This is a genomic window from Dactylosporangium aurantiacum (genome assembly GCF_000716715.1).
In the GTDB taxonomy this organism is placed as follows: domain Bacteria; phylum Actinomycetota; class Actinomycetes; order Mycobacteriales; family Micromonosporaceae; genus Dactylosporangium; species Dactylosporangium aurantiacum.
The window spans coordinates 1-57,671 of record NZ_JNYJ01000035.1 but is presented as its reverse complement, the minus strand read 5'-3'; the positions used below and the strand labels follow the sequence as shown (position 1 = coordinate 57,671).

Below are 57,671 nucleotides of genomic sequence, written 5' to 3'. Positions count from 1 at the left end.
GACGCACGCCTCGTCGCAGCCGTTGTCCTCGCAGTCCGTTTCCACCGCCACGCAGGGCGGCGGCGGACCGGGACCGGACAATCCCCCGGTGGCCGCCTCGGTCGGGCTGACCGTGAACGTGCCGATCGAGTCACCCGCCCTCCGCGACGAGGTCGTCCGGGCGTTGGGCGCCGACACGCGGCCGGTGCTCCGCATCATCGTGACCGGCTACGACGACCCGAAAACCCTCGGCGGCCTCGGCAAGGCGAAGACGGTCGGCAAGCTGCTGCAGGACCACATGATCGGCGACAAGCGCATCCCCCAGCTGTCCGGTACGACCACCGTCGACACGACGGCAGAGCCCGCCGGCGAGAAGACGCCGGCGGGCACCGTGCGGATCGAGTTCTTCTTCGGCTGAGCCGCGTCAGGACGGCGGCTGCTGCTGGAAGGCGGCGCCGCCCCCGGACCGGTAGCCGGTCGGCTCCGGTCCGGGGAACGTGTCGTAGCCGTCCTGGTCGGTCCGCGGCCGGGTCGGCCGCCAGCGGGGCGCGCGCTGGCGGATGAACCGTTCCGGGTCGTCGGCCACCTGCTGGGTCTGCTCCGACTCCCAGTGGTCGATGACCCGGTGGTAGACGGCCTTCTCGACCGCGACCATCCGGTCCACGACCTCCCGGACCGCCTCCTCCTCGCGGCTGGCGCGGATGTCGAACTCCGTGCGGGCCAGGTTGCGCCGGTACGTGAGCTCCGCCTCGGCGGCCTCCACGTCGGTCGACTCCGACTCGGACAGGATCTTGTCGTACGCGCTGGGCGGGCCGAGCGTCATCAGGAACTTGACGAGGACCGGCAGCACCTCGATCAGGGTGATGAAGGCCAGCAGGGTCAGGTACGCGCCGCGCAGCGTCGGGTTGCTCGACGTCAGCTCGCTGAGCGCGCCGATACGGGCCAGCAGCCCCTCGTCGTTGCGTTCGTCGGCGGCGAAGGCGTCCTCGTCCTGCTGCTTCTGCTGCTTGAGCCGGTTGAGCTCGCCCTGCTTGGTGGCCAGGTCACCCTTCGCGCTGGACTGCGTGTTCTCCGTCGCGGCCTGCTGCTTGGCCTGGTTGGCCTTCTTGGCGTCGTCGAGCCGGCCCTGCACGTCGTCGCGGCGCCGCTTGATCTCGTTCGCCTCGGCCTGCTTCTTCTGGAAGATCGGGCCGGGGCCGCGGCTGCCGGAGCCGCCGCTGCCGTCGAGCTCCTTGTTCGCCTCGGCCTGCGCCGCCTCGTAGCGGGTGTTGAGGTCCTTGAGCTCCGCCTCCAGCGACGCGATCTGCGGATCGCTGACGACGCTCGTCGAGGTGCCGTTCGCGACCGCCTGCAGCTGCTTGACCTCCTCCTCCAGCTGCGGGATGCGCTTGAAGCGCTCGTCGTTGGCGAGGGCCGCCTGGTGCTCGGTCAGTTTGCGCTGGTGGATCGTCTCCAGCTCCGAGTTGATCTCGCGCTGGAAGATCCAGAGGACGAGCGGCGTGGAGATGACCGTGCCGATGACGAGCGCCATGAGCACCCGGGGCAGCGCGCCGATGAAGTTCTGCCACCACCGCTCCCGCCGCGGGGTGGCGCTCACCAGCCACCGGTCCAGATTCATGATCGCCAGTCCCCAGAACAGGCCGACCGCGATCGCGATCGCCAGCGGCGCCCGCGCCGCCGTCACCAACGCGAATGTCGAGGAAATGGCGGCCAGCAGCGAGGTGGTCAGCACCACGCCGCCGAGCCCGATGAATTTCCTGACCTCGCCCGGGCACCTCGCGAGGACGTCGACATCGGCACCGGAAAGCCATACGAAGAAGTTTCGCGGACGGCGTTTCCCGAGACCGGACAGCAGCCCGGTATCCGAATCGGACGCACTCATTCGTGATTCCTCCATTCACGCCGGTTGAGGTGGAGCTGCCGCTGGACGTGATGCATCCTCAGGTCCGCGCGGCGCGCGCCGAGCCCGGGCATCCGGGCGGCGCCCACGAACGGGATCCTGTTCGCCGGCCGCCACCGCGGGCGCAGCAGCGGCATCCGCGGCCCGTGCGGCCGCACCGGCCACGGCCCGGACGCGAACAGCTCGTGCAACGACATCCGGAACGACGCCAGCCCGGAAACGACGGTGCGCCGAATCCCCGGCTCACGGACATGATCGAACAACACACGCAGCGACATCGGTCGAATTGGGCGCAGGAGTGTCCGCCTGGAGAACGCCGACCGGAAGGTCCGCGGCCTTCTCCGCAGATGAAAGAGCGTCATTGACTCCCGACGGTACGGCGCCGCCGAAATGCGCTCCAGTCGTCTTTCCAGTGAATCTCCCCGACCGTCCCGGCACCGGATCGGCGAAATGGCCTATTGCGCGCCTCGAACGGAGTACCCGCTGTTCGCCGGACCCGGCGACTTGGACGCTGCGCCAGGCAATCAGGCACTCATCGACGACGGGCGCTCGGCCACCCGCACGACCGTCGTACGCCCTGGCAAGGCTGCCGTACCCTGACCGGCGACCACCACCTAGGGGAGCATCATCTTGCGCGCATTGCACCGCATCGCGGTTCCGTTCGTCGCTGCGGCGGCCCTGCTCGCCGGCTGCGGGGACTCGTCTCCGTCGGCCGACGCGACCGGGACACCGGCGACCACGGCGGCACCGGCCGCGTCGGCGTCGGCCAAGCCGGCGGCCGGGTCCGCCGAGTTCGAGGCGGCGATCGCCGACCTCGCCACGAAGCCGTATGCGTTCCTGACCAAGGCCAAGAGCGGCCCGCAGGTCAAGGGGTCGGTCGACCCCACGGCCGGCAACATGGCTCAGGTCGCCGACGTCCCGGCCATCAAGCTCAAGGCCAGCGTCACGGTCGTCGGCACGGACTACTACGTCAAGCTCGACGGCGTCCAGATCCCGGGCGCGACGAACAAGTGGATCCACTTCGACCCGAGCAAGCTGCAGTCACTCAACAAGCTGCTCATCAACACCGCGCAGGACCCGACCGGCCTGACGCTCATCGCGAAGGCCATCGTGACCGCCAAGAAGGACGGCACGAAGATCACCGGCACGTTCGACGCGACGAAGGTCGGCGACGGCGTCGGTGGCATCGGCGCCGACTCGGTCGCCGCGCTCGCCGAGAAGGCCAAAGCCATACCGTTCACCGCCACCCTCGACGCCGAGGGCAAGCTGACCGCGCTGTCCTTCACGGTGCCGGAGCACGGTGACGACAAGGCCGACACCATGACGACGACCTACTCGGCCGTCGGCACCGCGGTAAAGATCGCTAAGCCGACCCCGGTCGTCGAGGCCAACGAGCAGATCTACGCCGGACTCAACGGCTGACCCGCCGCAGCGATGGTGGCCGCCGGAGCGCGATGCGCGGCGGCTACCTTCGCCGTCGAGCCATCGGGGTAGCAGGGCAGAATCGACCGGGTGTTGAGCGCGACGATGGTCACGGACCAGGACGACGAGCGGATCGGGGACTACCGGGCGCTCACCGACGTGGAGCTGCGCACCCGGTGGGAGCCGCCCAACGGCCTGTTCATCGCCGAGGGCGAGCTGGTCATCCGGCGGGCGCTGCGGGCCGGCTACCGCCCGCGGTCCGTGCTGATCGACGCCAAGCGGGTGGCGCAGCTGGACGACCTGGACCTGCGGGGTGTCCCGGTCTACGCCGGCGACCAGGCGACGCTCGAGGCGATCACCGGGTTCCACGTGCACCGCGGGGTGCTCGCCAGCTTCCACCGCCGACCCGACCTGGCGGCGCCGGACGTGCTGCGCACGGCGCGGCGGGTCGCGATCCTGGAGGACGTCAACAACCACACCAACGTGGGGGCGATCTTCCGGGGCGCCGCCGCGCTGGGCATGGATGCCGTGCTGCTGTCGCCGTCGTGCGCGGATCCGCTGTACCGGCGCAGCGTGCGGGTCAGCATGGGTGAGGTGTTCGCGATCCCGTACGCGCGCCTCGAACCGTGGCCGGACGGGCTGGCCGCGGTCCGCGACGCGGGGCTGACGCTGCTGGCGATGACCCCGGCGCCGGACGCGGTGCCGATCCAGCGGCTGACCGCGGCGCAGCGCGAGCGCACGGCGTTGCTGCTCGGCGCCGAGGGCCCCGGCCTGTCGGCCAAGGCCCTCGACGCCAGTGACGTGCGGGTCGTGATCCCCATGCACAACGGCGTGGACTCGCTCAACGTCGCCGCGGCGGCGGCCGTCGCGTTCTGGGAGCTGTGCCGCTGACCGCGACGCCCTGACCGCGCGCCCCCCGACCGCGGTCCGGACCGTGCGGCCCCCTAGCGCTCCAGCTCGCGGGTCGGCTGGTCGTCCAGGGCGGCGATGTCCTCGGCCGTGATCGCGCCGGCGGTGGCCTGCGGGCGGCCGGAGACCTGGGCGGCGGCCGCGGCGGCCTCGGCGTTGGCGGCGGCGGCCGCGTTCTCGGCGGACCGGCGGGCCTCCACGACGTCCGCGGACTCCTCCTGGCCGGCGTTGCGCTCGACGAGGTCGGTGCGGGCCGCGTCGGACAGCTGCGCCATGCCGCCGAGCGCGCCGCCGATGCCCTCCAGGGCCTTGGTCAGCTCGACCGGCAGGATCCACAGCTTGTTGGACTGGCCGGCGGCGATCTGCGGCAGCGACTGCAGGTACTGGTACGCCATGACCTTCGAGTCCGGGTTCGCCGCGTGGATCGAGTCGACGACGGTGCGGATCGCCTTCGCCTGGCCCTCGGCGGTGAGGATGCGCGACTGCCGCTCGCCCTCGGCGCGCAGGACCGCGGCCTGCTTCTCGCCCTCGGCGGTGAGGATCTGCGACTGCTTGAGACCCTCGGCGTGCAGGATCGCGGCGCGGCGGTCGCGCTCGGCGCGCATCTGCTTCTCCATCGAGTCGCGGATGCTCGGCGGCGGCTCGATCGCCTTCAGCTCGACCCGGGTGACCTTGATGCCCCAGCGGCCCGTCGTCTCGTCCAGCACACCGGACAGGTGGCGGTTGATCTCGTCGCGGCTGGTGAGCGCCTTCTCCAGGTCCAGCGAGCCGATGACGTTGCGCAGCGTGGTGACCGTGAGCTGCTCTATACCCTGCAGGTAGCTGTAGATCTCGTACGTGGCGCGCACCGAGTCGACGACCTTGAAGTACAGGACGGTGTCGATCGACACGACTAGGTTGTCGGAGGTGATGACCGGCTGCGGCGGGAAGCTGACGACCACCTCGCGCTTGTCGACCTTGTTGCGCACCGAGTCGATGAACGGCACCAGGATGTTGAGGCCGGGGGTCAGGGTGCGGCTGTACTTGCCGAGCCGCTCCACGACGTACTCGACCTGCTGGGGCACGACCTTGACCATCTTGACGACGGTCACGACGGCGAGGAGCGCTGCGACGATGACGACGATCGCCAGGAATGTACTCGGATCCACTTGGCTCAGTCCTTCCACACCATTGCGGTAGCACCCTTGATCTCGATCACCCGGACCCGCTCCCCCACCTCGAACGTCTGCGTGACGTCGTAGGGGCGGGCCCGCCACAACTCGCCGTCGATCTTGATCTGCCCGCTGTCATGGTCGACGGCCTCGATGACGAGCGCGGTGGAGCCCTCCAGAGCCTCGACACCCATCCTGGTGTCGCGCTCGTCGCGGCGCATGTACCGCTGCAACGTGGGCCGCACGGCGAGGAAGGACAGCGCCGACACGGCCGCGAACACCGCCGCCTGCACCGGCACCCCCGCGCCCAGGGCCGCCGCGCCGGCCGCGGCGAACGCGCCGAGGCTGAACATCAGCAGGATGAACGTGGTCGTGAAGATTTCCGCCACGACCAGCACGGCGCCGATGATCAGCCAGACGATCAGCCACAGGTCCACGCTTCGATCGTGTCACGCCGATGCACGCGGCGCCCGTGTCCGATCACTCGTCTTGCCGAATCCTTGCCGCCGCGCGGTGCCGCTCACCCGGGCGCACAGTTGGGGGTGACAGGACCCCGTCACCCCCTTTGGAGGTCAGCCGTGCCGCTGCTGCCCGAGACCGTCTCGCGCGTCGACGACCTCGTCGCGCGCGCCCATGCCGGCGGGCGGGTGCCGGTCCTCGTCGCCGGCGTCGTGCGCGACGGCGCCCTGGCGCACGTCGCGGCCGCGGGCCTGGAAGGGCCGGCCGCGGGGCTGCAGTTCCGCATCGGGTCGATCACGAAGACCATGACCGCGGCGCTCGTGCTCGCCCTGCGCGACGAGGGCAAGCTCGCCCTGGACGACCTGCTCTACCGCCATCTTCCCGGTACCCCCGTCGGCGCGGTCACCCTGCGGCAGCTGCTCGGCCACGCCGGCGGGGTGCAGCGCGAGCCCGACGGCGACTGGTGGGAGCGGGCCGCGGGGGTGGACGTCGACACGTTCCTGGCGACGCTGACCGCCGACAAGGTCGCGTACCCGCCGCTGCACGGGTACCACTACTCGAACCTCGCGTACGGGCTGCTGGGCGCCATGGTGGCCCGCCTCGGCGGCGAGGACTGGCCGTCGATGCTCGCCAAGCGGCTCCTCGGCCCGCTGCGGCTGGACAGGACCACGTACGGGCCGGTCGAGCCGTTCGCGCGGGGCTTCGTCGTACACCCGTGGCTGGACGAGCTGCGAGAGGAGCCGCGGCACGACGCCGGCGCGATGGCGCCGGCCGGGCAGTTGTGGTCGACGGTGCAGGACATGGCCCGGTGGGCCGCCTTCCTGGCCGAGCCGGACCCGGCGGTCCTCGCGCCGGCGACCGTCGCCGAGATGTGCGCGCCGGTGGTCATCAGCGACCTGGACGGCTGGAGCGCCGGGCACGGCCTGGGCCTGCAGCTGTGGCGGCGCGGCGAGCGGGTCTTCGTCGGGCACAGCGGCTCGATGCCCGGCTACCTGGCGATCCTCGCCGTGCACCGGCCGTCGCGCACCGGCGTGGTGGCGTTCGGCAACGCGTACACCATGCACTACGGACCTTCGGCGGCCGGCGGGATGAGCGGCTTCGGCCTCGACCTGCTGGACGCCGTGCTGGACCGGGAGCCGGCACGGGTCGCGCCGTGGCACCCGCGTTCCTCGCCTCCGGCGGACATCGCGCCGCTCACCGGCCGGTGGTGGTGGATGGGGCGGGAGCACGAGGTCGGCTGGGCCGGCGGGGAGCTGGTCGTGACGCCCCTCGCTCCGGCGCGCACGCCGTGGCGGTTCGTGCCGGACGGGCCGGCCGCGGACGTGTGGCGGGGCCGGTCCGGGGACAACGACGGGGAGCTGCTGCGGGTGGTGCGCGACGGCGACGGGACGGTGGTGGCGCTGGACATCGCGACGTTCCTGCTCACCCGCGACCCGTGGCCGGCCGGCTGGCCCGCCCGCTAGAGCTCCTCGTCGGGTTCGGTGACGAAGTCGATGAGGCGCTCCATGGCGTTGATCAGCGGGGTCTCGACGTCCTTGTAGCTGGTCACGGAGGCGAGGATGCGCCGCCACAGGTCGGCGGGCTCGGCCACGCCGAGGGCGGCGCACACGCCCTCCTTCCAGGGCTGTCCGGGTGGCACGGTGGGCCACGCCCGGATGCCGACCGCGGCGGGCTTCACGGCCTGCCAGACGTCGACGTAGGGGTGCCCGGTGATGAGGACGTACGGTGACCTGATATTCCCGACAATTCGGCTTTCTTTGGAGTTTGGTACGAGGTGATCGACGAGCACACCGAGACGCGCGACGGGGCCCGGGTGAAACGCGGCGACGGCCGCGCTCAGCTCGTCGATGCCGTCCAGGGGCTCGACCACGACGCCCTCGACCCGCAGGTCGTCACCCCAGATCCGCTCGACGAGCGCGGCGTCGTGGATGCCCTCGACCCAGATCCGGCTGCGCCGCGCGACCCGCGCCGTGGCCCCCGCCACCGCGATCGACCCTGACGCGGTGACCTCGCGCCGCGGCCTGACCGTCGCCACGGGCCGCACCAGCGTCACCGGCTCGCCGTCGAGCAGGAACGCCGCCGGCTCCAGCGGGAAGTTGCGCCGCCGGCCGTGCCGGTCCTCCAGCACCACCGCGCCGAGCTCGAACCCGACGACGGCCCCGCAGAACCCCGAGTCGGCATCCTCCACGACCAGGTCCAGCTCGGCGTCCACCGTCGGGACCGTGCGCCGCCGCCGCCAGTCGTTGTTCGCGAGCACGTCCATGGACGGCAAGCGTATCGGCTCAAGCCTCCGTCGCCTGCGAGACATACCGGCACGTCAGCACGTACCCTTGCTCCCATGTCCCCCGCAGCACGCGCGGCGACCCTGCAGGCGCGCCGCTCGGCGCGTTTCGTGGCATGGGTCCGGGCGTGGCGCGCCGGCCTCGTGCCGTGCGACGACGCCGCCGCCGAGATCTCCGGCGACGAGGAGCACATGGTCTCCGACGTCCCCGGCACCTGGACCGACGTGTCCCTAACGGACGCGATCGCCGCGCTGTCCAAGCTCCACCCGGACGAGGTCCGCCTGGTGCTCCCCGTCCCGGGTGACCCTCGCGGCCTGCCGGGCCCGGGCCCCTTCAGCGGCGCGGCCCTGCTCGCCGGCGAGGGCGTCATCGCGGGTGGGCTCGGTTTCGTGCCGGAGGTCCGCCTGCACACCTCGGGCTCGGGCGACGAGTTCGAGACGGTCCGCTGGCAGGTGTTCGTGCTGCCCACGTCCGTCCCGCCGGCCGCGGGCCCGTCGACCGCCGAGGCGGAGGCGGAGCTGTCCGCCGAGCTGGCCACGGCGACCCGCACCCTCGCGAAGCTCGACATCGCCCAGTGGCGCCCCGAGCTGGCCGGCGCCATCGAGGCCCTGCGCAAACCCGACGGCGCCACCGACCTTCCCCCGGGCTACGACCCACGCGCCCGCCGCCTGTACGCCCGCGCCGCCGTCCTCGACCGCGTCCTCGCTCTGGCCGAACACGCCGCCCCGGGCGGCGCCATCAACGGCTACGAGGTCCAGCAGCGCGACGCCGCCCTGCGCCCCCTGACGACCGCCTGCCGCCGCGCGCTGGTGGCCGCCTGCAACGCCCCGCTGCTGTAATACTCCGCGCCGCAGGCGGCGCGGGGCGGGGGTTCCCACCCGCGGCCCCCATGCTCGCTCGCGCTCGCACTGCCGTGCGCTGCGCGCGGCAGCCTCACGCGCGTGCGCGCCGCACACCGTGGCCGGCCACCGTCGCGGTGATCGGCCGTTGGGCCGCAGCCGACGCCAGAGCCGCGCGGGACGCGGCGGTGTATTCCTGTCGCCGGGAACAGCGATCATCCGCGTTGCCGGCATCGGCCGGGCGATCCGGGTGCGGCTGCCGGTTGACCTTGGAGAGTTCGGCACGCCAGGGGCGGGGTCAAAGTCTCCAAGGTCAACGAAGGGGCGCACGGCGGCCGGCCGACGGCGGGTCAGACCTCGTCGATGAGGTGGGCGACCGACGGGATGATGCGGGACGGGCGGTACGGGTAGCGCTCCACGTCCGTCACCGTCGAGATGCCGCTGAGCACCAGGATGGTCTCCAGGCCGGCTTCGAGGCCGCACAGGACGTCGGTGTCCATCCGGTCGCCGATCATCGCGGTCGTCTCGGAGTGGGCGTCGATGCTGTTGAGCGCCGAGCGCATCATCATCGGGTTGGGTTTGCCGATGAAGTACGGCTCGATGCCGGTGGCCTTGGAGATGAGGGCGGCCACGGCGCCGCAGGCGGGCAGGGCGCCCTCGTTGGACGGGCCGGTGGCGTCGGGGTTGGTGCAGATGAAGCGGGCGCCGTCGTTGATGAGGCGGATCGCCTGCGTTATCGCCTCGAAGCTGTAGGTGCGCGTCTCGCCCAGCACGACGTAGTCGGGCTCGGTGTCGGTGAGGATGTAGCCGACCTCGTGCATGGCGGTGGTCAGGCCGGCCTCACCGATGACGTACGCGGTGCCGCCGGGACGCTGGGTGTCCAGGAACTGGGCGGTGGCCAGGGCCGAGGTCCAGATCGCGGACTCGGGCACGTCGAAGCCGATGCGGCGCAGGCGGGCCTGCAGGTCACGGGCGGTATAGATGGAGTTGTTGGTCAGGATCAGGAACGGCTTGCCGGACGAGCGCAGCCGGTTGACGAACTCCGGTGCGCCGGGCACGGGCTCGCCCTCGTGCACGAGGACCCCGTCCATGTCGGTGAGCCAGGACTCGATGGGCTTGCGTTCTCTCACGCGTACATGCTCCCTCAGATACGTTTCGGGCCTATACGCGTTTCGGTGACACGCAGCAGTCGGCCGGACAGAAATCCCAGGTGGGGACGGTTCCGAGCGCGTGACGAACGTTACTGTGAGCTAGCACGCGCTCGTCGACGAGCTGACGGATCATAGTCACGAAGCGGGGGTCGGTGCCCGGCGTGGCCGCCCGGGCGAAGACCAGCCCGAGCTTCGCGGCGGTGTCCCGGGCCTCGTTGTCGAGGTCCCAGATCACCTCCAGGTGGTCGGAGATGAAGCCGATCGGGCTGACCACGACCTCCCGTACACCTGCCGCAGACAGCGCCTCGAGGTGGTCGTTGACGTCAGGCTCCAGCCACGGCACCTGCGGCGGGCCGGAGCGGCTCTGCCAGACGAGGTCCCAGTCGAGCTCCGGGGCGGCCGCGGCGGCGACCAGGGCGGCGGTCTCCAGCAGCTGGGCGCGGTACCGGCCGACCCCGCCGGGGCCGGAGGCGTCGTTCATCGCGGTCGGGATGGAGTGGGCGGTGAACACGAGCCTGGCGCTGAGCCGGGAGGGCAGCGTCTCCAGCGCGGCGCGCACCGCGGCGGCGTGCGACTCCACGTACAGCGGATGGTCGTGGAAATGGCGGATCTTGTCGATGACCGGGGCGTCGGGTCCGACGGCCTCCCGCGCGCGGGCGATGTCGTCCTGGTACTGCCGGCACGAGGAGTTCGACCCGAACGGGCTGGTCACGAAGGCGAGCGCGTGCCGGACCCCGTCGTCGCGCATCTGGCGCACCGCGTCCTCCAGGAACGGGTGCCAGTTGCGGTTGCCCCAGTAGATCGGCAGGTCGAGGTGCGGGCGCAGGGCCTCCAGCAAGGCACGGTTCTGCGCGTTGATCGGCGACACGCCGCCGAAGTGCCGGTAGTGCCCGGCGACCGCCTCCAGCCGCTCGGCGGGGATGCCTCGGCCCCGCGTCACGTTCTCCAGGAAGGGCAGGACGTCCTCCTGCCCTTCCGGACCGCCGAACGAGACCAGCAGGAACGCGTCATAAGCCACGCGTCCCATTGTTACAACATGGTCAGGACGAACCGACCGCGTGGTACCCACCGTCGACGTGCACGATCTCGCCGGTCGTGGCCGGGAACCAGTCCGACAGCAGCGCGCAGCATGCCTTCGCCGCCGCGACCTGGTCGTTGAGGTCCCACCCCAGCGGCGCGGTCTTCGCCCAGGAGTCCTCGAAGACGGCGAACCCGGGGATGGATTTCGCGGCCATGGTACGCAGCGGGCCGGCGGCCACCAGGTTCACCCGGATGCCGCGCGGGCCGAGGTCCCGGGCGAGGTAGCGGGAGGCGGACTCCAGGCCGGCCTTCGCCACGCCCATCCAGTCGTAGACCGGCCACGCCTTCGTGGCGTCGAAGTCGAGGCCGACGATCGAGCCGCCGGTGCCCATCAGCGGCAGGCACGCCACCGCGAGGGACTTGTACGAGAACGTCGACACGTGCAGCGCCGTCGCGACGTCCTCCCACGGCGCCTCCAGGAACCCGCCGCCGAGGCAGCTGGCCGGGGCGAACCCGATCGAGTGCAGCACCCCGTCGAGGCCGTCGACGTGCTCGCGCACCTTGTCGGCGAGGCCCGCCAGGTGCTCCGGGTTGGTGACGTCGAGCTCGATGACCGGCGCCTCCTTCGGCAGCCGCTTCGCGATCCGCTCGACGAGCGAGAGCCGGCCGAACCCGGTCAGCACGACGGTCGCGCCCTGCTCCTGGGCGAGCTTGGCGACGGAGAAGGCGATCGACTGGTCGGTGATGATCCCGGTGATCAGCAGCCGCTTGCCTTCGAGCAGTCCGCTCATGGTTCTCCTCAGTGTCCTAACCGCTGGCGTTGTCAGTGACCGCAGTGCCTCAGAGGCCGCAGTGCCTCAGTGACCGCAGTGCCTCAGTGGCCCATGCCGAGGCCGCCGTCGACGGGGATGACGGCGCCCGTGATGTACCCGGCGGCGTCGCTGGCGAGCCAGGTCACCGCGCCGGCGACCTCCTCGGGCTTCGCCATCCGGCCGAGCGGGATGGCCTTCTTGTACTCCGCCTGGGTGGCCTCGGGCAGCACGGCGGTCATGTCGGTCTCGATGAACCCGGGCGCCACCACGTTCGCGGTGATGTTGCGGCTGCCGAGCTCCCGCGTGATCGACCGGGCCATGCCGACCAGACCCGCCTTGCTCGCGGCGTAGTTGACCTGGCCGGGGCCGCCGTACAGGCCGACGACGGACGAGATGAAGATGATCCGCCCCCACCTGGCCCGCAGCATCTTGCTCGCGGCCCGCTTCGCGCACCGGAACGAGCCGGTCAGGTTCGTGTCCAGGACCCGGGTGAACTGGTCCTCGCTCATCCGCAGCAGCAGCGTGTCGTCGGTGATGCCGGCGTTGGCGACGAGCACCTCGACCGGGCCCAGCTCGGCCTCCACCGTCGTGAACGCGGCGTCGACCGCGGCGCTGTCGGTGATGTCACACTGCACACCGAACAGCCCGTCCGGCGCGCCGGAACCCCGGTGCGTCACCGCGACTCTGTCGCCCTGCCCGGCGAAGGCCTGGGCGATTGCCAGCCCGATCCCTCGGTTACCGCCGGTGACCAGCACGGTCCTCGCCACGTTGCCGCCCTTCTGCGATCTGCGATTAGCTGTGTGGAGATTAGGTGTTACTGACGGGTACCCGCCAACTCGCCAGTCGGCTGATGTGTGCCCTGTGGCGTGGCGGTACCATGGCGGCGTCTGCGCGTGCTTATCGCTGACCGCCCGGTGCGGCTGCTGCTCTCTGGAGGTGATCGCTGTGCGAAGTAGCGATCCTTCCAGTCGTGACCGGGTGTAGTCCTTCCCCGATCACGGCTCCGCGTGTCTGTTCTCTGTTCTTCTCGAGACACACCGTTGGGAGCACGTCATGAGCCGCTTCATCGCGCCCATTGGATTCTTCCTGGCCGCCATGTGGGTCGCCGCCCTGTACTACATGGTCGGCGCGCACTGAGCTGAGCCGAGCTGGCTGCGCGCCGCAGGCGGCGCGCGGCGGGGGTTCCCACCCGCGACCCCCCATGCTCGCTGCGCTCGCCCGTTGCACTCCGGCCCGACTGGCGAGATCGGGCGCTGCGCTTCCTAGCTGCGTCGTGGTCGGCTCCCGTCAGGGGCTGGACGGGGCGGAGCCGTCGTGGTCGCCCTCTGCCCCGGCGTGGTGCCACACCGGGGCTTGTACTGCAGGCTAATCCTTCGCGGGGGTGCCGACCGCGGTTCCGGGCGGGAACCCACCCTGGCCTCGCCCGCTTACGGCAGGCGGCTGCCCCACAGCAGGCTCAGGCCGCCGGCGAGCAGGGCCAGCAGGAAGCCGGCGCCGAGGTACCACTGGGTGATCTCGCGCGGCTTGGTCTTGTAGCCGATGGAGCTGCCCATGTCGGTGTAGACCCGCTTGAGCTCTTCCTTGCTGGCGGCCTCGTAGAAGTAGCCCTTGGTGGTCTCGGCGACCTTCTGCAGCGAGGCGCGGTCGACGGGGACGCGCTGCGGGGTGTTGCCGATGCGGACCACGCCCTCGTCGGTGCCGAACGCGATGGTGGAGACGGGCACGTTCGCGGCGGTGGCGGCGGCGGAGGCGTCCTCCAGTGAGCGGCCGGCGGTGCGGAAGCCGTCGGACAGCAGCACGATGCGGGCCGGCGGCGGGCCGGCGGCACCGTCGGCGGGGACGGTGCGGATCGCGTCGAGGCTGGTGAAGACGGCCTCGCCGGTGGCGGTCGACTCCTGCAGGGTGAGGCCGTCGATCGCCTGGAGCACGGCGTTGCGCTCCTTCGTCGGGGAGACCAGGACGCTGGCGGACTTGGCGAAGGAGACCAGGCCGACGTTGAACGACGCCGGCAGCTGCCTGACGAAGTCCGTCGCCGCCGACTTGGCCGCGTCGATGCGGGTCGGCTGCACGTCGGTGGCCTGCATCGACAGGGAGACGTCGATGGCGAGCATGATGGTGGCCCGCTCGAGGGGCTCCTTCGTGTCGACCGAGGGGCGGGCCATGCCGAAGCTGAGCACGAGCAGGCTCAGCAGGAAGGCGGCGGCGCTGACGTGCCGGCGCACGCCGATGCCCTTGGGCACCAGGCTGCTGAGCAGGTCCACGTTGGTGAACTTGACGGCGAACGCCCGGCGGTGCAGCTGGCGCCAGACGTACACGGCGATGACGGCGAAGACGGGCAGCAGCGACAGCAGCCACCACGGTGAAAGCAAACGGATCATCGGGTCGTCCCTCTCGTCCGGGCGTGCCGCTGGGCGGCGACGAACCGGACGATGTCGAGCAGCCAGTCGGAGTCGGTGCGCAGCCTCAGATGCGCGGCGTTGGCACCGCGCAGTGCCGAGGCTATCTCGGCGCGCTGCGCGGCGGCGGCATGCGCGTAGCGGTGCCGCAGCTTCGGGTCGGCGGTCTGCACCTCGTGCATCCGGCCGGTCTCGGGGTCCACGAGGGCGATCACGCCGACGTTGGGCAGCTCCAGCTCGCGCGGGTCGACGACCTCCACGGCCAGCAGGTCGTGGCGGACGCCGAGCTTGCGCAGCGGGCGGGCCCACTGGGTGACGGGGGTCATGAAGTCGGAGATGACCACCGCCATGCCGCGGCGGCGCGGCGGCCGGTTGAGCATGTCGATGAGCGCGCCGAGGTCCGCGCGGCCCGGCTGGGCCGGCGTCGAGGCGATCGTGCGCAGCAGGCCCTGCGCGTCCTTGCGGCCCGGGCGGGCCGGCAGCCGCTGCAGGTCGCCGGCGGTGCCGACGACCGCGCCGATGCGGTTGCCGCCGCGCACGGTCAGGTGCGACACGGCCGCAGCCGCGGCGATCGCCAGGTCGCGTTTGAGGTACCGGGCGGTGCCGAAGTCGAGGCTCGCGGACAGGTCGACGGCGAGCCAGGTCTCCAGCTCCCGGTCGGCGACGGTCTGCCGGACGTGCGGCAGCGTGGTGCGGGCCGTGACGGGCCAGTCCATGCGCCGCACGTCGTCGCCGGGGCGGTACTCCCGCGACTCCCCGGCCTCGGTGCCCGGGCCCGGCAGCAGGCCCAGGTAGTCACCCTGCAGCAGGCCGTCGAGCTTGCGGGTGACGAGCAGCTGCATGCGGTTGAGCACGACCTCGGCGCGGGCGTCGTCCGTGGCCATGGATCAGCGGCCCGGCCACGTGGTGATCGTGGTCGGCGGTGGGCCGACGGTCCCGGGTCCTTGCGCGACGGCCTGCTGGCGCGGCGCGACGGTCGGCGGCGGCACCGCGGCGAGGACCCGCTTGACGATGTCGTCGGCCGGGATGTCGTCGGCGAGCGCGTCGTAGGACAGCACCAGCCGGTGGCGCAGGATGTCGGGCGCGATGTCCTGCACGTCCTGCGGCAGCGCGTAGTCGCGGCCGCGCAGCAGCGCCAGGGCCCGCGACGCGCGCACGATGCCGAGCGAGGCGCGGGGGCTGGCACCGTACTGGATGAGCTGCGCGACGTCGGCGAGCCCGTGCTCGGCCGGGGCGCGGGTCGCCACCACCAGCCGCACGGCGTAGTCGACGAGCGCGTTGTGCACGAACACGTCGTCGGCCTTGTCCTGCAACGCCATCAGCTCGGTCGGGGTCAGCACGGCCACCGGCTCCGGGGTCTTCACGCTGACCCGGTAGACGATCTCGCGCTCCTCGCTGTCGGTGGGGTACCCCACCTGGATCTTCATCAGGAAGCGGTCGCGCTGCGCCTCGGGCAGCGGGTAGACACCCTCCTGCTCGATCGGGTTCTGCGTGGCCATGACCAGGAACGGCCGGGGCACGTCGTAGGTCTCGCCGCCGACGGACACCTGCTGCTCGGCCATGACCTCCAGCAGCGCCGACTGCACCTTCGCGGGCGCGCGGTTGATCTCGTCGGCGAGCAGGAAGTTGACGAACACCGGGCCGAGCTCGACGTCGAACTTCTCGCTGGACTGCCGGTAGATGCGGGTGCCGACGATGTCGGCGGGCACCAGGTCGGGGGTGAACTGGATGCGCGAGAACGTGCCGCCCACCACCCGGGCGAGGGTCTCCACGGCGAGCGTCTTCGCCACGCCGGGCACGCCCTCCAGCAGCACGTGGCCGCGGGCCAGCAGCGAGACGAACATCCGCTCGATCATCCGGTCCTGGCCGACGATGACCCGCTTGACCTCGAACAGTGCGCGCTCCAGCACGGTCGCGTCCTGTGCGGGTGTCGAGACCTGCCCACCTGGTGGCGAGACGGGGTTGCTCGGCTGGGTCACCGGTCCTCCACTCATGCTGGCTATGAGAGCACTCCAAGACTCGCACGCCGGACCAACCCAACGCGATCCGACGTCACTGGGAAGCTTCTGGGAGTCCTAGTCGCGACCGATTTTTACCGTTTCTTCGGATAAACGGCTAGTGATTCTTCGGGATTTTCGTTTCGGACACCTCGGGTGACTGGACATCACCCGTACCCGCGTGGGTACGATTCACCCCGTCGCCGGGCGGCTTCCCCCGTGGCCGCCCGGCGCTCACCCTTCTTCCCACCGCTGGCACACTGGCCGCGTGGATCCCCTCATCTGCTCCGCCAAGGGCTGCCGTGCCCCGGCGACGTGGCAGCTGCGCTGGAACAATCCGAAGCTGCACACCCCCGACCGGCGCAAGATCTGGCTCGCCTGCGACACCCACCGCACCACGCTGGGCGACTTCCTGACCGCGCGCGGTTTCCTCCGCGACGTCACCCCCGTGGATGCGGCTACGCTCGAAGAGTGATGGGTCCGGAGCGCAGTGAGGTGACACCGTGACCGCGCCGCCGGAAACCGTCGTATGGCGGTCGATCTCGCCAAGGTATTTCTGGCTGCGGCTTGCCGTCCTCGCGGCCTGGACGCTCGCGTTCGCGGTCGCGGCGGTCGTCGCGGCCGTTCTGGTCAGCGGATGGTTTCTCCTGCTCGTGTTCGCGGCGTTGGTACTTGGGGCGCTGCGCGCGGTGTTCGTCCGCCGCTCGGTGCGCGCCTGGGGCTACGCCGAGCGGGCCGAGGACCTGCTGGTCCGGCACGGGCTGCTGGTCCGGCGGCTGTCGATCGTGCCGTATGCGCGGATGCAGTTCGTCGACGTCACCGCCGGCCCCCTGGAACGCGCCGCCGGCCTCGCCACGGTCACCCTGCACACGGCGGCGGCCGCCAGCGACGCCTCCGTCCCGGGGCTCGAGGCCGCCGAGGCGACCCGGCTGCGGGACCGCCTCGCCGCCCTCGGCGAGATCCGCGAAGAGGGCCTGTGAGGCAGCGACTCCACCCGCTGACCCCACTGCTGAAGGGGGCCAAGCTGGTGGCGTTCGCCGCCGTGGCAGTCTCCTGGCAGGGCCTGCGCGACCTCGGTCCGCTGCACTGGCTCGCCGCGATGGGCGCGATCCTCGTCGCCGCCGTCCTCGTCTCCGCCGTCGTCTGGCTCGTCACCGGCTACGAGGTCGTCGGCCGCGAGCTGCGGGTGCACGAGGGACTGATCTCCCGGCGGACCAGAACGATCCCACTGGAACGCGTCCAGGCCATCGACGTGGTGCGGCCCCTCCTCGCCCGCGTCTTCGGCCTGGCCGAGCTGCGCCTGGAAGTGATCGGCGCGAACAAGACCGAGGCGCCGCTGGCCTACCTGACCGTCGCCGGCGCGGCCAACCTGCGCTCCCGCCTCATCGGCCTGTCCACCGGCGTGCCGCACGCCCCCGCCGCCGACACCGACGTCGCCGGGGTCTTCACCGTGGTCAACCGGCGGCTGCTGCAGGCGCAGCTGCTCACCCCGCAGGCCCTCGCGGTGCCCGTCGGCCTCGCGTTCGTCTCCTGGCAGGCGTCCCTCGACCCGACCTGGACGCTGATCGGCGCGGCCAGCACGATCACCGCGTTCCTCGGCGTGTTCCAGGTCCCCGTCCGCCGCGTCCTGGACGAGTGGGACTTCACCATCGGCACCGACGCCGCCGCCCTGCGCGTGCGCCAGGGCCTGCTCAACAAGCGCAGCCAGACCGTCCCGCCGCGCCGCGTCCAGGGCCTCAAGGTGACCTGGCCGCTGCTGTGGCGCTCCCCCGGCTGGGCCCGCGCCCGCATCGACGTCGCCGGGTACGCGGGCAACGGCGAGGAGCAGCTGCGCGCCGGCACCCTCGTGCCGGTCGCCGCCTCCGCCGAGACCCTCGCGGTCGCCGCCGGCATCCTCGGCACGGCCGTGCACGGCGCCGTCACCGCCCCACCCCTGGACGCCGGCGCCCTGCCGGTGGCCGGACCACCCCGCCGCGCCCGCTGGCTCGCCCCGCTGGCGTGGTCCCGGATCGGCCTCGCGGTCACCGACACGGTCGTCGCCGTCCGGGAGGGCGTCCTGACCCGCGAACTGGTCGCGGTGCCCCTGGTCCGCGTGCAGAGCGTCCGGGTCACCCAGGGCCCGCTGCAGCGCGCGCTGGACCTCGCCACCGTCCACGTCGACACCGCCGGCCGCCTGCACGCCGTCGGCCGGCACCGGGCCACCGCCGACGCGTACGCCCTCGCCGACCTCGTCGCCGCCCGCTCCCGCACCGCCCGCCGCGCCGCCGCCGGTCCCAGGGTCTCGCTGCGCAAGCCCGACCCCCACTGACCAGCCACCACCCCCGCCCGCCAAGCCGCGGTACGACGCGCACCGCGCCGACCAGGCAGGCACCCGGCGATGGTCGGCGGTCAGGCGTTCGACGCCTGTGGTGCGGCGCACGCCGTGCCGGTGAGGCGGGCACGTGGCGACCGCCGGACAACCGCGGCGGTCAGCAGTTGCCCGGCGGGCCGGACGGCCACGGCGACCGGCCCAGCACCGCCGACCACCAGCACGCGGGGTCACCGAACCCACAGCACCCCGCGGCACGGTCAGCGCACGACACCCGCGGCCACCACCGCGGCGCGGTCAGGTGGCGGCGGCGGCCAGGCGGGGCAGGACCTCGCCGATCGGGTCGCGGACGATCAGGTCGGCGACGGCGTCGTACGGGGTCTGTGCGGCGTTCACGATGACGACCATCGCGCCGGCCTTGCGGGCCACGTCGACCAGACCGGCCGCCGGGTGCACGGTCAGCGAGGTGCCGACGGCCAGGAACACGTCGCAGCCCATGGCGGCGGAGGCGGCGGCCTCCAGGGTCGGCAGGTCCATCGCCTGGCCGAAGGAGATCGTCGCCGACTTCAGCAGGCCGCCGCAGCGCAGGCAGGCCGGGTCGGGGTCGCCGGCGCTGACCCGGGCCAGGGTGTCGGGCATGGGGCGGCGCTCGGCGCAGCCGAGGCACTCGGTCTGCGACAGGGTGCCGTGCAGCTCGATGACCTTCGCCGGGTCGGCGCCGGCCCGCTGGTGCAGCCCGTCGATGTTCTGGGTGATGACGGCGGTGAGCTTGCCGGCGCGTTCCAGGTCGACGAGGGCGTGGTGGGCGGGGTTCGGCTCGGCGGTCCAGGCCGGGTTGTGCAGCCGCTCCTGCCAGGCGCGCCGGCGGACCTGCGGGTCGGCGACGTAGTGCTCGATGGACGACAGCTTCATCGCCTCGGGGTCGCGGGTCCAGACGCCGTCAGGGCCGCGGAAGTCAGGGATGCCGGAGTCGGTGGAGACGCCGGCGCCGGTGAGGGCGACGACCCCGCCGGCGTCGACCCAGGCCGCAAGGTCACGCACCCGCCCGACTGTAGCGGCGGCGTTTTCGCCCCGAAACTCATTAGGGTGGTGGGTATGGGCATCTCTGTGGACGCGGCACCCTGGGTGGGCGCGCTCGCCCGGGTCGAGCTCACCGTCACCGACGCCGACACCGCGCAGTCGCTGGGCTCCGGTGACGTGCCGGTGCTCGGCACGCCGAAGCTGCTGGCGCTGGCCGAGGCGGCGACCGTCGGCGCCCTGGTCCGGCGCCTGCCGCCGGGGCTGACGACGGTCGGCACGCGGGTCGAGCTGGAGCACAGGGCGGCGAGCCCGATCGGTGCCCGGGTCATCGTCGAGGCGCGGCTGGCGAAGGCCGACGGCCGGAAGCTGGTGTTCGAGATCGTCGCCCGGGACGGCCGCCAGGTCGTCGCGGAGGGCCGGGTCGAGCGGATGATGGTCGACCGCCACCGCTTCCTCGAGAAGGCCCAGGAGGACCGCCCCTGAGCGCGCGCGGCAGGCCCAGGCCGCCCGCAGCGCACCGACGTGCGTGCTGCGGGCCGCAGGGCCCGCAGCACACCCGCCGCTAGGCGGGGATCGCCGACACGTCCCGGTCGAAGTTGCGGTGCGCGGCCAGCGCGGCGAGCAGCCCCGGGATCGGGTTCGCGTCGAGGATCAGCGCGGGGTCCGGCACGTCCACCGGCACGTACGCCCGGTGCAGCACGTCGATGCCGGAGCCGGCCGCCGCGACCGCCTTGCCGTGCTTGTACGCCTCCGCCACGAAGCGCACGGCCCGGCCGTCGGCGGCGAGGGAGAGCGCCCCGTCGGGGACGACGACCGCGTCGTACAGCACCGACGCGACCGTGCCGATCGCCCGGGTGACCTCCATGGGCAGCCCGTCGTCGGCGGCGACCGTGCCGTCGACCGGGCCGAGCAGCTCGACGGTGACGCCCCGCGCGGTGAGGTCGTCGAAGAGCGCGGCGACGGGGCGGGCGGTCACGCCGTCGCCCAGCAGGACCGCGACCTTGCGGGTGGTGACGGGGCTGCGCGCGGTGCCGGCCTGGCTGAGCGCGGCCGAGGCACGGCCGTGGTTGGCCACGGACGGCACCGGCTCCTCGACGCCGATCCCGGCGGCAACCGCCACCGCGAGGTCGTGGTCGACGCGGTTGAGGTGCTCGATCATCCGTACCCGGACCGCCATCGTGGCGACCTTGCCCAGCTCGAAGCGGAAGGCGTCGATGACGTGCGCCCGCTCCCACGCCGACATGCTGTTCCAGAACAGCGTTGCCTGGCCGTAGTGGTCGGCGAAGGTCTCGCTGCGCTTGCGTTCCTTCGGCCCGTCCACCAGCTCCGGGTAGTGCGCCGGGCCGGCGACGGCCGGGCTGCCGCCGAGCGAGTTGGGCAGGTAGTTGGCCCGGCCGGTGGGGACCCGCTGCTGATGCCGGCCGTCCTGCTGGTGGTTGCGGACCGGCACGTGCGGCCGGTTCACGGGCAGCTGCGGGTAGTTCGGCCCGCCGAGGCGGTTGAGCTGCGTGTCGGGGTACGAGAACAGCCGCGCCTGCAGCAGCGGGTCGTCGGTGACGTCGATGCCCGGCACGACGTTGCCCACGTTGAAGGCGACCTGCTCGGTCTCGGCGAAGTAGTTGTCCGGGTTGCGGTTCAGCGTGAGCCGCCCGACCGGGGTGACCGGCACGATCTCCTCCGGGACCAGCTTGGTGGCGTCGAGCAGGTCCAGGTCGTCGAACGCGAACGCCTGCTCCTCGGGGATCAGCTGCACGCCGAGCTCCCACGAGGGGTGCGCGCCGGCCTCGATCGCCTCCCACAGGTCGCGGCGGTGGAAGTCGGGGTCCTGGCCGGCGATGCGCTGCGCCTCGTCGAAGCACAGGGAGTGGGTGCCGAGCGCCGGCGTCCAGTGGAACTTCACGAAGGTGCCGCGGCCGTGGCCGTTGACCAGGCGGAAGGTGTGCACGCCGAAGCCCTGCATCATCCGGTACGAGCGCGGCAGGGCCCGGTCGGACATCAGCCACATGACGTGGTGCATGGTCTCCGGTTGCAGCGTGACGAAGTCCCAGAACGTGTCGTGCGCGGTCGTGGCCTGCGGCATCTCGTGGTGCGGCTCGGGCTTGAGGGCGTGCACCAGGTCGGGGAACTTGATGCCGTCCTGGATGAAGAAGACCGGCATGTTGTTGCCGACCAGGTCGAAGTTGCCCTGCCGGGTGTAGAACTTCGTGGCGAAGCCGCGCACGTCGCGGGGCGTGTCGCAGGAGCCGCGCGAGCCCTGCGCGGTGGAGAACCGCACGAACACGGGTGTCTCGGCGTCCGGGTCGGTGAGGAAGTCCGCGGTCGTGTACTCGTCCAGCGGCTCGTGGACCTTGAACACGCCGTGCGCGCCGGCGCCGCGCGCGTACACGACCCGCTCCGGGATGCGTTCGTGGTCGAAGCGCATGAGCTTCTCCCGGAGGTGGAAGTCCTCCAGGAGGCTGGGGCCGCGGGCCCCGGCGCGCAGCGAGTTGTCGGTGTCGTCGACGCGGATGCCCTGGTCGGTCGTCAGCGCCTCGGTGAACGCCCGCTGGTCCGATGTGGCGGTCATACCCCCGGGCTACCGCGGTTCGCGGCTTTTACACGTGTTGCGCCGCATCTTCGCCGGTACGCAGCCGCCCCGCGACCTCCAGCAACGCTGCCGCCAGCTCGGCGCCGCCCACGCCGCGGCCGGGCGCGACGAGGTGCTGCACGACCACCCCGGTGAGCAGCGCCTGGTAGAGGGCGCCGGTGCCGGGGCTGCCGCCGAAGAGCGCGGCCAGGCCCTCCTGCGCCTGCGCGAGCGAGTGCTGCCACCGCTCGTGCAGCTCGGGCAGCACGGCGAGCTGGGCGACCACCTCGAACTGCAGCTTCCACAGGGCCGGCTGCGCCTCGACGGAGGCGATGATCCGCGTCCAGATCGCCGTGAACCGGGCGGCCGGGTCGAGCGCCGCGTCGCCCTCGTCGCGCAGCGCCGCCTCCAGCGCGGCCCCCCACGCCTCCAGTGCCCGGTCGAGCGCGGCGTTGAGCAGCGCGTCGGTGGTGCCGAAGTGGTAGCCGATCGCAGCCAGGCTGACCCCGGCGGTCGAGGCCACGTCCCGCGCGGTGGTGCGCGCGTAGCCCTTGTCCAGCAGGCACTGCAGCGCGCCGTCCAGCAGCTTCTCCTTGTTGCCCATGCGGTGATCGTACCGTCTGACACAAACGTCTTGCACATCTGTCTAACACGGTTGTACAGTTCTCGGCATGACCACCGCGCTGATCGTTCTCGCCGCCGCCCTCGCCGTCCTCGCCGCCCCGCTGACCGTCCGGACCGTCCTCAAGCGCCGCGCCGCCGCGCGGGCCCGCATCACCTCCCCCAACGGCATCGTCGAGGGCCGCTACGTGCGCATCGGCGGCGTCGAGCAGTGGCTGCAGATCCGGGGCGAGGACCGGGCCAACCCGGTGCTGCTGGTCGTGCACGGCGGCCCGGGCTCGCCGTACTCGGTGTTCACCGCCGTGCAGCGCGAGTGGGAGCGGCACTTCACCGTCGTGCACTGGGACCGCCGCGGCTGCGGCCGCACCCTGCGCCGCAACGGCATGCCGGCGCCGCGGGACCTCACGTTCGAGCGGATGGTCGCCGACGGCATCGAGGTCGCCGAGCACGTCCGCGCACACCTCGGCAAGGACCGGGTGATCCTGATGGCGGGCTCGATGGGCACCATCGTCGGCCTGCCGATGGCGCGCCGGCGCCCCGACCTGTTCAGCGCGTACGTCGGCACCGACTTCTACGTCGACATGGTCGCCAACGAGCGGCAGGGCCGGGCGGACACCCTGGCCCGCCTGCGCGCCGCCGGCAACACCCGCGGCGTCGCGGCCCTGCAGGCCCTGGACCCGGACCCGCGCACCTGGGACGTGAAGGCGTGGGGCCGGCGCATGCAGTGGTCGATGGGCACCGACCCGGCCAACCCGAACGGCGGCCTGAAGACCCTGTTCTCGCTGCTGCTGACGAAGCCGGACTACTCGCTGCGGGACGTGGTCGCCTGGCTGAAGGGCTTCGCGGCGGTGCGGGACGCGATGTTCGCCGAGTTCATGCGCTTCGACGCCCGCGAGGGCGGCACCCGGCTGGAGATCCCGTTCCACCTGTTCCAGGGCGCGCAGGACGTCGTCACCCTGACCGGCCCCGCGGTGGAGTACTTCGCCGAGGTCGACGCCCCGGCGAAGTCCCTGGTCCTCATCGAGGGCGCGTCACACTTCGCCGCGTTCACCCATCCCGCCGAGTTCCTGGCGGCGCTGCGCACCGTGCCCGCCGCCGCCTAACCGTCCGACATGGGGCCGACGGCGGTCACGCGGATCGCGGCGAAGCCCGTCGCGTCCGACTCGGCCAGGTCGACCTCGGCGGTGATGCCCCAGTCACGGTCGCCCGCGGGGTCGTCGAAGATCTGGCGCACGAACCACCGGTCCGGCTTCTGCTCGATGACGAGCAGGGCCGGACCTCTGGCGTCGGGGCCGACGCCGAGCGAGTCGTACTCGTCGAAGTAGTCCTCGATCGCGTCCTGCCAGTCGTCGGCGGTGAACCCGTGCTCGCCGTCCAGCTCGCCGAGCTCGTCGAAGCGGCGCAGCGCGGCCAGCTCCACCCGGCGGAACAGGGCGTTGCGGACCAGTACCCGGAAGGCGCGCAGGTTGCGGGTGACGGCCGGCGGCCGGTCGTCGAGCACCGCCGCCTCGCCCTCCTCGCCGGGGTTGCGCAGCCGCTCCCACTCGTCGATGAGGCTCGAGTCGACCTGCCGGACCAGCTCGCCGAGCCACTCGATGATGTCGGTGAGCTCCTCGGTCCGGGCGTCCTCCGGCACCGTCTGGCGCAGCGCCTTGAACGCGTCGGCCAGGTAGCGCAGCACGAGCCCTTCGGAGCGGGACAGGCTGTAGAAGCCGACGTACTCGACGAACGTCATCGCCCGCTCGTACATGTCGCGGACCACGGACTTCGGGCTCACCTGGTAGTCGGCGACCCACGGGTGGCCTTGCTTGTAGAGGTGGTACGCGTTGTCGAGCAGCTCGGCGAGCGGCTTCGGGTGGGTGACGCTGTCCAGCAGCTCCAGGCGCTGCTCGTACTCGATGCCCTCGGCCTTCATCGCGGCGACGGCCTCACCGCGGGCCTTGAACTGCTGCGCCGACAGGATCTGCCGCGGGTCGTCCAGGGTCGACTCGATGACCGACAGCACGTCCAGGGCGTACGCGGGCGCGTCCCGGTCGAGCAGCTCGATCGCGGCGAGCGCGAACGGCGACAGCGGCTGGTTGAGCGCGAAGTCCATCTGCAGGTCGACGGTGAGCCGGACCCGCCGGCCCTCCTCGTCGGGCTCCGGCAGCTGCTCGACGACCCCGCCGGCCAGCAGCGCCCGGTAGATGGCGATGGCGCGGCGGATCAGCCGGCGCTGCGAGTGCACGTCCTCGTGGTTCTGCGTCAGCAGGTGCCGCATCGCGGCGAACGCGTCGCCGGGGCGGCTGATCACGTTGAGCAGCATCGCGTGCGAGACCTGGAAGCTGGAGCGCAACGGCTCGGGCTCCGCGTCGACGAGCCGGTCGAAGGTCGGGCGCCCCCAGCCGATCGAACCCTCCGGCGGCTTCTTGCGCACGACCTTGCGGCGCTTCTTCGGGTCGTCGCCGGCCTTCGCGAGGGCCCGCTCGTTGTCGATGACGTGGTCGGGCGCCTGCACCACGACGGTGCCGATGGTGTCGAAGCCGGCCCGGCCCGCCCGCCCGGCGATCTGGTGGAACTCCCGGGCGTACAGCAGGCGGGTCTTCTGCCCGTCGTACTTCGACAGGGCGGTGAACAGCACGGTGCGGATCGGCACGTTGATGCCGACGCCGAGGGTGTCGGTGCCGCAGATGACCTTGAGCAGCCCGGCCTGGGCGAGGGTCTCCACGAGGCGGCGGTACTTGGGCAGCATGCCCGCGTGGTGCACGCCGATGCCGTGCCGGACGAGCCGGGACAGGGTCTTGCCGAACCCGGCGGTGAACCGGAACCGGCCGATCGCCTCGGCGATCATGTCCTTCTCCGCGCGGGTCGACACGTTGATGCTCATCAGCGCCTGCGCCCGCTCCAGCGCCGCCGCCTGCGTGAAGTGCACGATGTAGACCGGCGCCTGCTTCGTGCTCAGCAGCTCCTCGATCGTCTCGTGCAGCGGGTCCATCGAGTAGTGGAACATCAGCGGCACGGGCCGCTCGGCGTTCTTCACCACGGCCGTCGGCCGCCCCGTGCGCGCCGTCAGGTCGTCGACGAACCGGGTGACGTCGCCGAGCGTCGCGGACATCAGCACGAACTGCGCCTGCGGCAGCTCGATCAGCGGCACCTGCCACGCCCAGCCGCGGTCGGGCTCGGCGTAGAAGTGGAACTCGTCCATGACGACGACGCCCACGTCGGCCGTGGCGCCGTCGCGCAGCGCGATGTTGGCGAGGATCTCCGCCGTGCAGCAGATGATGGGCGCGTCGGCGTTGACGGACGCGTCGCCGGTGAGCATGCCCACGTTCTCGGCGCCGAACATCGCCACGAGCGCGAAGAACTTCTCCGACACCAGCGCCTTGATCGGCGCCGTGTAGAACGTCGTGCGATCCGTGGCCAGGGCGGCGAAGTGCGCCCCGGCGGCGACGAGGCTCTTGCCGGAGCCCGTCGGGGTGCTCAGGATCAGGTTCGCCCCGGAGACGATCTCCATCAGCGACTCTTCCTGGTGCGGGTACAGCTCCAGGCCCTGTTCCTTGGCCCAGGCGGCGAACGCGTCGAAGACGGCGTCGGGGTCCCCGCCCCGCGGGACCCGGGCGGCCAGGCCCGCGGTCACGACTTCACGAACATCAGGTCGGCGGGCGTGCGCCCGGCTGCCAGGGCCCGCTGCTCGAACTTCGTCACCGGCCGCGACTGCGGCCGCGGCGCGTAGCCGTCGTACCGGTTGCGCAGCGTCGGCTCCGCGGTCAGCGTCTGCAGCATCCACTCGGCGTAGCCGAGGTCGTCGGTCGCGCAGTGCAGCAGCCCGCCGGCCCGCAGCTTCGCGCTGAGCAGCGCGGCGTTGGCCGGTTGGATGAGCCGCCGCTTGTGGTGCCGCGCCTTCGGCCACGGGTCGGGGAAGAACACGTGCACCGCGGCCAGCGACGCGTCCGGGATGTGCTCGCGGCACAGGTCGAGGGCGTCCACGCTGACCACGCGCAGGTTCGTCAGGCCGCGCCGCTCGATGTTGGCCAGCAGGTTCGCCACCCCGGGGGTGTGGATCTCGACCGCGAGGTAGCGCCGCCCGGGGTCCGCGGCGGCCATCTCGAGGGTCGCCTCCCCCATCCCGGACCCGATCTCCAGCACGTCCACCGGATCCCCCGGCTCGAACCCGTGCCGCGGCGCCAGCCGCTCCAGCGCGTCGAAGTGCCGGCCACTGAGCCGCCCCCGGCGCGGATGATATGTCCGGATGGGCTTGCGGATGCGCTCGATGGTCGTCACGGGGTCAACAGCCTACCCGTCCCGGCCGGGACGCCCACCGCGGCGCCGTATTGTTGGCATATGTCCTATCCACCGCCGTACTATCTCGGCCCAGCCGGCGAGGTGTCCGCGACGTACCGCCCCGCGGCCACCGCACCGGACCTCACCTACGCCAACGGCAACACCGTGCACTACCTCGCCACCGGCGAGTCGACCCATGGGCTGTTCGGCCTGTACCGGTGGGAGATGAGCGCCGCGCGCAGCGGCCCCGCCCCGCACTACCACCGCTCGATCTCCGAGTCGTTCTACATCCTGTCCGGCTCGGTGCGCATCTACGACGGCAAGCGCTGGATCGACACCGCCCCCGGCGACTTCGTCCACGTCCCGGAGGGCGGCATCCACGCCTTCGCCAACGAGTCCGGCGAGCCCGCCTCCATGCTGCTGCACTTCTCCCCGGGCGCGCCCCGCGAGGCGTACTTCGAGGGCCTGCCGAACCTGTCCACCCTCACCCCCCTGGAACGCGACGAGTTCATGCTCACCCACGACACCTTCTGGCTCGACGACTAGCCCGACGACCGGCCGGCGCCACCGCCGGGACGAGGACAGGCGGGGCAACCACCCCGGCCCCGCCAAGTCCAGCCCCGCCGGGAAAGCGCGACCACAACGACTCCGCCAAGTCCAGCCCGCCGGGAAATCGCGACCACCACGGCTCCGCCCTGTCCAGCCCCGCTAGGAGAGGGCGACCACCACGGCTCCGCCCCGTCCAACCCCCCACGAAAGCCCAACCACGACGAAGCCAGGAAGCGCAGCGCCCAATCTCCCCAGTCGGTGCAGGTCGGAAAGTGCGACCGCAGGGAGCATGGGGGCCGCGGGTGGGAACCCCCGCCGCCGCGCCGGAGGCGCGGCAGCTAGCACAGCGCGGCAGCTGGCTCAGCCCGGCAGGCGCGGGCCGGCCGCGCGCTGGGTGGCGAGCCACTCCTCGACCGCCGTCGCCGACCTCGGCAGCGCCTCGGACATGACGACGGCGCCGGTCGGGGTGACCAGGACGTCGTCCTCGATGCGGACGCCGATGCCGTGCAGCTCGGCCGGGACGAACTCGTCCTCGGGCTGGAAGTACAGGCCCGGCTCGACGGTGAGGACGTAGCCGGCCTCCAGGACGCCCTCGCGGTAACGCTCCTTGCGGGCGGTCGCGCAGTCGTGGACGTCGAGGCCGAGCATGTGGCCGAAGCCGTGCAGCGTCCAGCGGCGGTAGAAGATGCAGGCGGGATCCATCGCCTCGTCCACGCTGACCGGGAGGATGCCCAGGTCGGACAGGCCCTCAGCGAGGACGCGCATGCAGGCCTGGTGCACGTCGGCGAAGCGGGTGCCGGCCCTGATGGCGTCGATGCCGGCCTGCTGGGAGTGGAAGACCAGGTCGTAGATCTGGCGCTGCAGCGGGGTGAACGTGCCGGAGACGGGGACGGTGCGGGTGACGTCGGCGGTGTACAGGTGGCGGTTCTCCACGCCCATGTCCATGAGGAGCAGGTCGCCGGGGCGGGTGCGGCCGTCGTTGCGGGTCCAGTGCAGGATCGCGCCGTGGGCGCCGTTGCCGACGATGGAGCCGTAGCCGACGGTGTTGCCGTCGTGCCGGGCGCGCAGGCTGAACACGCCGTCGATGAGGCGTTCGCTGACGGGGCGGTCGGCGGGCAGGATCCGGGCGACGTCCTCGAAGCCGCGGGTGGTCGCGTCGATCGCGTCCTGCAGCTGCTCGATCTCCCACGCGTCCTTCACCAGGCGCAGCTCGCCCAGCACGGTGGCCAGCTCCTCGTCGCGGGCCGTGGACGCGGAGCGGACGCCGGCGTCGACGCGTGGGTCGTACCCGCGCAGGACCCTGGTGCGGCCGGGCGCCGCGTCGTCGAGCGCGGCCGGCAGCTCGTCGAGGTGCGCGGTCTGCAGCTGCAGCTCGGTGGCCTTCTCCTGCAGGGTGTGCCGCCGGCCGATCCACAGCTCGCCGTGGTTGCGGTCGCGGAAGAACTCGTCGGTGTCGCGGGGCGAGCGGGGGCGCAGGTACAGGGTGGCGTCGTGCCCGCTGTCGGTGGGGCGCAGCACGAGGACGGCCTCGGGGTCGTGCTCGCCGGTGAGCCACACGTGCTCGGTGCCCGGGCGGAACGGGTGGTACGTGTCGTTGGACCGGACCTTGTCGACGCCTGTCGGGATGATCAGCGTCTCGCCGGGGAAGGCCGCGGACAGTTCGCCGCGGCGCTTGGCGTGGTCCGGCGCCTCGGGGCGCGGGGCGACGTCGAGTGTGGTGTCGCGCCAGCCGGTGCGCATGAACTCGATGAACCGGTCCGGGAAATCCGGATCGTGCGACTGGCCGCCCGCTGACTCGTCCATCTCCGCCTGTCCCATCGCTGCGAATTCGTGCTCCTCCTGCGACGGTACCCCGTGCGAGACTTTGTCCTGGAGCACCTTTCGATCAAGCAAGGGCACGGCAAGGGCAGCGCGAGGGCGGAGGACGGATGGCTGGTCTTCTCACCTTCGTCAGCGCCCGTGGGCGGGCCGCGGCGCACCGCGAGCGGGTCGTCGAGGCGCTGGAGCTGCTGCGGCACCGCGGGCCCGACGACACCAACGTGGTCGTCACCGACGACGTCGTCTTCGGCGCGGACCGCCTCGCCGTGACCGACCTCACGGGCGGGCGCCAGCCGGTGTCGTTCCCGCCGATGGGGGTGACCCGCGGCCGGTATCTCATCGTGTTCGACGGCGCGGTCTACAACGCCGCCGAGCTGCGCGAGGAGCTGGTCGAGGACCGGGGCGCCGACTTCGCCACCGAGTCGGAGGCGGAGGTCATCCTCGCCGCGTACCACCACTGGGGCCCGAGCGTGCTGAGCCGCCTGCGGGGCATGTTCGCGTTCGTCATCTGGGACGGCTCCGCCCGGCGCGCCTTCGGCGCGCGTGACCCGTATGGCGTGAAGCCGCTGTACCAGCTGACCACCGACGACGGCGTCTACCTCGCCTCGGAGCGCAAGGCCCTGCTGCCGTTCGTCGCCGAGGAGCGGCGGGCCGCGGTGGACCCGGCGAACCTGCAGCACTACCTGACGATGCAGTACGTGCCGGAGCCGGCCACGATGCACCCCGACATCCGGCGGCTCGGCGCGGGCGAGTCGTTCGTGTACACGCCCGGCGGCCCCCTGGCCAACCGCCGCTACAGCCAGCTGGACCTGCGGCCCACCCCCACCGGCGACGAGGACGGCCTGGTCCGGCGGATCACCGAGGGGTTGCGCGACAGTGTCCGCGCGCACCTGAAGGCCGACGTGCCGGTCGGCGCGTTCCTGTCCAGCGGCATCGACTCCACCGCGATCGTCGCGCTCGCTGCCGAGGCGGACCCGCAGCTGCGCACGTACACGGTGGGCTACGACATCGCGCAGTTCTCCGAGATCGAGGTGGCCGAGCAGTCGGCCCGGGCGCTCGGCGTGCGCAACACCGCGACGGTCGTGAACCCCGCGGACCTGATGCGGGCGCTGCCGCGCATCGTGTGGCACCTCGACGACCCGGTCGCCGACCCGGCGCTCGTCCCGCTGTTCCTGCTCGCCGAGCGGGCCGCCCGGGACGTGACCGTCGTGCTCGGCGGTGACGGCGCCGACGAGCTGTTCGGCGGGTACCCGATCTACCGGGAGCCGCTGTCGCTGGCCGGCGTCAGCCACCTGCCCGACTCGATGCAGCGGGGCCTGCGGGCGGTGTCGCGGGTGATCCCGCAGGGGGTGAAGGGCAAGAGCTTCCTGGAGCGCGGGACCACCCCGATCGAGGAGCGCTACTACGGCAACGCCCGGATCTTCTCCGAGGAGGAGAAGGCGGCGCTGCTGCGGCACTACACGGCCGGCATCCGGCACACCGACGTCACCGCCCCGGTGTTCAAGGAGGCCAGCGCCCTCGACGACGTCGCCACCATGCAGTACATCGACCTGTACACGTGGCTGCGCGGCGACATCCTCGTCAAGGCCGACCGGATGACGATGGCGCACGGGCTGCAGCTGCGCACCCCGTTCCTGGACCGGGCCGTGTTCGAGGTGGCCTCGACGCTGCCGAGCGAGCTGAAGGTGCCGCCGCGCTCGCAGGAGACGAAGGCGGCGCTGCGCCGGGCCTTGGCGGGGATCGTCCCGGAGCCGATCGTCAACCGCAAGAAGCTCGGCTTCCCGGTGCCGATCCGGCCGTGGCTGCGCACGGAGATGCACGACTGGGCGCACGGCATCCTCGACTCCTCCGGCGCCGGCGACCTGCTCGACCTCGACGTGGTCCGGGGCCTGCTCAAGGCGCACCGCAAGAAGGAGGCCGACCACTCCCGCAAGATCTGGACGGTGCTCGTCTTCTGCGTGTGGCACGCCGTGTTCGTCACCGGCCAGCTCAAACCGGTGATCCCCGACGCGGTGCCGCACCGCCACACGGTCCCGGAGAGCCTGGGGTTAGATCCTTGGTGATCTCCACGGCTTCGCCGGTCTCCCGGCCCGGCGGCGCCTAGCCTCGGCAGGCGATGCTGCTCAAGTTCAGGCTCCAGAACCACCGCTCCGTCCGTGACATCCAGGAGCTGACCATGCTCTGCGGGCCCGACGGCGGCTTCGGCGTGCCGCTCGGCCACGGCGGGACGCTGCGCGTGTCGCCGCTGTGCGGAATCTTCGGCGGGACCGCCGCCGGCAAGTCGACCGTGCTGCGGGCGATGTCGACGCTGCGGGCACTCGCCGCGTCCGGCAGCGACGTCCGCGACGCCACCCAACGCTTCGAGCCGTTCCAGCTCGACCCGGCCGCACGGCTGCTGCCGACCCGGCTCGAGGTGGAGTTCCTGGTCGACGGTGTGCGGTACGTGTACGGCTGCGCGTACAAGCGCGACGAGATCGCCGGGGAGTGGCTGCACGCCACCGACCGGGACCGCCGGCGCGTCTGGTTCGAGCGGGACCGCACCGGCTTCCGCTGCCTGCCGGAGAGCCGCCTGGACCACCTCGCCGCCGCCTGCGAACCGGACACGACCCTGCTCTCCCTCGGCGGGGACATCGAGCACCCGTGGCTCGCCCCGGTCGCCGCCTGGCTGCGCGGCGTCCGCACCGTGCGGCTGACCCCCGGCGCCCGGCTCGCCGGCGGCCTGGCGCACCTCGCCGACCGGTGGAGCGAGCAGCTGACGCTGCTGGTCAGCCACGCCGACCTCGGCGTCGTCGGGGTCGAGCGGGACCTGCTGCGGCTGGTCCACGCCGGCCGCACCGGCCCCGCGGCGCTCGGCGGCTGGGCCGAGTCCGACGGCACCATCGCCTGGCTGGACCTGCTCGCGGCGCTGCTGCCGATGCTGGAGCGCGGCGGGGTCCTCCTCGTCGACGACCTCGACGCCGCCGTGCACCCGAGCCTGGCCGCGGAGACCCTGCGGCTGCTGCGCGACCGGGACCTCAACCCGGCCCGCGCCCAGCTGGTGTTCACCGCGCGTGCCCCGTTCGTCCCCGGCACCGACGACCTGCCGGTCCTGGACCCCGACCAGATCTGGTACGCCACGAAGGACGCCGAGGGTGCGACGGCCCTCGGCCGGGAACCCGCGGTGAGCCAGCTCGGCCCCGGCGACCTGGCCCGCGAGCTCTGGCTGGCGCGTCAGCCGAAGTGATGTACTGGCCGGATGACACGACACGCGGTGGTCATCGGTGAGGCGCTGGTCGACCTGCTGGAGTCCTCCGCCGACTCCCCTGCGGAGCCGGCCGGGCAGCTCGTCTACCACCCGGCGATCGGCGGGGCGCCGCTGAACGTCGCCGTCGGCATCGCCCGGCTCGGCGCGCCCAGCGAGTTCGCCGGCTCCGTCGGCGACGACCCCTGGGCCGGCCGGATCCTGGACTTCCTCACCGCCGCCGGCGTCGGCACCCGCGGCGTGGTCACCGTTCCCGGCGTCGCGACCACCCTCGCCGTCACCACGTTCCGCGGCATCGAGCCGACGTTCCGCTTCTACGGCGACCCGCCCTCCTACGGCCTGCTCGACGCCGGTGACGTCGACACCGACCTCGTCGGCGCCGCCGGCCTGCTCTACTGCGGCTCGATGTGCCTGCTCAGCCCGCCCGTGCTCGCCGCCGCCCGCACCGCCTGGGCGACCCCCGGCCCGGTGCGCGTCTTCGACCCCAACGTCCGCCCCGTCGTCGGCGTCGACCCTGACGTCGTCGCCGAGTTCGCCGCCACCGCCGACCTGGTGAAGCTCAGCTCCGCCGACGCCGCCGCCCTGTGGGGCGAGTCCCCCACGCAGGCCGCGGCCCGGCTGCTCGCCCTCGGCGCGGGCGCCGTGGTGGTGACCATCGGCGCCGAAGGTGCCCTCGTCGCGCACGCCGACGCCACGGTACGCGTCCCCGCCCCCACGGTCTCCCCCGTCGACGCCACCGGCGCGGGCGACGCGACCATGGCCGGCCTGTCCTGGGGCGTCATGACCCGCGGCCTGCCCACCGACCTCGCCGGCTGGGAGGCCCTGACCAGGGTCGCGGTCCACGTGGCCGGCCTGGTCTGCGAGTCCCGCGGCGGCGCCGTCTCCATGCCGACCCTGCCGGCGCTGCGCGCCCGCTTCCCTTCGCTGGAAGTGTGACCGCGCTGGACGTGTGACCCGGAGCCCCGTCGCGCGGCGTGAGTCATGTGGGCGGGTGGATGCGTTCGTACACTGGGCGGTGTGACGCCGGAGCGGCTGGGTCGATACGTGCGCGGCAGCCGGATCGCGGCCGCGGCGGTCGCCGTGGTGCTGGTCGGGCTGCGGGTGGGCTACGAGTTCGGGGTGACCGAGGCGCACACGCCGGTGTGGCTGGCGGTCACCCTCCTGCTGGCCCCCATCGTGCTGCTGAGCGCGGCCTTCATCGGGTTCGGCATCGCGCTGCGGCCGGTGATGCAGCCGCCGCCGTCGGCGCTGCGGGTGCGGGGGGACGCGTTCGTGGTGCCCGGGTCGCCCGTGTGGCTGGGGCGGGCGACGATGGCCTGGGCGTTGCTCGGCACGCTGTTCCTGGAGAGTGACCCGTCGACGCCGCTGGGCCTGCGGGTGACGTTGAACGCGGTCGCCGCGCTGCTCATCGCCCTGGCCGCGATCCCGTTGCTGCGCGGGCCGCGGATCGTGGTGAGCCCCGACGGGCTGGCGATCCGGGCGGGCGGCAGCCGCCGGGTCCGGTGGGACGACCTGGTCAGGGTGCCCCAGCGGCCGTTGCCGTTGACGGTGCGCAGCCCGAAGCTGGCGCTGAGCATCCGCCGGCCGGGGCGGATGGAGCCGGGCTGGCTGCTGGTCCCGCTGGAGATGCTCGCCGTGGAGCCGGTGTTCCTGGGCTCGGTGGTGGAGCACTACGTCGAGCACCCCGACCGGCGCGCCGCGATCGGCACCGAGGCGGAGTACGCGAGGCTGACCGGTACGCCCGGCGGGTCCTGAACTGCGTCACTTGAGCGCCGTGGTCGTTGGGTAAGAGGATCAGGTTAGGAGCAAAGCCCAGCACTAGGAGCGTGCGCATGACCGACCGACCCCGCCCGCCGTCGCCGTTCGACTCGTTGCCCGCGGTGCCGGCGTTCACGCTGACCAGCGAGGACCTCACCGACGGCGGCACGCTGCCCGACGCGCAGGTCTACGAGCGCGGGAACACCTCACCCCACCTGAGCTGGTCGGGGTTCCCGGCCGAGACGAAGAGCTTCGCGTTGACGTGCTACGACCCGGACGCCCCGACCGGCGGCGGGTTCTGGCACTGGATCGTGTATAACCTGCCGGCGAGCGTCACCGAGCTGCCGACAGGTGCGGGCACCGGCGACAAGGACGGCCTGCCGGACGAGGCGATCCACGCCCGCAACGACTACGGCACCCGCGACTTCGGCGGCGCGGCGCCACCGCCGAAGGACGCCCCGCACCGGTACTTCTTCGCGGTGCACGCCCTGGACGTCGACGCCCTCGAGATCGGCGCCGACGCCTCGGCGAACGTGGTGGGCTTCAACGTGGTCGCGCACACCATCGCGCGCGCCGTGCTGGTCTCGTCGTTCGGGTTCTGAACGTTCGGGTTCTGAAGGTTTGCCACGACCCGCGGGCCGCGCCGGCCCGCGGGTCGGGTGGCTGACGCCAGGTGGCAAATCGACGGCAAGGGTCCTGCAAGCCCCGCCCCGCACAGTTGACGGCGTGGATCCCCTCCTTCTCGTCCGGCGCGTGCCGGCGCACCGTCTCGCCGTGACCCGGCGCATCACCGCCGGCTGGGACACGCCCGACGTGCAGTGGTGGGAGCTGGTCGACCCGATCTGCGACGACGAGCAGCCGGCGGCCGCGCTCGCCGCCGTCCAGTCCGACGGGACCACCTTCCGGCTGATCCGGCTCGCCGCGCCGCCCGGGCGGCACGATCTGGCCGTACAGGTGCTGCAAGGACTCGTCGACGCGCTGCGGGCGGGCTCGGCGCACCGGCTCGCGGCCGCGCTGCCGTCGAACGGCCATGACCTGCTGCGCCAGGCGGGCTTCCGGCCGGACCGCGGCACCTGGACCGTCGATCTCTGAGCCGCCCGCGTGAACCCGCTGGGCCAGGGCCGCCGAACAGGCGCGTCAGGCGTGGTGAATCATGTTTCACAGCTTGGTACACGCTTGCGGGTTTAACAAGACGGACGTACGGTTTTCTTGGTTGATGACGACCGGGCATCCCGGTTGCGGAAGACTTGCCCTGACACCCGCCTGATTGACTGTAGGGAGCAACGCCGTGGCGAGCCTCGACACGTTCGGAGCCAAGAGCCAGCTGAGCGTCGGTGACGCCAGCTACGAGATCTTCAAGGTCGACAAGGTCGAGGGCGCCGAGCGCCTGCCCTACAGCCTGAAGATCCTTCTCGAAAACCTGCTGCGCACCGAGGACGGCGCCAACATCACCGCCGAGCACATCCGTGCCCTCGGCCGGTGGGACGCCACCGCCGAGCCCAGCGTCGAGATCCAGTTCACCCCCGCCCGGGTGCTGATGCAGGACTTCACCGGCGTGCCGTGCGTGGTCGACCTGGCCACCATGCGCGAGGCCGTGGTGGAGCTGGGCGGCGACCCGACCCGGGTCAACCCCCTCGCCCCCGCCGAGCTGGTCATCGACCACTCGGTGATCGCCGACCTGTTCGGCCGGCCGGACGCCTTCGAGCGCAACGTCGAGCTGGAGTACGGCCGCAACAAGGAGCGCTACCAGTTCCTGCGCTGGGGCCAGACCGCGTTCAACGAGTTCAAGGTCGTCCCGCCGGGCACCGGCATCGTGCACCAGGTCAACATCGAGTACCTGGCCCCGGTGGTCATGCCGCGCAACGGCCAGGCGTACCCGGACACGGTCGTCGGCACCGACTCGCACACCACCATGGTCAACGGCCTCGGCGTCGTCGGCTGGGGCGTCGGCGGCATCGAGGCCGAGGCCGCGATGCTCGGCCAGCCCGTGTCGATGCTGATCCCGCGGGTCGTCGGGTTCAAGCTCAGCGGCGAGCTGCCGGAGGGCTGCACCGCCACCGACCTGGTGCTCGTCATCACCGAGAAGCTGCGCAAGCACGGCGTCGTCGGCAAGTTCGTCGAGTTCTACGGCCCCGGCGTCAGCGCCGTCCCGCTCGCCAACCGGGCCACGATCGGCAACATGAGCCCCGAGTACGGCTCGACCGTCGCGATCTTCCCGATCGACGACGAGACCATCAAGTACCTGCGCCTCACCGGCCGCGACGAGGCGCAGGTCGCTCTCGTCGAGGCGTACGCGAAGGAGCAGGGCCTCTGGCACGACCCGGCCGCCGAGCCCGACTACTCCGAGCGCCTCGAGCTGGACCTGTCGACGATCGAGCCGTCCCTGGCCGGTCCGAAGCGCCCGCAGGACCGGGTGCCGCTGAAGAGCGCCAAGCCGCTCTTCCGGGGCGTGCTGGGTGACTACGTGACCAGCGACGGCGTGGAGGGCCCCGCCGACGAGGCGAGCGCCGAGTCGTTCCCGGCCAGCGACCCGCCGGCCAACCACGTGCAGGCCAACGGCGACAAGCCGCACGACCTGGTCTCCGCCGCGCGCGGCGCGAACGGCCGGCCGTCGAAGCCGGTGAAGGTCGGCGACTTCGAGCTCGACCACGGCGCCGTCGTCATCGCCGCGATCACCTCGTGCACCAACACGTCCAACCCGCAGGTCATGCTCGGCGCCGGCCTCCTGGCCCGCAACGCCGTGGAGCGGGGTCTCACCACCAAGCCGTGGGTGAAGACCACCCTCGCGCCCGGGTCGAAGGTCGTCACCGACTACTACGAGCGGGCGGGGCTCACCCCGTACCTGAACAAGCTCGGCTTCAACCTGGTCGGGTACGGCTGCACCACCTGCATCGGCAACTCCGGCCCGCTGCCGGAGGCGGTCAGCGCCGCGGTCAACGAGCACGACCTGACCGTCGTGTCGGTGCTGTCCGGCAACCGCAACTTCGAGGGTCGCATCAACCCCGACGTGAAGATGAACTACCTGGCCTCGCCGCCGCTGGTGGTGGCCTACGCCCTGGCCGGCACGATGGACCTGGACCTCACCGGCGAGCCGCTGGGCACCGGCTCCGACGGCCAGCCCGTGTACCTGCGCGACATCTGGCCCACGCCGAAGGAGGTCGAGGACACCATCGCCGCGGCCATCGGCAGCGACCTGTACAAGTCGCGCTACGCCGACGTGTTCGCCGGTGACGAGCAGTGGCAGTCGCTGCCCACCCCGACCGGCAACACGTTCGAGTGGGACGCGTCGTCGACGTACGTGCGCAAGCCCCCGTACTTCGAGGGCATGGCCACCACCCCCGCCCCGGTCTCCGACATCACCGGCGCCCGGGTCCTGGCGAAGCTCGGCGACTCCGTCACCACCGACCACATCTCCCCGGCCGGCTCGATCAAGGCCGACTCCCCCGCCGGCAGGTACCTGGCCGAGCACGGCGTCGACCGCAAGGACTTCAACTCGTACGGCTCCCGCCGCGGCAACCACGAGGTGATGATCCGGGGCACGTTCGCCAACATCCGGCTGCGCAACCAGCTCGCCCCCGGCACCGAGGGCGGCGTCACCGTCAACCACCTCACCGGCGAGCAGACCACCATCTACGACGCGTCCGTCGCGTACGCCGAGGCCGGCACGCCTCTGGTGATCCTCGCGGGCAAGGAGTACGGCTCCGGCTCGTCCCGCGACTGGGCGGCGAAGGGCACCGCGCTGCTCGGCGTGCGCACCGTGATCGCCGAGAGCTACGAGCGCATCCACCGCTCCAACCTCATCGGCATGGGCGTGCTGCCGCTGCAGTACCCGCAGGGCCAGAACGCCGAGTCGCTGGGCCTCACCGGCACCGAGACCTTCACGGTCACCGGCGTCGAGCAGCTCAACGAGGGCACCACGCCCCGCACCGTCACCGTCACCACCGACACCGGCGTCACCTTCGACGCCGTGGTGCGCATCGACACCCCCGGCGAGGCGGACTACTACCGCCACGGCGGCATCCTGCAGTACGTCCTGCGCAAGATGATCGAGGCGTAACCCTTCGCACTCCGCACGACGACGGGCCGGCCACCGCCGAGGTGACCGGCCCGTCGCGCTGCGCGCCACAGCAGGGCGCGTTCTTGCCGGGGAGGCCAGGGCGCTGGCGGTCTCCACGCCGTCCACCCCGTCAGCTGCGACCCCTTCGTGGTGCTGCAACTCGCTGCGTGATGGTCCCGAAGTCACCATCCGCGTTGCCGTCCTACGGCAAACCGATGGCGTCGAGGAATTGCCGTTTCGTTGTGCGGAGTGACCAGCAGCACCGGTTGCCGGTGCTGCTGATCGGCACGTAGTGATTCGACTGGACCCGCCGCAAGGCGCTGACGCATGTTCATGCCGCAATGCTGGCAAGCACCGGGCATCCCCGTCGTCCGGTGCGACAAGGCGGGTTACCACCGGTGTGCTTCGCCACGGACCTCCGGCGAGTTGCGCACCGGTCATCGGGCCCGCGGCCCGGTGCATGGCGCGGCAGCCACCATGCTGCGACCGCTGCCACCGCCGGCGACGGCGGCCGGCGCGTCAGCCGGAGTCGTCCGGCACGCCCTGACGGCGCCAGAACACGCCGGTATCGCGGGCACTGCGGGACTTGCGCCGGCATCGGGCGGCGCAGGAAGCCTCGATCCGCCGCACGATGTCGCCGAACACCAGGACGTCGGGCACCACCGCGCAGTCCGGGAACCACCACGCGCCGCCCGCCGCACCGATCCCTCCAGCACCGCCACATCCGCCGACGCCGCCGTGACCACGGGCACGCCACGCCCGCCGGCACCACCACGTCCGCCAAGGCCGCCGTGACCACAGGCACGCCACACCCGCCGGCACCACCACGCCCGCCGGGGCCACCGCGACCACAGGCACGCCACACCCGCCGGCACCACCACACCCCGCCGGCACCGCCACACCCCGCCAAGGCCACCGCTGGACAACCCCGACCGGCACCGCCACACCCGCCGGGGCCACCGCGACCACAGGCACGCCACACCCGCCAGCACCGCCACACCCCGCCGGCACCGCCACACCCCGCCAAGGCCACCGCTGGACCACCCCGACCGGCACCGCCACACCCGCCGGCACCGCCACACCCGCCGGCACCACCGCGCCCGCCGGCTTCGCCACACCCCGCCAAGGCCACCGCGACCACAGGCACGCCACGACCGCCGGCACCACCACGGCCGCCGGGACCGCCACGCCCGCCGGCACCACCGCACCCGCCCGCGCGCCACCGCGTCCGCCACGACCTCGTCCACGGCAGCGCGGCGGTCCGCCGCCCCGACCGGCATCGCGGCAGGCGGTCGGGGCCGCGCACCGCCGGAGACGTGACGGTGCCCGGTCGAGTCAGGCCGGGATGGCGTACCGCTGCACGACGCGGGACTCCGGGTTCAGGGCGACGACCGTGTTGTCCGTCATCGACACCTTCTGCAGGATGTCCTTCTTCGCCACGTCGGCGGCCCCGACGATCTTGTTGTCGGCGACGTTCACCACGACGACCTGCACGGCGGAGGCGGCGTTGCGCCAGGTGATGATGGCGACCCGGCCCGCCGCGCAGGCGGCGACGTCGTGCCCGTCCAGGCCCTGGCCGAGGGTGAACTGGTTGTTGCCGTTGTTCGAGTCGAGGAGCGCCGCGTCGCCGATCCCGCCGAACGGGCCGAACCCGCCGACCAGCTTGCCGCCGACGACCGCCCAGTTGCCTTCCCGGGTGATGCTCGTCGTGCCGTCGGTCGGCGCGTTCTTCGTCCACTTCGCGGTGCCGTTGCTGGTGTCGATGGCGATGACGGCGTCCTTGCCCGACGACAGCTCCGCCTGCACGCAGACGAGCTTCTCCCCGCAGGGGCTCACGTTGTCGAGGGTGGTGCCGGCCGTCGCCCGGTATTGCCACTTCTGTTTCATGTCGGACAGGTTGTAGGCGACCAGTGCGTTGTCGAGGTCGGCGAGTTTGAAGATCGCCAGGTCGTTGTAGACGAGCCAGGAGTCGCCGCCCTTGGAGATCGTGCCGGTCGCCTTCACCTTGCCGGAGTTGAGGTCGATCGTGCTGGCCTTGTCGTCCGCCTGCAGCTGCACCGCCACGGCCGGGTCGGCGGTGAGGGACTGCCGGAACGGCACCACGTCGTTGAACGACGGCTCGCGGGTCGGGGCCCACACGTCGGCGCCCCCGTCGGCACCGGGCCAGCGCTGCGCGGGACGCACACCGCGCTCGGCGTGCATGTAGTGACCGTCCTTGTCGCCGGCGTGCGACCAGCGGACCTTGCCGTCGTTGAGGTCGACCCGCTCGATCGAGGAGGTGTTGAAGCCGCGCACCTCGGCGATCACGTCGGTGCCGATGTAGAGCACGTCGAGGCGGTCGGCCCACGGGCCGTTCCACTTCCTGGTGCCCGTGGCGACGTCGATCACGCCGCGGCTGTTGTCCTTCTCGGGCAGCTTCAGGTCCTCCTCGCCGTCGACGAGCAGGAGGTTGCCGACGACGGTGAGGTGCACCTCCTTCGGCTCCATGGGCAGCTTGACCCGGAACTTCTCGCCGCCGGTGGCCTCATAGCCGACGACCTCCGTCTCGCCGACGGTGACGGTGGCCGTGTAGACCGCGCCGTTGCCGGCGACCGCGGCCACGGCCCCCTCGCTCGCCAGGGTGATCGGCGCGCCGGCCTTCAGGCCCTGGATCTTGGGATCCTTGACCGTGCCGTTGTCGCCGGCGGTGGTGTTGTCGGGGAAGCCGTCCTTCACCGACTCGAACTGGTCGCCGATCCAGCCGAAGATCTTGGTGCCGCCCCAGAGGCAGCCGCCGATCAGGGACAGCACGATGATGAGGGCGATCCACGGGCCCGTGCGGCGCCGCGGGCGGACCACCACCGGCGGAGGCGGCGGCGTGAACGCCGGACCGCCGAACCCCGGCGCGCCCACCCCAGGCGCGCCGATCCCGGCAGGAACGCCCGGCCGGGCGAGACCGGGACCGGGACCGGGCCGGGTCCCCGGCGGCGCGGCGGCGGCGAACGCGGCCGGACCGCCGGGAGCGCCCGGAGGGCCACCCGGGCGCCCGGCGCCCGGCGGCGGGGTCTGGCTGGGGATGAACGCGCCCGGGGCCGTCGCCGGGGAGGCCGGCGCGGACGGCGACTGCGTGGCGAACGTCTGCGACAGACCCGCCGGAGAGCCATACGCGCCCGAGGAGGTCGGCGTGCCGGAAACCGGGATCGGCGCCGAGACGGGGAACGAGGTGAAGCCGCCGGGTGAGACGGGCGTGCCGGAGACCGGCCGGGGCGCCGGCGCCTGGCCGCCGTCGAAGAGCTGCTGCGGTGGGGTGGCCACGGAGAGCATGCCGCCATAGGCGACGGGCAGCTCCGGCTGCTCGGGCACGACCGGGGCGACGCCGAAGCGGGCGTGCAGCCGGCTGGCGACCAGCGGGATGCGCGAGGAGCCGCCGACGAGGAAGATGCCGGCGAGCTGCCGGACGTCGACGCCGGCGCGCTCCAGGACGCGGCGGGTCTCGTCGACGGCGCGGTCGATGAGGGGCCCGGCGACGCGCTCCAGCTCCTCGCGGGTGAGGTGCAGCGCCTCCTCGGTGCCCGGCACGTGGATGGGGGCGGAGGCGGCGCGGGACAGCATCTCCTTCGCGGCGCGCACCTCATTCCACAACGCGCGGCGGTCGCGGTGCGCGGCGGTGCTGTCGGGGTTGGCGAGGCGCTGCCAGATCTCGGGGTTGCGCAGGTTGATCAGCTGGCCGAGGTGGCCGACGAGGGCCGCGTCGATGTCGACGCCGCCGAGGTCGTCGAGGCCGCCGACGCCGAGGACGCGCAGGCCGTCGAACTCGCGGCGCACCACGGACACGTCGAGGGTGCCGCCGCCGAAGTCGAACACGGCGAGGGACTGCAGCGGGGCGACCTGCTGGCCGAGGACGCGCAGGCAGTAGGTGGCGGCGGCGATGGGCTCGTCGACGAGGACGACGGGGCCGAGGTTGGCGGCGCGGGCCGCCTCGAGCAGCACGCCGCGGCGCTGGCCGCCCCAGTCGGCGGGGCAGGTGAGCACGGTGGAGCCGACCGGGTTGACCCCGGCCTGCAGCGACTCGTCAGCGACCCGCTTGAGCAGGGCGGCGAGCATCTCCACGACGGTGACCTCGGTGTCGCCGAGCAGGACGGCGCCCTCGTCGACGCTGCGCTTCGGATAGGGCTCGAACCGCGACGGCGCCAGCTGCGACAGCCGCTCGGCGTCCCGGCCGACGGACAGCCGGCCGCTCTCGTCGGCGTAGATGCCCGACGCCATCACCGGCGATCCGTCGAACAGCAGAGCGCGTGGCGCCTCGTCGCCGCGGCGGACGACCGCGACGGTGTGGCAGGTGCCCAGATCGATCGCGAGACGATGGGTCGGCCCCACGTGCTCACCTCCAAAGACCCCGGGATCGTACGGCAGCGGTACGACATTTCCGATCGTCGGATTGGGGTAGACAGGAAGCCGACACGACGAAGAGGGGTACGAATGCGCGCGGTGGTGTTCGACGGCTACGGCGACGGCTCGGTGTTGCAGGTCCGGGACGTTCCGGTGCCGGATCCGGGGCCGGGTCAGGTGCTGGTGCTCGTCGAGGCGAGCGGTGTGAATTACATGGACGTGTACCAGCGCACCGGCACCTACCAGGTGCCGCTGCCGTTCACGCTGGGCAGCGAGGGCGCCGGCACGGTGCTGCGGCTCGGCGACGGGGTGGAGGGGCTCGCCGCGGGTGACCGGGTGGCCTGGACCGGCGTGCCCGGCAGCCACGCCGAGCAGGCGGTCGTCCCGGCGGACCGGCTGGTGCCGGTGCCGGACGGGATCGCCACCGCGCAGGCGGCCGCGGCGCTGCTGCAGGGGCTCACCGCCCACTACCTGACGCACGACTCCTACCCGGTGCGGGCCGGCGACACCGTGCTGGTGCACGCCGCCGCCGGCGGGGTCGGCCGGCTGCTGACCCGGATCGTCACCCACCTCGGCGGTCGGGTGGTGGCGACCGCCGGCAGCGAGGAGAAGCGGGAGATCGCCCGGGCCGACGGCGCGGTGCGGGCCGTCGCGTACGAGGACGCCCTGGCGGCGGTGCGGGCCGTCAGCGAGGAGGGCGCGGCCGCGGTGTACGACGGCGTGGGCAAGGACACGTTCGACCTGAGCCTGCAGGCGCTGCGGCCGCGCGGCACGCTGGTGCTCTTCGGCGCGGCGAGCGGCAAGGTGCCGCCGTTCGACCCGCTGCGGCTGATGCAGGGCTCCTACTGGCTCACCCGGCCGACGCTCGGGCACTTCATCGCGTCCCGGCACGAGTTGCTGGAGCGGGCGCAGACGCTGTTCGGCTGGATGGCCGACGGGGTGGTGGAGGTCGCGGTCACCGGCCGCTACCCGATCGACGAGGTCCGGGACGCGTACGCGGCGCTGGAGGGCCGGCGCACCACCGGGAAGCTGCTCATTATTCCGTGATCGTGATCTCAGGCGGCGGACCTGGGTGAACCCGGGAAACGTTCCCCGACTAGACCTTTGATGGTTGTAGGAGGGGATGGCGGATGAGTCACGTCGCGACCGAGCGGCACGGCAAGCACGAGCGGCACGCCCAGGAGCCGCTGCACGCCTATCCCCGGCGCTGGTTCGCGCTGGTCATCATCGCGGTGGCGCAGCTGATGGTGGTGCTCGACGCGACGGTGGTCAACGTCGCGCTGCCGCACGCCAAGGCCGACCTCGGCATCAGCGACGCCAACCAGCAGTGGGTCGTGACGGCCTACACGCTGACGTTCGGCGGCCTGCTGCTGCTCGGCGGGCGGGTCGCGGACTACTGGGGGCGCAAGCGCACGTTCGTGGTCGGCATCCTCGGCTTCGCGGTCGCCTCCGGCCTCGGCGGCGGCGCGTGGGACGAGACGTCGCTGTTCCTCGCCCGCGCCCTGCAGGGGGTCTTCGGCGCGCTGCTCGCCCCGGCGTCGCTGGCGCTGCTCAGCGTGCTGTTCGTGGACGCGAAGGAGCGGGCGAAGGCGTTCGGCGTGTACGGCGCGATCGCCGGCGGCGGCGCCGCGCTGGGCCTGGTCCTCGGCGGCGTGCTCACCGACTACGCGCACTGGCGCTGGTGCCTGCTGGTGAACATCCCGGTCGCGCTCGTGGCGGTCGCCCTGGCCGTCCGGGTCGTGCCGGAGAGCAGGGCCCAGGGCAACACGAAATACGACATCCCGGGTGCCGTGCTGGCCACGCTCGGTCTGAGCCTGCTCGTGTACGGCTTCACGAAGGCCGGCGAGACCGACGCGCAGCAGCAGCTCAAGTACGGCTGGACCTCCCCGGTCACGCTCGGCTTCATCGGGGTCGCGCTGCTGCTGCTGGCCCTGTTCGTCATCGTCGAGACGCGCATCCGCAACCCGTTGCTGCCGATGCGGATCGTGCTGCAGCGCACCCGCGGCGGCGCGTATCTCGCCTCGACCCTGATCGGCGCCGGGTTCATCGGCGCGGTGTTCTTCGTCAGCCTGTACTTCCAGATCGTGCTGCACTACACGCCGCTGCAGTCCGGGCTGCGCACCCTGCCGATCAGCGCCGGGGTGCTGATGGCGGCGGGCCTGTCCAGCGCGCTGCTGCCGAAGATCGGCCCGAAGCCGGTCATGGCGACCGGGGCGGCCGTCGCGGCGGCCGGCATGATCCTGCTGACCCGCATCGGCGTAGACACGTCCTACGCCACGCACGTGCTGCCCGCGATGCTGATCCTCGGCTTCGGCCTCGGCTGCACGTTCGTGCCGCTGGGCAACATCGCGCTGGTCGGCGTCGACGAGCACGACGCCGGCGCGGCCAGCGCCGTGGTCAACGCCAGCCAGCAAGTCGGCGGGTCGCTCGGCACGGCACTGCTGAACACTGTCGCGATCACCGCGGCGACCTCGTACTTCACGGACCACCAGGCACGGGCGGCCGACCCGCGCCTGCGGCTGGAGTCGATGGTCGACGGCTACGTGACGGCCTTCTGGTGGGGCTCGGTCCTGCTGGCCGTGGCCGCGGTCGTCGTCATCCTGCTGGTCAGGGCCGGCAAGGACGACGTGCCCGCCGAAGGCGCCGTCCACCTGGGCTGAGCCCACCACAGCTGAGCGGGGCCAAGCCCCGCGAAGACGGAAGCGGCGGAAACGACCCTCCCCGCCGCTTTCACCCGCGGCCCGCCCGGCCACGACACCGGGCGGGCCGCGCACATCGTCAGACCCGCATGCCCGCGTCGTGCAGCAGCTCGACGATCAGCGGCTCCGGGTCCACGGGGAAGCCCTTGCCGGTGAACCACTTCGCCATGTTCGCCACGTCACGGGCCAGGAAGTCGGCCCCCTTCGGGTTGATCACCACGTCGACGATCTGCGGCAGGTCGATGATGACGAGCCGCCCCTCGTGCACGAGCGTGTTGTACGGCGACAGGTCACCGTGCGCCACGCCGGCGCGGGCGAGGACCCGCAGGCCGTCGACGAGCTGCCACCACAGGTCGGCGAGCTGGTCGGCGTCCGGCCTGGTCTGCGCCAGTCGCGGCGCCGCCGTGCCGTCGTCGTCGCCGATGAACTCCAGCATGAGCTCCGTGCCGAGCAGCTGCACCGGGTACGGCACCCGCACGCCCAGCTCCCACAGCTGGGCGAGCGCGGCGAACTCCGCCTGGGCCCACTGCCCCGCGATGGCCTCCCGGCCGAACGCGGTGCGCCCCGCCATCGCCCGGGTGACCCGGGACTCGCGGACCCGGCGGCCCTCGAGGTAGCCGGAGTCGCGGTGGAACAGGCGGTGCTCGGCCGCCCGGTAGCGCTTCGCGGCGAGCAGCACCCGCCGGTCGGTGTCGGGGACGCCGCGCTCCACCAGGTGGACGTCGGCTTCCTTACCGGTCTTGAGCACGCCCCGGTCGGTGTCCTTGGCGGCGTGCTCGGTGATCACCCAGTCGGGGATCGGGGCGGGTCCGTGCTGCACGCCGGGCGCGCTCCACGAGGACCAGCCGGTCTCCTCCTCCACGATGTCCCAGACGGGATCGGTGGACGGTGAGGAGCGCTTTACGAAGATCGGGTCGTCGTCGTCGAACTTGCGACGGCGGCGGGTGGACGCACCAAAAGAGTCGTTGTCGCGCAACGCGAGGTCTCCAGAGTTGAGATGGAAGCGGAAGTCGGCATGCGGAATCGCGCCGTGACGGCAGCCATGCGAACCAGCCCCCTCTCAACTCGAAGTTGGATGCACTTTGACGCACCCCTCGCCGACGCGCAAGCGATTTACCGCGCCGCCATGACCTCGGCGATCGCGGCGATCACCCCGTCGGCGGTCCGGGTCGGCGCGTAGCGGGGCTCCACCCAGCGGCGCCCCCGGTGCAGCCAGACGCTGCGCATCCCGACACCCGCCGCGCCGCCGATGTCGGCCTCGGGGCTGTCACCGATCAGCCAGGCCCCGCCCAGGCGCATCCGCGCCCGCTCCGCCGCGATGGCGAAGATCCGCGGGTTGGGCTTGCGCACCCCGACGTCCTCGGAGATCACCCAGTCCGCGAGGTACCGGTCGAGCCCGGTCTTGCGCAGCTTCTCCTCCTGCTGGCGGGTCTCGCCGTTGGTGACCACGACCGGCACCCAGCCGGCGTCCTCCGCGATCGCGAGCGCGCACGCGGTCAGCGGGTCCAGCCGCACCCGGCTCATCAGCTCGGCGCGGATCTCCTCGACCAGGTCGATCGCGGCCGCGCGCAGCCCGTAGCGCTCCTTGACGCTCTCCGCGACGTCCCAGGTGGAGCCCATGCCGTCGGCGTCGACCGACAGCAGCCAGTCCAGGTCGTACTCGGGCGCGCCGACCCGGTCCAGGAAGTCGCTCGCCCATGCGCGGAACGCCCCGGCCCTGTCCAGCAGGGTGTCGTCCAGGGAGAGCAACAACAGGGGCACGCGGGCAGGTTACGTGACGAGAATGACAACTAACAGATGCAGGTTTCCGTAGTTTCGGGCCGCCGCGCCGTGTCGACCCGGTCAGGGCGGACCGCAACGTGCCAAACCGTATGTACGGCTTGCATAATCAGTGGCGTGCCCAGGGTGAGCCAGGACCAGCTCGACGCACGCCGGAAGGAGATCCTCACCGGCGCGCGGACCTGTTTCGCCCGGCACGGCTATGAGGGTGCCACGGTCCGCCGCCTGGAAGAAGAGATCGGCCTGTCCCGCGGTGCGATCTTCCACCACTTCCGCGACAAGGACTCGCTCTTCCTCGCCGTGGCCGAGGACGACGCGGCGACCATGGTCGCCACGGTCGCCCAGCACGGCCTGGTGCAGGTCATGCGGGACCTGCTGGAGCGCGCCGCCACCGACGGCGGCACCGGGCAGGGCGCCGACGTGGCCGGGTGGCTCGGCAGCCAGCTGGAGGTGTCGCGGCGGCTGCGCACCGACCCCGAGTTCGCCAAGCGCTGGGCGGCCCGGTCCGAGGCGGTCGCCGCGGCGACCCGGGACCGGCTGCAGCGCCAGCGGGAGGCGGGGGTGCTGCGCGCCGACGTGCCGATCGGCATCCTCGCGCAGTTCCTGGAGCTGGCGTATGACGGCCTGGTGCTGCACCTGGCCACCGGGCGCCCCGTCCAGGACCTCGAAGCCGTCCTCAACCTGGTCGAGGCCGCGGTCCGCAGGTCGTGAGCGGCCGCGCCGGCACGCATCGATGAGCCGCGTCACAAGGTTTCCTCAAGTGTCCTGACGGTGACAGGCGTTCCCCGACGGCCGCGCCCACACTGGGCCGCATGAGGACATCGATCGTGGCGGGGCCCGGGGACACCTGGGGCATCGCCGGCCCGGACTTCCTGTGGCTGTACGCCGGGCTCGCCGCACTCGCGATCATCACCGCGCTCATCTGGCGGCGCGGTTACCTGCGTGGTCCCTCCCTGCGCAGGGCCCGGGACCTGACCCCAACCCAGGCCGCGCTGCTCAACGGCGACCGGCGGCTGGCCGTCTACAGCTCGCTGGCCGCGCTGCGCGCCGCCGGCGCCGTCGGCACCGACACCCGCGGCACGCTGCGGCAGACCGGGCCCGTCCCGACCGGCGCCGGCGAGCTCGACCGGGCCGTCCACGCCGCCGCCCGCCGCGGCGTCACCTCCCGCACCGTGCAGACCGACACCACCGTGGCGGGCGTGCTGCGGCGCACCGAGGAGCAGCTCACCCTCGCCGGCTGGTTGCTGGACGAGGACCGCCGCCGCGGCGTGTGGATGGCGTCGTTGATCGTCTTCGCCGTCGCCGCCCTCGGCATCACCCGCATCCTCGCCGGCATCGGCAACGACCGCCCGGTCGGCTTCCTGGTGCTGCTGGTCATCCCGGTGGTGATCATCGGGTTGCTGCTCTCGCGGGTACCGCGGACGACCACCAACGGCCGGCGCCTGCTGCACCGCATGCGGACCCAGGCGGCACACCTCGCGCCGCGCCAGGCGCCGTCCTGGTCGACCTACGGCCCCGAGGCGGCGGCGCTCAGCGTCGGGCTCTTCGGCGCCGGCGCGTTCTTCCTCGCCGACCCCGAGTTCGCCGAGGCCGCCGAGCTGCAGCGGCACGTCGCGATGAGCAGCGGCAGCATGGGCGGCGGCAGCGGCAGCGACGGTGGCGGCTGGAGCGGCTCCGACTCGGGCTCGTCCAGCAGCTGCTCGTCGGGCTCCAGCTCGTGCGGCGGCGGAGGCGGCGGCTGCGGTGGCGGCGGAGGCGGGTGCGGCGGATGACCGGGCCGGCGGTCACGGGGGCGGCGAGCACGGGGCCGGCGGCCACCGGGTCGACGGTCGGCATCGGCTGGCGGCCGGAGATCGCCGGATACGTCGCCGCCCTGCCGGGGCTGCGCTTCACCGAGGTCGTCGCCGAGTCGATCCACCTGGCGCACCCGCCGGGGCTGCTCATGGACCTCGTCGAGCGCGGCGTGCGGGTCGTGCCGCACGGCGTGCGGCTGTCCCTCGGCGGCGCCGAGCCCGTCGACGACGCCCGCGCCGCGCACCTGGCCCGCTGCGCCGAGCTGCTGCGCGCGCCGCTGGTCAGCGAGCACATCGCGTTCGTGCGGGCCGGCGGCGTCGAGGCGGGACACCTGCTGCCGGTGCCCCGCACCCGGGAGGCGGTCGACGCCGTCGTCGCCAACGTCCGCCGGACCCAGGCCGCGCTCGGCGGCGTCACCCTCGCCCTCGAACCGATCGCGGCCCTGTTCGACTGGCCCGGGCCGGAGCTCACCGAGGCGCAGTTCCTCACCGAGATCCTCGACCGGACCGGCTGCGCGCTGCTGCTGGACGTCGCCAACGTGTACGCCAACGCGCGCAACCGCGGCGAGGACCCCACCGGCCTGCTCGACGCGCTGCCGCTGGAGCGCATCGCCTACGTGCACGTCGCCGGCGGCGCCGAACACGACGGCTTCTACCACGACACCCACACCGACACGACCCCGCCGGAGGTCCTCGACCTGGTCAAGGAGCTGTGCGCGCGGACCGTCCCGCCGGCGCTCATGCTGGAGCGCGACGGCCACTACCCGCCCGCCGCCGAGCTGACCCGCGAGCTCGACGCCCTCAGCGCCGCCGCCGGCCTGCCCCGGATCACGGTGCCGGCATGACGCTGGCGGACGAGCAGCGGGCGCTGATCGACGCGCTCGTCGGCGGCGGTGCGATCCCCGAGGGGTTCGCCGCGGCGGGTGTACGGGCCACCCGCATCGCCCTGCGCCGCAAACGCGCCGGTGAGGTGGCCCGGGCCTGGCCGTTCCTGGCCGCGGCGTACGGGGACCGGTGGACCGCCACGTTCGCCGCCTGGGCCGACGGCCGCCCGCCGCAGGGGTCGCTGCGCGACGGCTGGGACTTCGCCCGCAGCGTGCGGGACACCCTGCCGCCGCTGGCCCGCGACGAGCTCGCCGAGCGGGAGGCCGCGTTCGCCTACGACGGCGCCGCCGCCCCGGTCCCCCGCGGCCGGGTCGCCGCCTGGCTGCGCCGGCGAGCCGGCGGCCGCCACTAGGATCCCGGCATGGATCTCGGGCTGCGTGACCGTGTCTACGTCCTGACCGGCGCGTCCCGCGGCCTCGGGTACGCCACCGCCGAGGCCCTCGTCCGCGACGGCGCCAGGGTGGTCGTCTCCGGCCGTACGGCCGAAACCGTGGCGGCCGCCGTCGCCGCGCTCGGCGAGGAGCACGCCGCGGGCGTCACCGGCGACCTCGGCGACCCGGACACCGGCGCCCGGCTGGTCACGGCGGCCCGGGAGCGGTTCGGCCGGCTCGACGGCGCGCTCATCTCCGTCGGCGGGCCACCGCGCGGCACCGCGACCGGCACGAGCGAGGAGGACTGGCTCGCCGCGTTCCGGACCGTCTTCCTCGGCACCGTCCGGCTCGCCCGGCTCGTCGCCGGGTCCATCGGCGGCGTCGCCGAGGGCGAGGACGCCGCCATCGGGCTGGTCCTGTCGACGTCGGTCCGGGTGCCCCTGGGCGGCCTCGCCATCTCCAACGGGCTGCGGCCGGGGCTGGCCGGGTTCGCCAAGGACCTCGCCACCGAGCTCGGGCCGCGCGGCATCCGGGTCGTGTCGCTGCTGCCCGGCCGGATCCTCACCGACCGCAACCGGGAGCTGCTGCCCACCCCGGCCGACCGGTCCGCGGCCGCGGCCGCGATCCCGCTGCGCCGCCTCGGCGACCCGGGCGAGTTCGGGCGGGTCGCCGCGTTCCTGCTCTCGCCCGCCGCCGGCTACGTCACCGGCGTCGCCGTGCCTGTCGACGGCGGGGTCATCAGCGCGTTCTGAAATTCATGTATCAGCCGCCGTCCGGATGCCCTCTAGTGAGGTGAGACGGTGCTGTCATCAGTCGGCGGCGCCCGCGGGGACGGAGAGCCACATGCAGTTACGCTGCCGGCGGATGACGGGGGACGCGCAGGCCGACCTCGGCGAGGACAACGACACCACACCGTCGACGCCGTGGCTGCCCACGGCGGCGGTGCTGCGCCGGCACGGCGCCCGGGTGCTGGAGCCGGGGGACGGCGCGTCCGCCCCGACGGTCTACCGCGCCGGCGTCCTGCTGTCGACCGACCCGGCGGCGCCGCAGCCCGACGCCCTCGAGCACTGCAACCGGACCCTCGCGGCGACCGGCATGCGCCTCGCCCCGTCGATGCACGACCACGAAGGCAACGGCCACGAAGGCAACGGCCACGCGGGCGAGCCGGGGCCGGACGGGCCCGACGGGCCGGTCAGGGAGCGGGCGGTCCGGCGGCGGGTGCGGGCCGTGCAGCTCGTCGCGGCGCACGGCGCCGATCCCGAGTCCGTCGACGCGTGGGCCGCACTGAAGGCGCTGCGGGCCGAGGGCCACGGCGCCCACCTGTCCCTGGACCACCTGCTCTTCGGTGCGTCCATCGCCGGGGTACCGATGACCGAGGGCTCTCCCATGACCGAGGGCTCGCCGATGACGGAAGGCTCTCCGATGACGGAGGGCTCGCCGATGACCGAGGGCTCCCCCATGACGGAGGGGTCCCCGATGACCGAGGGCTCCCCGATGACGGAGGGCAGCGCCTGGCGCTTCGCCGGGGACGCCGGCCGCCGCCCGGTCGACCTGATCGTGCCGCCGCCCCGCCGGCGCACCGCCGCCGAGCTCGGCGACCGGCGGCCCGTCGTGGCGGTCCTCGACACGGGCATCGCCCCGCACGAGTGGCTCGACGTGCCCGCACCCGGCGCGCCGCTGCCCGAGGACGGGTTCACCGCCGTCGACGCCGAGCTGCAGGCCTCGATCCTCGCCGGGCAGGAGCGGCTCATCGCCGCCGGGCACCAGCTGCAGCGCATCCGCGACGCGTGGGAGCGGCAGATCAGGACCGGCTCCGTCGCCGGCGAGCTCGGCAGCCACACCGGCCACGGCACGTTCATCGGCGGGCTCGTCCGGCAGGTCGCCCCCGACGCGACCGTCCTGCAGATCCGGGTCATGCACAGCGACGGCGTCGTCTACGAGAGCGACCTGCTCATCGCCCTGGACAAGCTCGCCGACGACGTCGAGGCGGCCCAGGCCGGCACCGGCGGGCGCATGGTCGACGTCGTCTGCCTGTCGCTCGGCTACTACCTGGAGAACGCGGCGGACGGCTCGTACACCATCCGGCTGCAGGAGCACGTGGACCGGCTGCTGGCCGCGGGGGTCGTCGTGGTCGCCGCCGCCGGCAACCACGCCACGTCGCGCGAGTTCTACCCCGCGGCGCTGCGGTGCGACGGGGAGCTGCCCGTGATGAGCGTCGGGGCGTTCCAGCCCAACGACGCGAAGGCCATGTTCAGCAACGACGGCCCCTGGGTCCGGTACTGGGCACCCGGATCGGCGCTGGTCAGCACGTACCCGAAGATCCAGGGCAGCCGCGGCGCCGCCTACACCACCCCGGCCGGCAACGCCGGCGGCCGCCCCGCCCGCCGCGAGACCCTCGACGCCGACGACTACACCCGCGGCTTCGCCTCGTGGAGCGGCAGCTCGTTCGCCGCCGGGCTCGGCGCCGCCGAGGTCGCCGCGCTGCTGCTGGCCAACGCGGCCGAGGACCCGCAGCTGCGCCTCGACCAGCTCGACCAGAAGTCCACCGTGCAACGGGCGCTCCGGGCCCTCGACGGGTTCCCGGGGTAGGACCGATGGACGACGACACGCTCCTCGCCGACCTGCGCCGCATCGCCGGCCGGCTCGACCCGGTCCCCGCCGACCTGCTGTTCTCCCTCAGCGTCACCGGCTTCGACATCGAGGTCTGCCGGCTCGTCCCGCAGCCCCCCGCCGCCGCACTGGCGGGGGTCCGCGGCGACGAGGCGACGACCCGCGCCACGTTCGAGTCCGCCAGCCTCACGATCATGGTCGAGTGGACCCCGGCCGCGAAGGGCACCGTCCGCCTCGACGGCTGGCTCGCGCCCCCGTCGCCGTGCCGCATCGAGCTGCGGACCGTCGACGGCCCGCAGACCATGGACACCGACGAGGGCGGCCGCTTCGCCGCGCAACGGGTGACCCGCGGCGAGGTGCAGATCCGGGTCCACCCGACGACCGACCAAGAGGCCGATGGTGCCCCGACGGTGGTGACGCCATCGTTCGTGGTGTAGCCGAGGAGCCGCCCACCCGGACAGACCCGCGCGCGCCCGCGCGGGCCGTCGGCGTGCCCGCGCCCGGGACGGTGACCGCCACGCCGGTCCCGATGCCGTCCAGCGGCCCCGGCGCGAGCGGCACCAGGTCCAGTGGCGGTACGTGCGCGCCCCCTGCCACCGCTGCGGGCCCGGCTGCCGGCCGCCGCCGCACCACGACACCCGCCGGACGACAGGGCCGCGACACGCCGGCCGGTGCGCTCACCCCACCGCCGGGACCGGGCGCCCTTGCCGCGCGGCCGGCCGGCGACGCTCCTGGTCCCCGGCCTGACGCCGGCGCGCCGCCGCCGGCGGACGGTGATCCGCGGGCCGCGGCGGCGGAGCCGCGGGAGGTGGTCCGGGCGGCGCGGCTGCACCGGTCGGCGGTGCGCGCCGGTGCCGCGGGGCAGCCCGCGACGGCCGCGCGGCGGGCCACGGAGGCGCTGCGGCTGCTCGGCTGGCCCGGCGGCGAACCGTCCAGCCCCGGCCTCGCCGCGCGGCTCCTGCTGACGCTCGCCCACGCCGAGGCCGAGCAGGGCCGCACCGACCTCGGCCTGGAGCTGCTCGACCGGGCCGAGACCCTCGCCGACCTCACCGACGTCGGCACCGTCCTGCAGCAGCGCGGCCTGCTCCTGCTGCGCGTCGGTGAGATCGACGCCGCGTTGAAGCTGCTCGACGCGGCCGTGCCCGTCCTGCAGGAGCACGGCGAGCCGACGATCCTCGCGCGCACCCTGCTCAACCGCGGCGTCGTGCACCTCACCGCCGGCCGGGTCCGGCTCGCCCGCGCCGACCTGCGCCTGTGCCGCGACCTCGCGGTCGCCCACGGGCTGGACCTGCTCGCCGCCAAGGTCGAGCACAACCTCGGCTACTGCGACCTCGCCGGCGGCGACGTGCCCGCGGCGCTGCAGACCTTCGACACCGCCGCCGACTCGCTGCGCCGGATGCGCGCCGACGGGTTCCTCGCCATCTCCATGCTCGACCGGGCCCGCGCCCTCCTCGGCGCCGGCCTCGACACCGCCGCCGCCGACGACCTCGACCACGCCATCGAACTGCTCAAACGCCACCGCCTCAGCCAGGACCTGGGCGAGGCCGAGCTCGCCCGCGCCCAGGCCGCTCTCGGCAGCGGCGACCTGGCGGCCGCAGCCCTGTGGAGCGCCCGCGCCAGGGCCCGCTTCACCCGCCGCCGCAACCGCGCCTGGGCCGCCCTCGCCGCCGCCCTCCAGGTCCGCGTCGACCTCGCCGCCGCCACCCGGCCGGCTCCTGGCACCGACGCCCCGCGCACCACCATCCCGCCCGCGGCCCGCACTCACCCCACGTCCACCGCCGCGCTGTCCTCACCCGGCGCGCAGTCCACCGGCACCGCGAATTTCGCCGGGCAGGCCACGCCCGCCGTGACCACCGTCCCGGCCGCGCGGCGCAAGCTGCTCGCCGTCGCCAGGCGGGCGACCCGCCTCGCCGCGACCCTGCGGAGCCTCGGGCTGCGCCACGACGCCGGCAGCGCCGAGCTGCTCGCCCTGCGCGCCCGGATCGCCGCCGGTGACGCGCCCGCCGCGGAGCACCGGACGGCGGCGCGGCGGGTGTTGCCGGGTGACGTACCCCTCGACACGCACCTCCTGCGCCGCCTCACCCGGGCCGAGCTGCACCGTGCCGACGGCCGGCCGCGCGCCGCCCTGCAGGAGCTGCGCAAGGGCCTGGCGACCCTGCAGGAGCACCGGCGCCGGTTCGGCAGCCTGGAGCTGCAGAGCAGCGTCGCCGCGCTCGGGGCCGACCTCGGCGCGTACGGGCTGGACATCTCCTGGCAGCTCGGCCCGCCGAACCTGGTGTTCAACTGGTCGGAACGGTCCCGGGCCCAGTCGTTCCGCATCCGATCGGTCCTGCCGCCGCAGGACCCGCAGGTCGCCGAGGCCCTCGCGGAGCTGCGCCAGCTGCGCCGGGCGGTGCGCCTCGCCGAGCTGGAAGGGCGGGCCGAGCCGCTGCTCCGGGCCCGCTGCGCCGAGCTCGAGCAGGGGATCCGCCGGCAGGGCTGGTGGGCCGGGCACACCGAGGAGGGGCACGGCGCCGCCACCGACGCGGAGGTCCTCGCCGAGCTCGCCCGCGCCGGCCGGTGCATGGTCAGCTACCTCGTGCGCCGCGACCGGCTGCACGCCCTCGTCCTGGCCGGCGGTTCGATCACGTCCGTCGAGCTCGGCGCGTACCTGCCGGTGGCCGAGTCGGTCCGCCGCCTGCTCAGCGACCTCGACGCCGCGGCCGACCGGCGCCTGCCGGCCAGACTCGCCGCGGTCGTGCGGGCCAGCGCCGACCGGCAGGCCGCCACCCTCGACCAGGCGTTGATCGCGCCCGTACTGGCCGCGCTCGGCGGTCACGACGTGGTCCTCGTGCCGACCAGGCAGCTCGCCGTCCTGCCCTGGGGCCTGCTGCCCAGCCTGCGGGGCCGCCCGGTGTCGGTGGCGCCGTCGGCGTCGGTGTGGCTCGCCGCCCGTACCGTGGACAACGCCGGCGCGAAGGGGGCACCGCTGCTGGTCGCCGGCCCCGACCTCGTGCACGCCGACGCCGAGATCGACGCCATCGCGGCGCTCTACCCGCACGGCCGGGTCCTGCGCGGCGCCGCCGCCACCGCGACCGGCGTCCTGGCCAGCATGGACGCCGCGCAGGTGGTCCACGTCGCCGCGCACGGCCACCACGACACGCAGAACGTCCTGTTCTCCCGCCTGGAGCTCGGCGACGGGCCACTGCTCGCGTACGAGCTGCAGCGCCTCGGCACGGCGCCCGCCCAGGTCGTGCTGTCGGCCTGCGACGTCGGCCGCGCGGTGGTGCGGGCCGGCGACGAGCTGGTCGGGTTCACCGCCGCGCTGCTGCACGCCGGCACCGCCAACGTCGTGGCCAGCGTCGCCAGGATCCCCGACGAGCTGGGCCCGGCGGTCATGGCGCACTACCACCGCGCCGTCGCCGCCGGCGTCTCCCCCGCCCGCGCCCTGGCCGACCTGCCGGAGGCGACCCCGTTCGTCTGCTTCGGCGCCGGCTGAACCTTCCGGCCCCTCCGTGACGCCTTCAACTACAGAAGGTTCACACCACGGGGGTACACGATGAAACTCGCACTCTGCATCGGCATCAACGACTACCCGGGCGTCTCCAACGACCTGTACGGCTGCCGCAACGACGCCGCGGACTGGACCGGCGTCCTGGCCGCCCGCGGCTTCGCCGTGCGCACCCTGCTCGACAGCGCCGCCTCGGGCGCCGCGATCCGCACCGGCGTGGCCGACCTGCTCACCCAGGCCACCCCCGGCGACGCGGTCGTCGTCACGTACTCCGGCCACGGCACCTGGGTACCGGACCTCGACGGCGACGAGCCCGACGGCCGCGACGAGGCCATCTGCCCGCACGACATCGCCGCCAACGGCCCGCTGCTGGACGACGAGCTGTCCACCCTGTTCGCCACGGCCGCGCCCGGCGTACGGACGGTGCTCATCTCCGACTCCTGCCACTCGGGCACGCTCACCCGGTTGAGCCGTCCACTGGGCGACGGCCGCGGCTCCAGCCGGTTCCTGCCACCGTCCACGTTCCTGACCGGCCCGGCGCTCACGGCCGGCCGCGGCCCCGTGCGGGCCCGCCCCCGCTCCGCCGCGCTGCTGCTGTCGGCCTGCCGCGACAGCGAGTACTCCTACGACGCCACGTTCGCGGGCCGCCCGAACGGCGCGTTCACGTACGTGGCCCTGACCGCTCTCGCCGCCCTGCCGGCGGGTGCGACGTACCGGGACTGGCTGCGCGCGATCAGGGCGCAGCTGCCGAGCCAGAACTACCCACAGACGCCCGCGCTGCTGGCCAGCACCGCGCAGCTCGCCTGGCCGCTGCTCGCATGACCGCGCCCGTTGGCCTTTTCCACCCGATCTGACGCATTCCGAAACCGCCGCTTGTTTGCGCCACCGGCCACTGTACGCATTGACGAAAGTCGACCTCGTGCCAGGCGACGTCGAGCTTTGTCGATCAAATGGACTTCCCGGGTTTGCGGCGGAGGAGTGGCCCTGATCACGATTTCCGCTTTGCTCTTGCCAAGCCGGCTCCGGACAGTTCCAGCGACGACCCGGCGGATCACTGACCCCATGGAGCCTGTTGCGTTTTCGGTGGTGGGGTTGGGTTGCTGAATGAGGGGGCGGCGCGAAGCGCCGTCCCCTCATTCAGGTGCTGGTGGTGAGGGTGTG

General features: G+C 73.0%; 51 protein-coding genes (1 of these 51 running past the window's edge). 29 read left to right on the top strand and 22 right to left on the bottom strand.

From position 1 onward, the window contains the following. Positions 1 to 397, top strand: the end of a protein-coding gene (locus OP18_RS32895) for a hypothetical protein (protein WP_156089965.1). The gene continues 1,868 nt to the left of window position 1, outside the view; only the last 397 of its 2,265 coding nucleotides appear in the window; its start codon lies beyond the left edge, outside the window; its stop codon occupies positions 395 to 397. A gap of 6 nt (positions 398 to 403) precedes the next feature. Here the strand turns inward: OP18_RS32895 and OP18_RS32890 are convergent, their stop codons facing one another. Next, complete coding sequence (locus OP18_RS32890; protein WP_162189869.1) at positions 404 to 1,861, bottom strand: DUF4407 domain-containing protein; 1,458 nt, start codon at positions 1,859 to 1,861, stop codon at positions 404 to 406. Beyond that, positions 1,858 to 2,241 carry a hypothetical protein gene (locus OP18_RS58790; RefSeq protein ID WP_162189868.1) on the bottom strand — a complete coding sequence of 128 codons (384 nt, stop codon included), beginning with the start codon at positions 2,239 to 2,241 and terminating at the stop codon, positions 1,858 to 1,860. The genes OP18_RS32890 and OP18_RS58790 overlap by 4 nt, the downstream gene beginning before the upstream one ends. A 268-nt stretch (positions 2,242 to 2,509) precedes the next feature. On the opposite strand from OP18_RS58790, the gene OP18_RS32880 reads away from it, so the two are divergent. Both OP18_RS32880 and OP18_RS32875 read left to right on the top strand, forming a co-directional pair. Next, positions 2,510 to 3,301 carry a hypothetical protein gene (locus tag OP18_RS32880; protein WP_156089964.1) on the top strand — a complete coding sequence of 264 codons (792 nt, stop codon included), beginning with the start codon at positions 2,510 to 2,512 and terminating at the stop codon, positions 3,299 to 3,301. 105 nt (positions 3,302 to 3,406) lie between these two features. Further along, on the top strand, positions 3,407 to 4,192 hold the full coding sequence (locus tag OP18_RS32875; protein WP_033363008.1) for a TrmH family RNA methyltransferase: 786 nt from the start codon (positions 3,407 to 3,409) through the stop codon (positions 4,190 to 4,192). 53 nt (positions 4,193 to 4,245) lie between these two features. On the opposite strand, the gene OP18_RS32870 is transcribed toward OP18_RS32875, so the two are convergent. Beyond that, complete coding sequence (locus OP18_RS32870) at positions 4,246 to 5,286, bottom strand: SPFH domain-containing protein (protein WP_081971326.1); 1,041 nt, start codon at positions 5,284 to 5,286, stop codon at positions 4,246 to 4,248. A gap of 77 nt (positions 5,287 to 5,363) precedes the next feature. Further along, positions 5,364 to 5,792 (bottom strand): NfeD family protein, encoded by a 429-nt coding sequence (locus tag OP18_RS32865; protein ID WP_033363085.1) that lies wholly within the window; start codon positions 5,790 to 5,792, stop codon positions 5,364 to 5,366. Positions 5,793 to 5,939: 147 nt separating this feature from the next. Here OP18_RS32865 and OP18_RS32860 point away from each other — a divergent pair, with 147 nt between their 5' ends. Further along, on the top strand, positions 5,940 to 7,283 hold the full coding sequence (locus OP18_RS32860; RefSeq protein WP_033363006.1) for a serine hydrolase domain-containing protein: 1,344 nt from the start codon (positions 5,940 to 5,942) through the stop codon (positions 7,281 to 7,283). On the opposite strand, the gene OP18_RS32855 is transcribed toward OP18_RS32860, so the two are convergent. Further along, positions 7,280 to 8,083 (bottom strand): DUF3097 domain-containing protein, encoded by an 804-nt coding sequence (locus OP18_RS32855; RefSeq protein ID WP_033363005.1) that lies wholly within the window; start codon positions 8,081 to 8,083, stop codon positions 7,280 to 7,282. The two genes, OP18_RS32860 and OP18_RS32855, sit on opposite strands and share 4 nt — an antisense overlap. Before the next feature lie 75 nt (positions 8,084 to 8,158). Between OP18_RS32855 and OP18_RS32850 the strand changes: the two genes are divergently transcribed. Then, positions 8,159 to 8,941: a hypothetical protein gene (locus OP18_RS32850; protein WP_033363004.1), complete on the top strand. Its 783-nt coding sequence runs from the start codon at positions 8,159 to 8,161 to the stop codon at positions 8,939 to 8,941. 350 nt (positions 8,942 to 9,291) lie between these two features. Here the strand turns inward: OP18_RS32850 and OP18_RS32845 are convergent, their stop codons facing one another. From OP18_RS32845 to OP18_RS32815, 7 genes are all read right to left on the bottom strand, one after another. Beyond that, positions 9,292 to 10,071, bottom strand: coding sequence for an HAD-IIA family hydrolase (locus OP18_RS32845; protein WP_033363003.1), 780 nt, complete (start codon positions 10,069 to 10,071; stop codon positions 9,292 to 9,294). Between the two features lie 31 nt (positions 10,072 to 10,102). After that, positions 10,103 to 11,110, bottom strand: a complete 1,008-nt coding sequence (locus tag OP18_RS32840) for a ferrochelatase (protein ID WP_033363002.1) — start codon at positions 11,108 to 11,110, stop codon at positions 10,103 to 10,105. A 22-nt stretch (positions 11,111 to 11,132) separates the two neighbouring features. After that, positions 11,133 to 11,903, bottom strand: coding sequence for an enoyl-ACP reductase FabI (fabI, locus tag OP18_RS32835; protein ID WP_033363001.1), 771 nt, complete (start codon positions 11,901 to 11,903; stop codon positions 11,133 to 11,135). Positions 11,904 to 11,986: 83 nt separating this feature from the next. Then, entirely contained in the window at positions 11,987 to 12,691 is a 705-nt protein-coding gene (locus tag OP18_RS32830) for a beta-ketoacyl-ACP reductase (protein WP_033363000.1), read from the bottom strand. 660 nt (positions 12,692 to 13,351) lie between these two features. Then, positions 13,352 to 14,302, bottom strand: coding sequence for a VWA domain-containing protein (locus tag OP18_RS32825; protein WP_033362999.1), 951 nt, complete (start codon positions 14,300 to 14,302; stop codon positions 13,352 to 13,354). After that, positions 14,299 to 15,204 carry a DUF58 domain-containing protein gene (locus OP18_RS32820; protein ID WP_033362998.1) on the bottom strand — a complete coding sequence of 302 codons (906 nt, stop codon included), beginning with the start codon at positions 15,202 to 15,204 and terminating at the stop codon, positions 14,299 to 14,301. The genes OP18_RS32825 and OP18_RS32820 overlap by 4 nt, the downstream gene beginning before the upstream one ends. A gap of 3 nt (positions 15,205 to 15,207) precedes the next feature. Further along, positions 15,208 to 16,299, bottom strand: coding sequence for an AAA family ATPase (locus tag OP18_RS32815; RefSeq protein WP_033362997.1), 1,092 nt, complete (start codon positions 16,297 to 16,299; stop codon positions 15,208 to 15,210). A 286-nt stretch (positions 16,300 to 16,585) separates the two neighbouring features. On the opposite strand from OP18_RS32815, the gene OP18_RS32810 reads away from it, so the two are divergent. From OP18_RS32810 to OP18_RS32800, 3 genes are read left to right on the top strand one after another with little or no spacing between them, the layout of a single operon-like run. After that, positions 16,586 to 16,792: a hypothetical protein gene (locus OP18_RS32810; RefSeq protein WP_033362996.1), complete on the top strand. Its 207-nt coding sequence runs from the start codon at positions 16,586 to 16,588 to the stop codon at positions 16,790 to 16,792. Positions 16,793 to 16,820: 28 nt separating this feature from the next. After that, positions 16,821 to 17,297 carry a PH domain-containing protein gene (locus OP18_RS32805; RefSeq protein WP_033362995.1) on the top strand — a complete coding sequence of 159 codons (477 nt, stop codon included), beginning with the start codon at positions 16,821 to 16,823 and terminating at the stop codon, positions 17,295 to 17,297. Next, positions 17,294 to 18,625: a PH domain-containing protein gene (locus OP18_RS32800; protein WP_033362994.1), complete on the top strand. Its 1,332-nt coding sequence runs from the start codon at positions 17,294 to 17,296 to the stop codon at positions 18,623 to 18,625. Before OP18_RS32805 ends, OP18_RS32800 begins: the two co-directional genes overlap by 4 nt. Positions 18,626 to 18,922: 297 nt before the next feature. Here OP18_RS32800 and OP18_RS32795 read toward each other — a convergent pair whose 3' ends face one another. After that, positions 18,923 to 19,666, bottom strand: coding sequence for an SIR2 family NAD-dependent protein deacylase (locus tag OP18_RS32795; RefSeq protein ID WP_033362993.1), 744 nt, complete (start codon positions 19,664 to 19,666; stop codon positions 18,923 to 18,925). Between the two features lie 54 nt (positions 19,667 to 19,720). Here OP18_RS32795 and OP18_RS32790 point away from each other — a divergent pair, with 54 nt between their 5' ends. Continuing rightward, positions 19,721 to 20,128 (top strand): thioesterase family protein, encoded by a 408-nt coding sequence (locus OP18_RS32790; protein ID WP_033362992.1) that lies wholly within the window; start codon positions 19,721 to 19,723, stop codon positions 20,126 to 20,128. A 79-nt stretch (positions 20,129 to 20,207) separates the two neighbouring features. Here OP18_RS32790 and OP18_RS32785 read toward each other — a convergent pair whose 3' ends face one another. Further along, positions 20,208 to 22,211 carry a catalase gene (locus OP18_RS32785; protein ID WP_081971306.1) on the bottom strand — a complete coding sequence of 668 codons (2,004 nt, stop codon included), beginning with the start codon at positions 22,209 to 22,211 and terminating at the stop codon, positions 20,208 to 20,210. A gap of 28 nt (positions 22,212 to 22,239) precedes the next feature. Further along, on the bottom strand, positions 22,240 to 22,815 hold the full coding sequence (locus tag OP18_RS32780) for a TetR/AcrR family transcriptional regulator (protein ID WP_033362991.1): 576 nt from the start codon (positions 22,813 to 22,815) through the stop codon (positions 22,240 to 22,242). Positions 22,816 to 22,882: 67 nt separating this feature from the next. Here OP18_RS32780 and OP18_RS32775 point away from each other — a divergent pair, with 67 nt between their 5' ends. Beyond that, positions 22,883 to 23,935 (top strand): alpha/beta fold hydrolase, encoded by a 1,053-nt coding sequence (locus tag OP18_RS32775; protein ID WP_033362990.1) that lies wholly within the window; start codon positions 22,883 to 22,885, stop codon positions 23,933 to 23,935. On the opposite strand, the gene OP18_RS32770 is transcribed toward OP18_RS32775, so the two are convergent. After that, positions 23,932 to 26,436, bottom strand: coding sequence for a DEAD/DEAH box helicase (locus OP18_RS32770; RefSeq protein ID WP_033363083.1), 2,505 nt, complete (start codon positions 26,434 to 26,436; stop codon positions 23,932 to 23,934). The two genes, OP18_RS32775 and OP18_RS32770, sit on opposite strands and share 4 nt — an antisense overlap. 8 nt (positions 26,437 to 26,444) lie before the next feature. Continuing rightward, positions 26,445 to 27,092, bottom strand: coding sequence for a tRNA (guanosine(46)-N7)-methyltransferase TrmB (gene trmB, locus OP18_RS32765; protein ID WP_033362989.1), 648 nt, complete (start codon positions 27,090 to 27,092; stop codon positions 26,445 to 26,447). 60 nt (positions 27,093 to 27,152) lie between these two features. Between trmB and OP18_RS32760 the strand changes: the two genes are divergently transcribed. Then, positions 27,153 to 27,638 carry a cupin domain-containing protein gene (locus OP18_RS32760; RefSeq protein WP_033362988.1) on the top strand — a complete coding sequence of 162 codons (486 nt, stop codon included), beginning with the start codon at positions 27,153 to 27,155 and terminating at the stop codon, positions 27,636 to 27,638. A 363-nt stretch (positions 27,639 to 28,001) separates the two neighbouring features. On the opposite strand, the gene OP18_RS32755 is transcribed toward OP18_RS32760, so the two are convergent. After that, positions 28,002 to 29,444 (bottom strand): aminopeptidase P family protein, encoded by a 1,443-nt coding sequence (locus tag OP18_RS32755; RefSeq protein ID WP_389253608.1) that lies wholly within the window; start codon positions 29,442 to 29,444, stop codon positions 28,002 to 28,004. Positions 29,445 to 29,569: 125 nt separating this feature from the next. On the opposite strand from OP18_RS32755, the gene asnB reads away from it, so the two are divergent. The 7 genes from asnB (at position 29,570) to OP18_RS32720 (ending at position 38,515) form a co-directional block, all read left to right on the top strand. Further along, the gene (gene asnB, locus OP18_RS32750) at positions 29,570 to 31,522 is read left to right on the top strand and encodes an asparagine synthase (glutamine-hydrolyzing) (RefSeq protein ID WP_052387674.1); all 1,953 of its coding nucleotides are present in this window, start codon (positions 29,570 to 29,572) and stop codon (positions 31,520 to 31,522) included. Positions 31,523 to 31,575: 53 nt separating this feature from the next. After that, positions 31,576 to 32,682 carry an AAA family ATPase gene (locus OP18_RS32745; protein ID WP_033362986.1) on the top strand — a complete coding sequence of 369 codons (1,107 nt, stop codon included), beginning with the start codon at positions 31,576 to 31,578 and terminating at the stop codon, positions 32,680 to 32,682. A 12-nt stretch (positions 32,683 to 32,694) separates the two neighbouring features. Next, positions 32,695 to 33,636 (top strand): PfkB family carbohydrate kinase, encoded by a 942-nt coding sequence (locus OP18_RS32740; protein ID WP_033362985.1) that lies wholly within the window; start codon positions 32,695 to 32,697, stop codon positions 33,634 to 33,636. A gap of 81 nt (positions 33,637 to 33,717) precedes the next feature. Next, positions 33,718 to 34,455 (top strand): hypothetical protein, encoded by a 738-nt coding sequence (locus OP18_RS32735; protein ID WP_156089963.1) that lies wholly within the window; start codon positions 33,718 to 33,720, stop codon positions 34,453 to 34,455. A gap of 77 nt (positions 34,456 to 34,532) precedes the next feature. Then, positions 34,533 to 35,060 (top strand): YbhB/YbcL family Raf kinase inhibitor-like protein, encoded by a 528-nt coding sequence (locus OP18_RS32730; RefSeq protein WP_033362983.1) that lies wholly within the window; start codon positions 34,533 to 34,535, stop codon positions 35,058 to 35,060. A gap of 124 nt (positions 35,061 to 35,184) precedes the next feature. After that, the gene (locus OP18_RS32725) at positions 35,185 to 35,550 is read left to right on the top strand and encodes a hypothetical protein (RefSeq protein ID WP_156089962.1); all 366 of its coding nucleotides are present in this window, start codon (positions 35,185 to 35,187) and stop codon (positions 35,548 to 35,550) included. A 196-nt stretch (positions 35,551 to 35,746) separates the two neighbouring features. Then, entirely contained in the window at positions 35,747 to 38,515 is a 2,769-nt protein-coding gene (locus OP18_RS32720) for an aconitate hydratase (RefSeq protein ID WP_033362981.1), read from the top strand. Between the two features lie 519 nt (positions 38,516 to 39,034). Here the strand turns inward: OP18_RS32720 and OP18_RS57830 are convergent. Together OP18_RS57830 and OP18_RS53385 are read right to left on the bottom strand one after the other, a co-directional pair. Further along, on the bottom strand, positions 39,035 to 39,178 hold the full coding sequence (locus OP18_RS57830; protein ID WP_156089961.1) for a hypothetical protein: 144 nt from the start codon (positions 39,176 to 39,178) through the stop codon (positions 39,035 to 39,037). A gap of 672 nt (positions 39,179 to 39,850) precedes the next feature. Next, positions 39,851 to 42,871, bottom strand: a complete 3,021-nt coding sequence (locus tag OP18_RS53385; RefSeq protein ID WP_052387673.1) for an Hsp70 family protein — start codon at positions 42,869 to 42,871, stop codon at positions 39,851 to 39,853. A 102-nt stretch (positions 42,872 to 42,973) separates the two neighbouring features. Here OP18_RS53385 and OP18_RS32710 point away from each other — a divergent pair, with 102 nt between their 5' ends. Beyond that, positions 42,974 to 43,930 (top strand): quinone oxidoreductase family protein, encoded by a 957-nt coding sequence (locus tag OP18_RS32710; protein WP_033362980.1) that lies wholly within the window; start codon positions 42,974 to 42,976, stop codon positions 43,928 to 43,930. A gap of 83 nt (positions 43,931 to 44,013) precedes the next feature. Continuing rightward, on the top strand, positions 44,014 to 45,543 hold the full coding sequence (locus tag OP18_RS32705; RefSeq protein ID WP_033362979.1) for an MFS transporter: 1,530 nt from the start codon (positions 44,014 to 44,016) through the stop codon (positions 45,541 to 45,543). 118 nt (positions 45,544 to 45,661) lie between these two features. Here the strand turns inward: OP18_RS32705 and OP18_RS32700 are convergent, their stop codons facing one another. Then, positions 45,662 to 46,558, bottom strand: a complete 897-nt coding sequence (locus OP18_RS32700; RefSeq protein ID WP_033362978.1) for a serine protein kinase RIO — start codon at positions 46,556 to 46,558, stop codon at positions 45,662 to 45,664. Positions 46,559 to 46,695: 137 nt separating this feature from the next. Further along, complete coding sequence (locus OP18_RS32695) at positions 46,696 to 47,343, bottom strand: HAD family hydrolase (RefSeq protein ID WP_033362977.1); 648 nt, start codon at positions 47,341 to 47,343, stop codon at positions 46,696 to 46,698. A 135-nt stretch (positions 47,344 to 47,478) separates the two neighbouring features. Here OP18_RS32695 and OP18_RS32690 point away from each other — a divergent pair, with 135 nt between their 5' ends. The 9 genes from OP18_RS32690 to OP18_RS32650 all read left to right on the top strand — a co-directional run bounded on the left by OP18_RS32690 (position 47,479) and on the right by OP18_RS32650 (position 57,332). After that, on the top strand, positions 47,479 to 48,072 hold the full coding sequence (locus OP18_RS32690) for a TetR/AcrR family transcriptional regulator (protein ID WP_033362976.1): 594 nt from the start codon (positions 47,479 to 47,481) through the stop codon (positions 48,070 to 48,072). A 101-nt stretch (positions 48,073 to 48,173) separates the two neighbouring features. Beyond that, positions 48,174 to 49,133, top strand: a complete 960-nt coding sequence (locus tag OP18_RS32685) for a TIGR04222 domain-containing membrane protein (RefSeq protein WP_033362975.1) — start codon at positions 48,174 to 48,176, stop codon at positions 49,131 to 49,133. Continuing rightward, on the top strand, positions 49,130 to 49,999 hold the full coding sequence (locus OP18_RS32680) for an MbnB/TglH/ChrH family RiPP precursor modification enzyme (RefSeq protein WP_052387703.1): 870 nt from the start codon (positions 49,130 to 49,132) through the stop codon (positions 49,997 to 49,999). The genes OP18_RS32685 and OP18_RS32680 overlap by 4 nt, the downstream gene beginning before the upstream one ends. Continuing rightward, entirely contained in the window at positions 49,996 to 50,391 is a 396-nt protein-coding gene (locus tag OP18_RS32675) for an SCO6045 C-terminal-like domain-containing protein (protein ID WP_052387671.1), read from the top strand. Before OP18_RS32680 ends, OP18_RS32675 begins: the two co-directional genes overlap by 4 nt. A 9-nt stretch (positions 50,392 to 50,400) precedes the next feature. After that, on the top strand, positions 50,401 to 51,162 hold the full coding sequence (locus OP18_RS32670) for an SDR family oxidoreductase (protein WP_033362974.1): 762 nt from the start codon (positions 50,401 to 50,403) through the stop codon (positions 51,160 to 51,162). A 112-nt stretch (positions 51,163 to 51,274) separates the two neighbouring features. Then, positions 51,275 to 52,999, top strand: a complete 1,725-nt coding sequence (locus OP18_RS32665) for a S8 family serine peptidase (protein ID WP_052387670.1) — start codon at positions 51,275 to 51,277, stop codon at positions 52,997 to 52,999. Positions 53,000 to 53,004: 5 nt separating this feature from the next. After that, on the top strand, positions 53,005 to 53,457 hold the full coding sequence (locus OP18_RS32660) for a hypothetical protein (RefSeq protein WP_052387669.1): 453 nt from the start codon (positions 53,005 to 53,007) through the stop codon (positions 53,455 to 53,457). A 371-nt stretch (positions 53,458 to 53,828) separates the two neighbouring features. Next, positions 53,829 to 56,498, top strand: coding sequence for a CHAT domain-containing protein (locus OP18_RS32655; protein ID WP_033362973.1), 2,670 nt, complete (start codon positions 53,829 to 53,831; stop codon positions 56,496 to 56,498). A gap of 60 nt (positions 56,499 to 56,558) precedes the next feature. Continuing rightward, positions 56,559 to 57,332 carry a caspase family protein gene (locus OP18_RS32650; RefSeq protein WP_033362972.1) on the top strand — a complete coding sequence of 258 codons (774 nt, stop codon included), beginning with the start codon at positions 56,559 to 56,561 and terminating at the stop codon, positions 57,330 to 57,332. The last annotated feature ends 339 nt before the right edge of the window (positions 57,333 to 57,671 follow it).

Coding starts and splice junctions, on each gene's coding strand:
- OP18_RS32890 (WP_162189869.1), bottom strand. CDS start 1,861: ATGAGTGCGTCCGATTCGGATACCGGGCTGCTGTCCGGTCTCGGGAAA.
- OP18_RS58790 (WP_162189868.1), bottom strand. CDS start 2,241: ATGACGCTCTTTCATCTGCGGAGAAGGCCGCGGACCTTCCGGTCGGCG.
- OP18_RS32875 (WP_033363008.1), top strand. CDS start 3,407: ATGGTCACGGACCAGGACGACGAGCGGATCGGGGACTACCGGGCGCTC.
- OP18_RS32870 (WP_081971326.1), bottom strand. CDS start 5,286: ATGGTCAAGGTCGTGCCCCAGCAGGTCGAGTACGTCGTGGAGCGGCTC.
- OP18_RS32855 (WP_033363005.1), bottom strand. CDS start 8,083: ATGGACGTGCTCGCGAACAACGACTGGCGGCGGCGGCGCACGGTCCCG.
- OP18_RS32850 (WP_033363004.1), top strand. CDS start 8,159: ATGTCCCCCGCAGCACGCGCGGCGACCCTGCAGGCGCGCCGCTCGGCG.
- fabI (WP_033363001.1), bottom strand. CDS start 11,903: ATGAGCGGACTGCTCGAAGGCAAGCGGCTGCTGATCACCGGGATCATC.
- OP18_RS32825 (WP_033362999.1), bottom strand. CDS start 14,302: ATGATCCGTTTGCTTTCACCGTGGTGGCTGCTGTCGCTGCTGCCCGTC.
- OP18_RS32820 (WP_033362998.1), bottom strand. CDS start 15,204: ATGGCCACGGACGACGCCCGCGCCGAGGTCGTGCTCAACCGCATGCAG.
- OP18_RS32790 (WP_033362992.1), top strand. CDS start 19,721: ATGGGCATCTCTGTGGACGCGGCACCCTGGGTGGGCGCGCTCGCCCGG.
- OP18_RS32785 (WP_081971306.1), bottom strand. CDS start 22,211: ATGACCGCCACATCGGACCAGCGGGCGTTCACCGAGGCGCTGACGACC.
- OP18_RS32780 (WP_033362991.1), bottom strand. CDS start 22,815: ATGGGCAACAAGGAGAAGCTGCTGGACGGCGCGCTGCAGTGCCTGCTG.
- OP18_RS32775 (WP_033362990.1), top strand. CDS start 22,883: ATGACCACCGCGCTGATCGTTCTCGCCGCCGCCCTCGCCGTCCTCGCC.
- OP18_RS32760 (WP_033362988.1), top strand. CDS start 27,153: ATGTCCTATCCACCGCCGTACTATCTCGGCCCAGCCGGCGAGGTGTCC.
- OP18_RS32755 (WP_389253608.1), bottom strand. CDS start 29,444: ATGGACGAGTCAGCGGGCGGCCAGTCGCACGATCCGGATTTCCCGGAC.
- asnB (WP_052387674.1), top strand. CDS start 29,570: ATGGCTGGTCTTCTCACCTTCGTCAGCGCCCGTGGGCGGGCCGCGGCG.
- OP18_RS32745 (WP_033362986.1), top strand. CDS start 31,576: ATGCTGCTCAAGTTCAGGCTCCAGAACCACCGCTCCGTCCGTGACATC.
- OP18_RS32740 (WP_033362985.1), top strand. CDS start 32,695: ATGACACGACACGCGGTGGTCATCGGTGAGGCGCTGGTCGACCTGCTG.
- OP18_RS32730 (WP_033362983.1), top strand. CDS start 34,533: ATGACCGACCGACCCCGCCCGCCGTCGCCGTTCGACTCGTTGCCCGCG.
- OP18_RS32710 (WP_033362980.1), top strand. CDS start 42,974: ATGCGCGCGGTGGTGTTCGACGGCTACGGCGACGGCTCGGTGTTGCAG.
- OP18_RS32705 (WP_033362979.1), top strand. CDS start 44,014: ATGAGTCACGTCGCGACCGAGCGGCACGGCAAGCACGAGCGGCACGCC.
- OP18_RS32685 (WP_033362975.1), top strand. CDS start 48,174: ATGAGGACATCGATCGTGGCGGGGCCCGGGGACACCTGGGGCATCGCC.
- OP18_RS32680 (WP_052387703.1), top strand. CDS start 49,130: ATGACCGGGCCGGCGGTCACGGGGGCGGCGAGCACGGGGCCGGCGGCC.
- OP18_RS32675 (WP_052387671.1), top strand. CDS start 49,996: ATGACGCTGGCGGACGAGCAGCGGGCGCTGATCGACGCGCTCGTCGGC.
- OP18_RS32670 (WP_033362974.1), top strand. CDS start 50,401: ATGGATCTCGGGCTGCGTGACCGTGTCTACGTCCTGACCGGCGCGTCC.
- OP18_RS32665 (WP_052387670.1), top strand. CDS start 51,275: ATGACGGGGGACGCGCAGGCCGACCTCGGCGAGGACAACGACACCACA.
- OP18_RS32660 (WP_052387669.1), top strand. CDS start 53,005: ATGGACGACGACACGCTCCTCGCCGACCTGCGCCGCATCGCCGGCCGG.
- OP18_RS32650 (WP_033362972.1), top strand. CDS start 56,559: ATGAAACTCGCACTCTGCATCGGCATCAACGACTACCCGGGCGTCTCC.